The sequence below is a fragment of the Pedobacter mendelii genome (assembly GCF_014635725.1).
Lineage (GTDB): Bacteria > Bacteroidota > Bacteroidia > Sphingobacteriales > Sphingobacteriaceae > Pedobacter > Pedobacter mendelii.
This window is the reverse complement of the sequence record NZ_BMDJ01000002.1, coordinates 230,686-288,356: the sequence shown is the minus strand read 5'-3', so window position 1 is coordinate 288,356 and position 57,671 is coordinate 230,686. Positions and strand designations below refer to the sequence as shown.

Below are 57,671 nucleotides of genomic sequence, written 5' to 3'. Positions count from 1 at the left end.
ATAAATTAAATTGCAAAACATCAATTTAAACGCTCTGTGTACATCGTTAGATGCAACGTAACGCATCTGATATTCTTTTTACAAACACAGAAAAACAAGTCCTAACATTAAATGGATCATAATAAGATGGATGATGAAAATTGCCATATTATTACTTTATATGTAATAATACAATTTGATTTAGCTAAACGTTAACCAGAAAATAGTCACTTATCACTTTGAGAAATGATCAAAGCAATGAGTTGATTTCTAATATAATTAAACTATAAAAGTTTTTTTTTAAGTCGATCTGCTTTGGAATCGCTTGGTTAACGCTTCCTGAATTTCCAGAAAAATGGAGAGTGTGGTCTATGGAATGTACCTTTTTTATTCTAAATGCTTACCTTAGTGAAAGAAAGATTCTTCCATGCCCATTCCAAACAATTTTAGCGATAATGAATTGTATAACTTGCTAAAGCAGGATAGTGAGGAAGCTTTTAACCTTTTGTACAGCAGGTATTGGAAAAAAATGTTGTTTAAGGCCATGCTAAAACTTCAGTCTGAGGCGGACGCTGAAGAAGTTGTACAGGATGCTTTTATCGATATTTGGAAAAGCAGGCACACTATACAGATTCAAAATACTTTTCATACTTATATTGCTGCAATTATCAGGTATAAGGTTATGGCTAAAATTGCAAATAGAAATAAAGTGATTCACTATGGCGTAGCAGACATTCATGAGCTCCATGTTGTTGATAATTCTACCCAGCATTGGCTTAATTTCATCGATTTACGCTCAGAAATAGAAGCAAATATATCGGCATTACCAGAAAAATGCCAGCTTGTTTTCAGGATGAGCCGCGAAGCTGGTTTAAGTGATAAGCAAATAGCAGATAATTTGGGGCTTTCGCAAAAAACCATTGAAGCCCATATTAGTAAAGCGCTAAAGGCTTTACGTACATCAATAGGCCAATTACTCGGTACTTTTTTGTCTTTACTGGTGTTATTTAAAATATTTTAATAAAAAAATATAAAACCACTAAGGGTAATGCAATAGAATTACACACTATGTAATAAAAAAGCGTGCCCGATGAAACAGCAATTAAGCAAAGAAGAACTAGCACAACTCGCAGATAAATGGCTTGTAGGGGTAATAACACCCGAAGAACAGGCTTTGCTTGATAATTGGTATAATACCGATGATGTGCAAGAACTTAACTGGTTAGGTACTGATGATTCAGAAGAGCAACTTCGTGATAGATTATTTACCCAAATCAAAAATGGGCAATTTATACAAGAACAAAATTACAGCAGGTGGTGGATTGCGGCAGCAGCTATGATTACACTAACTGTTGGTGTATATATTTCAATTAAATCGGTAAATCAAACCTCAAAAAATATAAGCTATGCCACTGATATTTCTCCAGGTGGTAACAAGGCCTTTTTAACCTTAGCTGATGGAAAGAAAATAAGTTTGAACGATGCCAAAAAAGGAATACTTGCGGAACAGGATGGCATTAAAATAAAAAAGGCCTCGGATGGAGAACTCATTTACGTTTCGATTGCATCTAATGTAAAAAAAGCCAGTGAAAACACTTTTAATACCATTGAAACACCAAAAGGCGGTCAGTGGCAGGTAAGCCTACCCGATGGAACCAAAGTATGGCTTAACGCAGCATCATCTTTAAAATATCCGGCTTCTTTTGCTGCTGCTTCTGTTCGAAGGGTAGAATTGAAGGGCGAGGCTTATTTTGAGGTGGCTAAAGATAAAAAACATCCTTTTATTGTAAAAACAGCAACTCAGGATATACGTGTTTTGGGTACACATTTCAACATCAACAGTTATGCTGATGAGCAATTTACCAAAACAACTTTGCTTGAAGGTAGCGTTAGTATTGCTACTTCAATATCAAAAAAGGATACATCAGTAAATCCTCAGGTTTTAAAACCCGGTCAACAGGCGTTAAACGATGGAACTACTATAAGGCTTAGCGAAGTAGACACTGAATTATCTATAGCCTGGAAAAACAACAAATTTATTTTTGAAAACGACGATATCCATTACATTATGCGAATGGTAGAGCGCTGGTATAATGTTGAGGTTGTTTATGATGGTGAAATCCCTAAAGATAAATTCGGTGGTGCAATATCGAGGTTTGGCAATGTATCAGAAGTATTAAAGTCATTACAACTAACCGGAAAAGTTCATTTTGAAATTACAGGAAGGAGGATTACTGTGCGTAAATAAATACGATACCAGTAATGCAAATAAAAACCAGAAGTGCTATAACACTCCTGGCCTTAAGTTTGGCATTACATCAATAAAAAAGAAATCTTATCAATTAACCAGCTGTATGCTTTTGGCTTCGAAACACAAGGCATTGCAGCAATAAACCAAACCAAACAAACTTAGCGAAAATTGCTTGCAAAAGCAATTTCAATGGTCTATTGTCGACCTGCCAAGGATGTTTACAAACGACAACAAAATGTATAAAATTTATGCAAAGAACAGAGGGGTGCTTAAAAAGTATGCCCGTAAAACCATGCTAATTATGCGATTAACTACCGTTATTATTCTAGCAACTATAATGCAGCTTAGTGCAGCAACCTTTGCGCAGAAAATTAGTCTTTCAAAATCAAATGCCCCTTTAAAAACGGTTTTAAAAGAAATAAGGCTGCAGAGCGGTTACGATTTTGTGTATACCGAAAGCCTTTTAAATGCTTCAAAGCCTGTAAACATAACGGTAAATAAGGAAAACCTGGAAAAGGTGTTAAACCAGGTATTTGCTAACCAGCCGCTAACTTATACCATAAACAAGAATACAATTACCCTTAAAGAAAAGGAAAAGGGTTTAATGGAAAGTATCATAACCATTTTTGCTAAATATGATATTAAAGGAACCATAACCGATGAGAATGGAAAACCATTAGCAGGTGCAACAATTCAACTAAATGGTAGTGATAGTAAAACAATCCTTACAATTTCTGATGAATATGGAGACTTTAAGTTTTCTAACCTTGCTGAAGGTACTTATGGCTTAACTGCAAGTTATCTGGGTTATATAACGCAGAAATTTAGTGTAAGCTTAAATGGGAAGGATCTAAAGTTTAATATTAAACTATTGAGTGCTAGTAAAGAGCTGCAAACCGTTAGCGTTGTAAATACCGGTTACCAGCAGCTTTCTGCCGAAAGAGCCACGGGATCCTTTGATTTAATTAAAAAAAGCCAGATCGAAAAACCAAATCAAAGTCTTGCACAAAGGTTAATTGGTGCCGTTGCTGGTATGCAGGTAAAACAAGACGTGGATGGTACGCCAAGCATTCAGATTCGTGGGCAAACCACACTTTATGCAAATGATGGAAATAATGAACCACTGGTTGTAGTAGATGGTTTTGCAATTCGAAACACGAGTTTAAATTATTTTAATTCCGTTAATCCCAATGATATTGAAAGTGTAACCGTATTAAAAGATGCAGCGGCCTCGTCTATATGGGGCGCACGTGCCGCAAATGGGGTAATTGTAATTACTACAAAACAGGGAGGCAAAAATGCTCCGCTTAAAATAGAATTATCTGCCTTTACACAATTCTCGCCAAAATTTAATGTTGGCTATGCAACCGGACATGCATCGTCTGCAGAGACCGTTGAATACGAAAAACTCGCTTTCAATAAATGGGGTGCTTTTCCAAATTCGGGTTCATTTTATGAAAATTACAGAACATCTGAAGCATCAGTTGCTTTAAATGAAAACCAACTTGGCTATTTGACCGATGAGCAACTTAATAATAGGTTGGCACAATTGAAAACAATGGATAATCGTGGCCAGATTTCTGATTATTTGTTAGCTAATCCAACAACAACACAATATAACCTTACGCTTTCTGGTGGTACTGGGCGAATGAATAATTTCGCGTCTATTTTGGCCGAACAAAATCAGGGTAATTTTAAAGGTAGTGAGAACAAAAAGTACTCATTTAATTACAGAACTACTGCGAATGTGTTTAAGTGGCTTGATGTTTACTTATCAACCAGCTTAACTTATCAGAAAAATAAAAACAATGGCATTGGTTTGTACTATATCCAATCGCTATCTCCTTATGAAATGCTGAAAAACCCGGATGGATCACTAACAGATATTCATCAATATTACCAGCCCATTCTCGATAGGTTGGTGCCGCTTTCAAAATTTCCATATTCATTTTCTTATAATCCCATTCAGGAAATTGAAAACCAAAACATTACCGCTAACAACATTACTGCCCGCTTACAGGGTGGGCTTACCTTTAAGATTCTACCGGGTTTAACTGTTGATTCAAAAGTACAATACGAAAACTTAAGTATAATTAATAAAGCTTACCGTAACGAACAAACCTTTTATGTACGGGATTTAGTAAATACCAGTTCGAGTTGGGATCAGACACTTAATGGAGCAGTAACCCCAAATTTGCCATTGGGTGGTATATTGGGGCAGGAACGCAACACCCTTGAAACCTATAATTTTAGAAACCAGGTAAACTATACTAAGATGTTTGCTGAAAAACATGAAATTAATGTGGTTGCCGGCGTAGAGCTTAATAATGCGGTTGCAGAAAGCTATTCTAATCCTACAACATACGGTTATAATGAAAATACGCTGAATGTAGGTAATTTTCCTAACGGACCTACTGGTACCACCAATTGGTTTGGCTACGGAAACTATTTTAATTATACAAACAGCTTTGGTTATTCTACACGCCGCTTTTTCTCTTTGTTTGCCAATGCATCGTACACGTATTTAAATAAATATACGGTTTCGGGCAGTTACCGTACAGACGCATCAAACCTGATTAGTAAAGAACCCAAATACCGCTATTCGCCATTTTATTCTATGGGTTTGGGCTACGATTTAACGAAAGAATCGTTTATGAAAAACATTGGCTGGTTGAATCGTTTAAACCTGCGTGCCACTTATGGATATACCGGTAATGTAGATAATCTTACAAGTCCTTACACATTAATTAATTATTCTACTAGGGCTAATGATTATACTAAAGATTATACCGCAAGCATAGCCGATAATGGAAACCCAACACTTACCTGGGAGAAAACGGGTACGATTAACCTCGGTATCGATTACGCAATATTAAACAACAGGTTATATGGTAAAATTGATGTTTACAGCAAAAAAGGAAAAGATCTTTTGGCTCAAATAGCCATTCCATCGGTAAATGGAGCATCCGTACAGCGGTTTAATAATGCTGAAATGACCAATAAAGGGATAGAGCTTACTTTAGGAACGATGATTCCGATTAAAGGAAATGATATTGTTTGGAATGGCAGTTTCAACGCCTCATTAAATAGAAGTAAAATTACCAAACTCTTTAACCCGAACAGCCCGGCTTATGCGCTGGTGTCAACAGGTCAGGGTTCTTACAGGGAAGGCTATGATCCGAATACAGCTTGGGCTTTTGAATATGCAGGGCTTGAAAATGGCAATCCGGTTGTTGAAGGGCCAAATGGTACAAAACTCCAGCTTTCGAATTTTCCATCAATTGATGGGCTAGGTTTTCTTAAAAATGCAGGTACCATTAATCCTCCATATATTTTAGGGATGACCAACTCCTTTAAGTTTTATGATTTCAATGTGTCTTTTATCGTAATTGCAAAATTTGGAGCTGTATTTAAAGGGCAATACTTTAATTATCCGCAATCGGGTGGGGTAACTTTGCCAAACAGTAAGCTTTCTAATGTACTCAGCGGCGATCCTGCTACTATGCTCACACTACCTTCAAACCCGAATGATTACAGCTACGGCAGCTGGATTGGTTATTATCCATATTTAAGCTACAACTATCTAAATGCTAATTTGGCCAGGTTGCAGGAAGTAAACCTAAGTTATAGTCTGCCAAAACGTTTAACATCAAAAATAAATGTTCAAAACGTACAGCTAACCATTCAGGGTAATAATCTCTATACAGTGTTGGCCAACAGCACAGGCGAAGATCCTGAATATCCTATTGGAACCATTAGGCCACGTGCACAATACACTTTTGGTATTAAAGTAGAATTATAATTAAACCATTATGAAATCAAGCAAAAAATTGTTAATTGCCATTTGGATGGTTTTAACAACCTTAATCATATCGAATACTTCTTGTAATAAATTTTTGGATGCAAAGCCATCAAAAGGTACTTCAATAGAGTTACGTACAACTGATGACTTAAACGCACTACTTAATAACTTTGGAACATTTAACAATGAAAGCAACAATGCGGTAATCTACGGAACAGACGACAACGGCTTATCTGTTGATTTATATGATGCACAGCCTTTTGTTTTTTCTTCGATAGCCGTTCAGTATTCTGTATGGGATATTAATTATTTGGCGCAAACCGACCAATCTAATTTTAGTGGCCCTAACTTTTGGAGCAATGAATACATCAAAATCTTTAATGCAAATGTAGTATTGGCTAACATAGATGCAGTAAGCGGTTCGGCGGCTGATAAGGCGGCACTGAAGGCTGATGCACATTTTATAAGAGCCTATAGTTACTGGGAATTGGCAAATACCTATTGTTTGCCTTATACGAATGCAAATCGGAATGAACCTGGTTTGCCTATTAAAATAACGCCAGATTACAATCCGGTAACCCGCCAAAGCCTTGAAGCAACTTATCAGCAAATAGAGGCTGATTTGACAGAAGCACTTAAAACGACTGTACCACTGTTGCAAAATGGGGTTGCCCGAAATTGGCGGGCTAACTCGGCAGCAGTAAATGGCTTTGCAGCACGTTATTATCTAAATCGCAATGATTACGCTAATGCCCTAAAATATGCCAATGCTTCGCTAACCTTGTATAATGTTTTAATTGATTACAATACGGGTATGAGGTATGGTACACCAACAAGCACAACCATTAATACCGGAACACCAAATGAGCAAACGGTAACCCTGAATTTTCCTTACACGCATGATAGAAATACTGCCTTTGACCCGGCAGATGCCTTAGGGTGGAAAGAGTTTCTGTATTATAGATTATTAAACAATGCAGATAGATGGTATATTCCAAGTGAGGCACTAATTAGCTTGTACGATAAGAATAATGATCTTCGATATAAATACCATTACGTTCAAAATTACTCTTACAAAAGAGGTTTAAATAACCCGGCATTAAGTTACCCTGGTTATGTGTTTTTTTATGAGGATAATATGCCTGAAGGACCAACGGTTGCCGAAATGGTTTTAATTAAGGCAGAATGTTTGGCCAGAACCGGTGATGTTGCAGGTGCTATGGCAGCTGTAAACCAATTGTACAGTAAGCGTACTTTAACTGGCACAGCAGCACTTGCGGCCAATGCACAAGACCAGGCCATTACTGTTATTTTGCAAGAAAGACGAAGGGAAATGCCTTTTAGTCAACGCTGGTTCGATATCCGCAGATTTAACAATAATGGTTATGCAAATGATGATGTTCCGGTAATTAGCCGCGTATTTTATCCATATACAACTACCAGTGTATTGAATACGGAACCATTAAAAACCTATTCTTTAAGAGCGAATTCAAGGCGTTTTGCTTCGCCATTACCGCAAAGTGATATTACCAATAGTAATGGTTCTATTCTTCAAAATACCTATTAATTAATTCTTCAATTGATTTGCTTATCCGGTTTTTTAAAGATCGGGTAAGCATCAATTATGTTTAAATCTCCTATAAAATAATAATGAAAACATTGATAAGTATCCTAACCATTTTGCTTCCTTTTACTTTAAGGGCGCAGGTTAATAATAATTACACAATTGAAGGAAAAACAAATCAACCCGCAACTTTTACCCTTCAATACACTTTAGATGGTAAATCCCTAAAAAATACCGCTGAAACAAAAAATGGTGAAATAAAACTCACCGGAAGCATAGATGGTAAAGTGCAGGCCAATTTAATGATTAGTCCAAAGGAAACAGAGAACCTAAAAAATGGCCTGATGGCTACAATGGTACGTTTTTGGCTCGAACCCGGTAACATTAAAATAGAAAATCTGGATTCGCTACAAAAAGGCTTACGATTTTCAGGTACAGCACTTAATGATGAAACCAATGAATTAAGCCGCGAAAAAGCAGCCTTGGTTGGTTTAAAAGAAGGAAAAGAACAAGATGATGCCATAAAAGAGGTTGTTGTAAAATTTATAAAAGCACATCCTAATTCGTTGGTTAGTTTTATGGAACTCGATTATACATTATCTCGCGGAATACCCGAACTTACGCTTGTAGAGCCTTTATTTAACAGCCTGTCTGCAGCTATAAAATCTTCTCCAATGGGACTGGATTATCAGAAAAAACTGATTAAATGGAGAACTGTTGATATTGAATCTATAGCTCCGGATTTTATACAGCCTGATCAATTTGGGAAAACCGTAAAACTTTCTGATTATAAGAGTAAATATGTATTGATAGATTTTTGGGCCTCCTGGTGCCACCCCTGCCGGGATGAAAATCCAAATCTGGTTAGCCAATATAACCTGTATAAAAACAGCAATTTTACCATCCTAAGTATTTCATTAGATGAAAGAAAAGAAGACTGGCTGAAGGCAATTAAAGAGGATAAATTACCATGGAAACAGGTTTCTGATCTGAAAAGAAACAATGAAGCCAAAGTGAAATATGGCGTTCAATCTATACCTGATAATTTTCTGGTTAATCCCGATGGAAAAATAATAGCCAAAAACCTTCGGGGAGAAGCACTTAATAAAAAACTGGCAGAAGTTTTTGCGAAATAACCAATAAAATAATTGTCAAACGATTTTTATTTCGGAAAGAGCTATCGCCTCCGAAGAATTAAACCACACAATAATGCAAAATAAAATATCACTTAAAATACAAATTACTGCTATCCTAATTGTGATTTGTGCTTTGTGCACGAATGCTCAAACCCAAATCAGGAAGGCATCCTTAAAACCAACAGAAAAAAATGTAGCATCTGCAACGGAAACCTTGCCGCTTGATCCCAACGTTAAAACCGGTAAACTTAGTAATGGGTTTACGTATTTTATCAGAAGAAATATACACCCAAAAAACAGGGTTATTATGTATCTGGCGAACAAAGTAGGTTCGTTAATGGAAAATTACGACCAGCAGGGATTGGCGCATTTTATGGAACACATGAACTTTAATGGAACTAAAAATTTCCCTAAAAACGAGCTGGTAGATTACCTGCAAAAATCGGGCGTTAGGTTTGGAGCTGATATTAATGCTTACACCAGTTTTGATGAAACCGTTTATCAATTGCCGCTACCAAGCGATAAGCCTGAAATTCTGCATAATGGTATTCAAATTATGCGTGATTGGGCTAAAGGTGCTACGCTAAATCCTTTAGAAATTAATAAAGAACGCGGAGTGGTTTTGGAGGAGAAAAGATTAGGAAAAGGCGCCTCGCAGAGGATGCAGCAAAAGATTTTTCCGGTATTGTTTAATCAATCGCGTTATGGACAGCGCTTACCTATTGGATTGGATACTGTATTGAATAATTTTAAACCAGCAACATTAAACCAATTTTACAACGATTGGTACAGGCCTAACTTACAGGCGCTTATTGTAGTTGGCGATATTAATGTAGCTGATATAGAAAAAGAAATTAAACTAAAGTTCTCTAACCTTAAAAACCCCGAACGGGAGCGTGTTAGAACAAAATATAAGATAAATTTAACCAATCGTAATCACTTTATAACAGCAACCGATCCGGAAGAAACTTCAACCCAGATTCAGATAATGATTAAACGAGAGGCATTGGTTGTTAAAACAAAAAAAGATTATCAAAATTACATCAGCCGGAAATTGTTTAACTCGATGTTAAGTAATCGTTTTCAGGAACTTATGCAGCAAAAACAGCCACCTTTTATTGCCGGTAATGCAGTTATAGGTGCGTTTATAGGCAACATAGATGCTTTTAATATTAATGTAGCCGCCAATCCGGGAGCATTAGAAAAAGGCTTTAAAGCTGCATGGCGGGAAATTGTTAGGCTAAATCGCGATGGCTTTACCAAAACAGAATTTGATAAAACTAAAGCAGACTATTTAAAAAATATTGAAAATACATACAGGCAAAAGAATACGAATTACTCAGACCTTTATGTTGGTGAATATTTAGATTATTTTTTACGTAGCAGTGCTGCTCCAGGCATGGAATGGGAGTACAGTTTTACAAAACTTATTATGCCTAAAATTACATTGGCAGATTTAAATGCCTTATTCAAAGAATTTAATTCGGATAAAAACAGGGATATTATTATTACGGCACCCGAAAAAGATAAAGCTTCTTTACCTGATGAAAACAGCATAAATGATTGGATGAAATCGGTTCAGGAGGAGGAAATTCCATCCTATAAAGATTCTTTCACCGAAAAACCTTTGCTAGATAAAAAACCAATACCCGGTAAAATTGTAAAACAAACAGAATTAAAGGAAATCAATGCCACTGAGCTGGTTTTAAGTAACGGTACTAAAGTAATATTAAAGTCTACAAAATTTAGTGATAACGATATATTGGTTAAAGCGGTTGCACCAGGTGGTTCTTCCCTTTACAGCGATGCTGATTATGAATCTGCAAATTTAGCAGCCTATCTTATTACAAGTTCAGGCTTGGGCTCTTATGATTACAATCAATTAAACAAGTATCTTGCCGGAAGTACAATTGCATCCAGTCCTTACATCTCAGATTATAATCAAGGCTTCCAGGCTGCGGCATCTCCTGCAGATCTTGAAACACTCTTGCAGATGTTTTATTTATACTTTACCAACCCTAAGAAAGATTCAACAGCTTTTGAAAAATTTATTTCCCAATCTAAAGGCAGTTTAGCCAACAGAAAAGATAATCCCGAAAATACTTATTATGATACCATAAGTACGATGATGGGGAACTATAGCTCGAGAAGAACGCCGCCAAGTATAGAAAAATTAAATCAAGTTGATCTGGATAAAAGTTATAAAATATTCAGACAAGTTTTTTCAGATGCATCAAATTTCACCTTCACTTTTGTTGGCGATTTCGACATCAACAAAATAAAACCATTAATTGAAACTTACCTTGGTGCTTTGCCAACTACAAATAAACATGAAAAAGCTAAAGATCTGGGTATTCACCCGCCTTCCGGAAAGATTACAAAAATTATTTCGGCAGGTTTAGAACCAAAAGCCACAGTAAGACTAACCTTTAGCGGCGACTATGATTTTGGATATGAAAATAATTTAAATATGGATGCCATAGCCGAAGTGCTGCAAATTAAACTTATTGAACGTTTGAGAGAAGAAGAGAGTGGGGTATATGCGCCTTCGGTAAGCATCAAGTATGCCAAAATACCATCAGAACGCTACAGTTTGAGCATTTCACTGGGTTGTGCACCTGTAAACGTAGATAAACTTATTGCCTCTACTCTTGATGAAATCAAGAAGTTAAAAACAGCTGGTCCTTCAATTATAAATGTAGAAAAGTTCAAGGCTGAAAAAATCAGAAACCATGAAACTCATCTTCGAGCAAATGATTTTTGGTCAGAATACCTCGATCAGCAAGCTTTAAATATGGATGATATGAGTGAAATTGTAAAATTTGATGACCTAATGAAAAGGATTAATCCTGAAAATATTAAAAACGCAGCCCAAAAATATTTGAATGAAAATAATTTAATACGCATTATTTTAATGCCAGAAAAATCTAAATTTTAAACGAATTTTCTTCATGAATAGCTGTTTGCCTTGTTATGGACCGCTATTGGTAACTTGCCAGCTAGGGCACTTTGTTTTACTACTCAGTAGTAAGCATAAATACGTTAGACCAATTTATTGAATCAAGTTAGTGATGATGATACTTAAGCCCGATGGATGTCGGGCTGAGTATTTTTTGTTTAAGGTAAAAGTTATGTTTAGCAAGCCAGTTAAAAAGGAGGTAATCGCTTGCTGTTTAAGTCAGTATTCGATTTTCGAATATTTCAGTGCCATAACTAAAAATTATAAGTACCTTGTTATTTCCTATTAAATTATATTTTACCATTAAGAACTGTAATTTAATAAACGGATAAGACCAGTATTTCTAAAACCAAATATGCTTTCGCTCTACTAACCAAATGTTGTATTCATTAAAAATGAAGAGATTCTCTTTTTTTATCGTCATTATGAGTTCGATATTCTGTGGTGTAATGGCGCAGCAAAGTCAGTATCAGTTTTCTCACTTAAATGTTAGTAAGGGTTTGTCCAATAATCAGGTAACCACTATTTTTAAAGATAGCCGGGGATTTGTTTGGTTCGGCACGGCAGCCGGCATAAACAGATATGATGGTTCAAAGTTTAAAAGTTACACCCATCATTTTAATGATACTACTTCACTAGATGATAATTATGTATTAAATATATTGGAAGGCCCTGAAGGCAAGCTCTGGATAAAAACCAAATTGGGGCTAAATATTTATGACCCATCGACGGAAAAATTTTCAAAAAACCTGATCGCTTCCCTAAAAAATATAAGCATTCCCGCTACTAAAATATCAGATCTTTTTAAAATAAATAATTGGGCCTATGCCTTTACTGTGCCTGAAATGGGTTTTTATCTACTCAACTCCAAACATAAAGCCATACATGTTTACCACAAGAATGGAGATGCCACGAGCATCATCAGTAGCGCAATCAGCAGTATAAACGGTGATTCGAAAGGTTATATATGGATTATGCATAAAAACGGCACCTTAGAACAGTTTAATCCTGTTTTAAACAGGGTTGTTTCCCGTATAACCATCTTGAAGGTGCCCGGCTTGGCCGGGCTAAACTACACTATTTTTGTTGATCGTAAAGATCGGCTTTGGTTATACTGCACAGGGATAGATAATGGGATATATTTATTTGATGCGAATAAGAAAGTGCTTAAACATTTCGATAAAGATTCAGCAGAGGGGAGGTTAAATTCAAAAATTGTTAATAGTATCACTCAAGATGATGAAGGCTTAATGTGGATTGCCACTGATCATGGTGGAATTACCTTGCTAAATGAAAATACCTTAAAAAGTCATTTCCTTGTGAATAATGAGGGCAATAGCAAAAGTTTGACCCAAAATAGTGTGCTTTCAATTTATAAGGATAATCTTGGTATTATCTGGGCGGGTACCTATAAAAAAGGGGTTAATTATTACCACAAGAATATCCTTAAATTTCCCAGTATTCATCATTTTATCAATGATGGAAAAAGCCTGCCTTATGAAGACGTAAATAAATTTATTGAAGATGATAAAGGAAATTTATGGATAGGTACTAATGGTGGTGGATTGATTTACTATAACCGTGGGCTAGGTACATTTAAACAATATAAGCACAATACTTCTGATCAAAATAGTATAAGCAACGATGTGGTGGTAAGCTTATATATCGATCATGATAAAAAACTATGGATAGGTACTTATTTTGGAGGACTTGATTGTTTTGATGGTAAAACTTTTATCCATAATAGACACAGTGATAAAGATCCTTTCAGTTTATCAGACGATCGGGTATGGTCTATCATGGAAGACAGTCAAAAAAGATTTTGGGTTGGTACTTTAGCAGGAGGTGTAAATCAGCTGGATCGAACCACCAACAAATTTTACCGTTACAAATACCAGGGTAGAAACGGAATAAGTTCAACATACGCGTCCTCAATTGTAGAAGATAAAAAAGGCAATATTTGGATTGGAACATCTCAGGGGATTAATGTAATACAGAAATCAGGTGAAATCGTTCACTATATACATCAAGAAAAGGGTGCGCCAGGTTTACTAGCTAATACCATAAATAACTTATTTATTGATAGCCGGGGATGGGTTTGGGCAGCGACAGCAGAGGGCTTAAGCATGTTAAATCCTGCTACCGGCAAATTTAAAAACTTTACGAAAGAAGATGGCTTGCCAGATAATAACATAAGGGATATTCTGGAAGATAATTCCAAAAATATGTGGATAAGCACAACAAACGGTTTATCAAACATCACGTTTTCGAAGTTACAAAAGGGTATAATCTACAGATTTTCTAATTATGATGAAGCAGATGGTTTGCAGGGCCTTGATTTTAATGAAAGGGCATCTTATAAAACAAGTAAAGGTGAGCTGATTTTTGGAGGCGCAAATGGATTTAATCTATTTTATCCTGAAAAGATTACGCCCGTTAATAATATGCCTGATATTGTATTGACTGATTTTCTGCTATTTAATAAGAATATTAATCCTGGCCAACTGGTTAATAATCATATTATTCTTTCAAAATCCATAAATGAAACCAAAGAGATTTCTTTAAGCTACAACGAAAATGTTTTTACAATTGAATTTGCTGCTTTAGAATATTTTAACCCTGAAAAAATAAAAATCCATTATTTGCTTGAAGGCTATGACAAGTCATGGCTTACAACCGATAATAAGATTAGGAAAGTAACCTATACTAACCTCGATCATGGAGATTATACATTTAAAATATTTGCTATTAATGATAAAGGCAAGCGAGGCAAGCTTTTAACGCTTCATATAATTGTAGCTCCACCACTATGGAAAACAGGTTGGGCATATGCTTTATACGCAATGCTACTTGCGGGGGTGCTTTATTTTATGAGAAGGCGGGGTATTGATAAAATCAAAGCTGAATTTCTACTTAAACAGGAACGGGAACAGGCAAATAGCCTGCATGAACTCGATATGATGAAAATAAAGTTTTTCACAAATGTTAGCCACGAATTTAGAACCCCACTTTCGCTCATACTTGCCCCTGTTGACAAAATTTTAGGTCAGATTGATGACCCTAACCATAGACAACAACTACAGTTGATTAGCCGGAATGCCAAACGATTACTAAATCTGGTTAACCAATTGCTAGATTTTAGGAAAATGGAGGTACAAGAACTAAAACTGCATGCCAAAAATGGTGATATTATTAAATTCATTAGGGAGGTAACACTGTCATTTACTGATGTTGCAGAAAAAAATAACATCAGCTTTGTTTTTGATTCTGACATCGAATTGTTAGAAACAAAATTCGATCACGATAAAATCGAGCGCATATTATTTAATCTGCTTTCTAACGCATTCAAATTCACCCCCCAAACCGGACATGTAAGTGTGCTGTTGAGCATGCAAACGAATAAGTCACGGCGCGAAAAATGGCTGGAAATTACGGTTATTGATACAGGTATTGGGATTCCAATGGAAAAACAAGAGAAAATTTTTGACCGTTTCTTCCAGCATCAAACACCCGAATCAATAGTTAATCAGGGCAGTGGTATAGGCTTATCCATCACAAAGGAATTTGTGAAGCTGCACAACGGCGAAATGATCGTAAAAAGTCAGGTAGGCGAAGGAAGTAGTTTTATCTTTCGGTTACCGATTAAGGTTCGCCAAATTATCAATACAAACGGTACAGAAGTGCCTGGTGAACAGCAGTGTACTTTGGCACCAAAAACCACAAAACAACCAACTTTGCTACTGGTTGAGGATCATGATGATTTCAGGTTCTTTTTAAAAGACAGCTTAAAAGAACACTTCCATGTGATTGAGGCCAATAATGGTAAGCAAGGATGGCAAAAGGCACTGGCTTTACAGCCCGACTTAATTGTAAGCGATATTAGTATGCCAGAAATGAACGGAATAGATTTAAGCCAAAAGCTTAAAAATGATGTTCGCACGACCCATATTCCGGTTATTTTATTAACCGCCCTAACCGGTGAAGAACAGCAGCTGAGGGGCTTATCTACCGGTGCGGCAGATTATTTAACTAAACCATTCAATTTAGAAATATTGCTTTCAAAGCTTAAAAATATTTTGCTCCAGCAGGATTTGATGCGTAGAACTTATAAGAAACATGTAGCAATCAACCCGGGAGATGTTGAAATAGAATCTCCTGATGAATTGTTTGTACAAAAAGCATTGCAGGTGATCGAAAAAAATATCGGTAACACTGAATTTTCGGTAGAAGAGCTAAGTAGCGAAATGTGTATGAGCCGGGTTACACTCTATAAAAAAACATTGGTGTTGACTGGCAAAAGCCCGGTCGATTTGATTAGAACAGTTCGTTTAAAACGGGCGGCTCAGCTGTTGTCCAATGGCTATTTAACCGTATCGCAGGTATGCTATAAGGTTGGCTTTAAAAGTCAAAAATATTTTACAAAGTCCTTCAAAGCAGAATTCGATGTGTTGCCTTCATCCTATTCGGGTATTTATAAAGAAGAAGAAAACCTTAAATAGTGTGCTAATTAAGATTCAGAATTCTAAAAAAAGCAAAAAACGCACCTTTAAAGGGCGTTTTTTGTGCTTAAAAGGCATTTCTTATGTATTGGTTAACATTTGTACCCCTAAAAATATACATTGCAATATTTTCATTACACTATGTTTATTCCCAATAAACAAGCAGTGTAAACCGGATACTAAACTGGTAGCGGTTTACCAATAACCAAATATAACTTTAACCCCATATCCGATAAGTCTTACCGAATACCTGTGACTGATTTTTTTTAATGGCAATTAGTGCGTCATAAAATTAGCCTTTGTAAGAGTTACCTGATTGGATGAAAGCATCAAATCAAATTATTAAAACAACTTAATTAATGCACATGAAGAAATAAATTTTACCAACGACTTATAAACTAAGCAGTATAGTGCTGATGACGTGTATCGCATCATGCTAAATACTGCCTTTAGCTCCTAACCAAATAAAAACCAAATAATGTATGTATGAGAAATAAATCTTTACTCAAAGAAATTGCTATAATAATATCTATTTGTGCAAGCTCGCTGATTGCGGTTGCCCAAAAAAAGGGAAAGATTGTAGTAAAAAACGACAGCTCGTTAACTAAAATCGATCCGCTCATCCTCAATAAGGTGAATTTTCCTTTAAATATTGCTGTGTTGCCTGAAAATACCACCTCTTCTACCCAGGCCGTATACACATCAAGTCTTGTTAAACAGCCGGTTTCTAATGTTCTTAATGCCTTGACAGGTCGTTTAGCTGGATTAAACACGCAGCAGATTACTGGCCAACCTGGCTTTGATGGGGTTGTGCTTTCATTGCGTGGCCGCACGCCAATCGTTTTGATAGATGGCATACCGAGGCAACTCACCTCAACTGATTTAGAGGGTATAGAATCTGTTACGGTATTAAAAGATGCTATGGCTACGGCAATGCTGGGTGTTAGAGGAGCAAATGGTGCTGTTTTAATCACAACAAAAAATGGCGTGCGTGGCGTTCAGCAGATCTCCCTAACCGTACAATCGGCTTTTCAAAAGCCATTGAGTCTGCTTAAGCCGCTGAATTCATTTGATTACGCAACACTGCGTAATGAAGCCGTTGCAAACGAGTTGCGTGTTAACCCAAACTTTAATACTGGATTAAGATTTAGCGATGCAGATTTGACAGCTTACCAAAGTCATTCCGACCCTGTTGGCCATCCGGATGTTAACTGGTACAATCAGATACTAAAATCATCAGCACCTTTAAACAGGTATAGTTTAAATGTTTCTGGTGGAAATAAAACCGTTCGGTATTTTACTGAAGTTGAGCATTTGTACCAAGATGGGCTATTAAAAACAAGCGACATTAATACGTACAACACTAACCAATATTTTAGCCGGTACCTAATTAGATCTAATGTGGATATCGATATTACAAAAAATGTTTCTGCGGGAATTCATGTTTTTGGAAGTATAGCAAATGAAAACGAGCCTGGCGTAACCACAGCAACGCTATTCAACTCATTTTTAACGACGCCGAATAATGCTTACAACATTTACAATGCCAATGGAAGTTACGGAGGTAATACTACTTTCAGGAATAACCTCCAAGGGCAAGCCTTCAGTTCCGGGTATCAGCAGAATTATTCACGTAACCTTATTGCCGATTTTTATGTAAAAAGAACCCTGGATGAGGTTACCCCAGGGTTGTATGTAAAAGCTTCTGTTGCCTACACCTCAAGCCTTTCCGAAAACATTAACCGAAGTAAGCCAGTAATCGCTTATCAGCAAACGATATCCAATACGGGTGATGTCAGTTATGGTCCCGCGTTAACCCCAACAAGTGCACAGATAAACACTAATTTAATTAGCGGAACAACAGGGTTAGACGGTTTGGGGCAATTCAGGCAAAATTATTTCGAATTATCTACGGGCTGGAACCGCACTTTTAATAATGCTCATGATTTTAATGTTGCTGTTTTAGCAAATAGCGACAGCAAAAGCGATGGTGCAAATTTACCCTATACCATACAGGGAATTTCCGCTCGTGCAAGCTACACTTACAAGAAAAAATATATCGCTGAATTTGCAGAAGCATACAATGGTTCAAATTACTATTTAACCGACAATCATTTTAAATATGGTTTTTTTCCGGTTTTTGGTTTAGCTTGGAACATAGCCAACGAAGACTTTATACAGCGTTTGAGTTGGGTTAATACATTAAAGCTTTCTGCTAATTTTGGTAGAACGGGCAATGATAATCCTGGCTACTTTGTTTACTTGCAACGTTATAACAATGCTGCCGCACCTTATTTTGGCACCTCAAATGGTGCAAATACAAGTTTAGCCGAGGGTACTTTGGCCAATCCAAACATTACCTATGAAAAGGCTGATAAGTTTAACATTAGTTTACAGGCTTCAGTATTAAACAACAGGCTAGGGTTTACGGTCGATTATTATTATAATAAATTTTCGGATCTCTTAATTCAACGCGGTCAAAATACTTCGTTAATTGGTAATTCGTATCCCAATGAGAATATTGGGCGTAATCAATACAGTGGTATGGAGTTTCAGCTTTCGTGGCAAAACCCAAAATCTGGTGATTTCAGTTATTATGCCTCGTTTAACGCCGGTTTTCAGCAATCAAAAGTGTTGTATGCAAATGAAGTCGCCCAGCCTTATGACTATATGCAACGTACCGGACAAAAGGTTGGACAGGCTTTCGGTTACGTAGCGGAAGGCTTTTTCCAAGATCAGGCAGATGTTAACAATGCTAAACAAAATGGTGTAGGTGTGGTAACCGGTTATATCGCTCAACCCGGAGATATAAAATACCAGGATCAAAACAAGGATGGTTTAATTAATCAGTTCGATCAGGTGCCAATAGGCCCAAAAGGCCCGTATATCACATATGGTGCAGACCTTGGTTTTAAATATAAAAACTTCGATATGAGCTTCCTTTTTCAAGGTGCAGCCAATTACAATGTTTACTTGAATGGCAACAGCTATTGGGAATTTCAAAACAATGGTTTCGGTCAAGCCTATGAACAGCAATTGGGAAGATTTACATCAACCAATACTGCTGGTGCAACTTACCCCAGGTTAAGCATAGGCAACAATAGCAATAACCAAACCTTTTCCACATTTTGGTACCGCAAAGCTGATTTTATTCGATTAAAAAATCTTCAGGTTGCCTATACTTTGCCTATTAAATATGCAAAAGCTGTAAAACTAAGTTCGGTAAAACTGTTTGCCAACGGCGTTAACTTGTTTACGGTTACCAGTCTTAAAGGAGGATTAGACCCAGAGGTATATAACGGCTTATATCCGATACAGCGGGTATTTAACTTTGGTATTACCGCAAAGCTTTAATATTAAATAATTAAGATCATGAAAAAAACAATATATATAAGCTTTTTATTCTTTTTTATGATAACGGTTATGCCGTCATGTAAAAAGGTAGAAAATCAACCAAGAGATTTAAACACGCTTGATCTTGTATTTGATTCGCAGGATTTAAATGCAACATTGGCTCAACAATTTTTAAATAACATCTATAATTATTTACCTACAGGTTTTAATCGCATTAGTGGAGATTTTTTGGATGCAGCATCTGGTGATGCGATATCTTCGCTTGCCAACACCCCGATATCTTATTATAATAACGGATTGGTTTCTTCGACAACAAATCCCGACGGCTATTTTAGCAATAGTTATAACGGGATTCATCAAATTAACATCTTTCTGGCGAATATAGATAAGGTGCCTGTTCCAACGGCCAATCCAACACGTACCATCACCTGGAAAGCAGAAGCTAGATTTATTAGGGCATTTCTGTACTTCGAATTACTGAAAAGATACGGTGGTGTGCCTTTAATAGGCGATAAAATCAATGGATTAAATGATAATCTCCAGCTCTCACGAAATACCTTTGCCGAATGTGTTACCTACATTACGACAGAATGCGATGCGGTTAAAGGGCAGTTAAATTTAGAGCCTATTTCTGCTACCAATCTTGGGCGTATACCCCGTGGTGCGGCGATAGCTTTGAAGAACCGGTTGTATTTATATGCTGCGAGCCCTTTGTTCAATGGTGGTGGATTTGAAAGTGATGCTACCCTTAAAGTTTTAACAGGTTATCCTAACAACGATCCAACACGTTGGCAAAATGTAATTGCCTCAGCAGAGGAGCTAATTAATCTTGGCGTTTATTCTCTTGTACAATCAGGTAATGCGGGTTACGTGAATATTTTTTCTCAAAAACAAAATTCAGAGGTTATTTTAGCCAAACAGCAGATTAATGATTTTACGCTTGAAACGGTTAATGCGCCAGTAGGTTATACGGTAAACAATACGCAAAGCGCCGGGCGTACCAGCCCAACACAGGATTTCGTAGAAGCTTTCCCGACCATCAGCGGCCTGCCCATTACCGATCCACTATCGGGTTATAATGCTGCGGCACCCTATAGTAATCGCGATCCTCGCTTTAACGCCATCATTTTTTATAATGGAAGTGCCTGGCTAAACCGTAGTGGTGGTGTGCAGACTTTTGATGGTGGTTTAGACAGACCAAATATTACGTCTGTTAATCAAACCAAAACCGGTTATTACCTGCGTAAGTTTCTGGCCGATAACTCGACCAGCAGCTCTTACTCGGCACAAAGTCACAACTTTGTTTATTTCAGGTATGCGGAAATCCTTCTTAATTATGCCGAAGCGCTAAATGAAGTTGGCCGAACAGAAGATGCCGTACAACAACTGATTCTGATTAGAAAACGTGCTGGTATTCAGGCAGGTTCAGGTTCAAGATATGGCATCGCCACAGGCGTGAATCAGGCAGGTTTACGTACCCTTATGCAACAGGTGGATCGACGCATAGAACTTTCTTTTGAAGAACATCGTTTTTGGGATCTCCGTAGGTGGAAAATTGCACCAACAGAACTTAATAAAACTTTGCGAGGTATACAGATTACCAAAAATGCCAACGGAACTTATACATACCAAACAGTGCCTGTTACCACGATAACCTTTCAGGAAAAGCTATATCACATGCCGATTCCATATAATGAAACGGTTACCGATGCAAACCTTAAACAAAATTCGGGATGGTAATGATTTTTAAAAAAATTGTAAACTATTATACAATGAAAAAACTCAGATTATTAAGTTTTACACTGACATTATGCTTTATAGCATTATTTGCCAATGCGCAAAACAGGCAAATCCAAGGTACCGTTCGCGATTTGCAAGGTGTAATTCCTGGTGCTACCGTAATAGAAAAAGGAGCAGTACCTGTTAATGGCGTGGCAACAACTGTAGACGGAAAATTCACAATTACTTTAAAAGGAAAAAGCCAGATACTTATTATCAGAAGTCAGAGCTATGTTACTAAAGAAGTAGAGGTTACAGGTTCAACTATTAACGTAACTTTGGAATCCAAAACACAGGATTTAAATGAGGTTGTTGTTGTGGGTTACGGAGCTGTTCAAAAGAAAACGCTAACGGGTGCGCAAAGTGCGGTATCGGGTGCCGATATTCGGCAAAATCCATCTGCCAGTTTGCAAAATACTTTAGCTGGTCGTTTAACTGGATTTATATCCCAACAAACTACTGGTCAGCCAGGGTCAGATGGTGCTAATTTCCTGGTACGTGGTGTAAGTTCGCTTAACGGCAATAATAATCCATTAATTATTGTGGATGATATTGAATTTAATTATGATCAGTTTAGAAATATCGATCCCAATGAAGTTGAGTCTGTTACTGTACTAAAGGATGCCTCGCAAACTGCTGTTTACGGCATCAAGGGCGCCAACGGAGTAGTGGTTGTTACAACACGTCGTGGTAAAAGCGGCAAGCCGCGTATGTCTTTTCGTAACGATTTTGGCGTATCACAACCAACTAAGTTGCCTACCTATCTTGATGCATACAATACTGCACTTTTAGTTAACCAAGCAAATACTAATGATGGCGTTACCCCTCGATGGACGGCTGCTGATCTTGCCCTTTTCCAGAATGGTCAGGACCCTTATGGGCACCCTAATATTAACTGGCGTGATGAGCTATTTAAAAAATTCGCCAAACAGTACAAAAGCACGTTTGATCTGCAGGGCGGCACTGAAAATGTAAAATACTTTGTGTCATTGAGCTATATTAATCAAGGTGGTTTAACCAAAGATTTTAGCGAAGACCAAGGGTACAACGGTAACTATTTTAATCATCGCTACAACTATCGTTCTAACCTTGATATAAAGGCCAATAAAAACCTCGACATACAAATCAATGCTTACGGCAATATTGGTCAGGTAAATGTACCATCGGTATACTATCCTTCAACCAATGGTAATAAAAATGATGTGTTTGGCGAATATGGAAGTTTCCTGGCACTATCACCTTATGCCTATCCGATAAAAAATCCTGACGGGAGTTGGGGGTATTCAAATTACCAATCCAATGTAACAAATTACATTACCCCAAATATTATCCAACGGTTAACCCTTGATGGTTATAACCGAACAAATTTAAATAATATGGTACTATCTGGGCAAGCTAATGAAAAACTCGACTTTATTACCAAGGGCTTAAGTGCGAGAGGTTTGCTTGCGTATACAAGTAATTACAGCAATACTATCGGTTTAACACGGGTAAACTTACCGTCTTATATTTACAATCCAACCAATAGTACTTACACCCCTGCTTTTGCTAATATATACAGGCTGGAGCGATTGGGAACAGCTTATAATGGAGGTAGTACGCAGCGTAGAGTAACTGCTCAGGCTTCGTTAAATTATGATCGCAGTTTTGGCAGCCATCACATTAACTCTTTGCTGTTGTACAATCTATCTAGTTACAACGCCAGTTTGCCGGTCACAAATATCAATTATGATAATTACAACTTTGTTCCGAGTGTAACTCTGGGTACTACTGCCCGAGTTACCTATGATTTTAAGCAAAAATATATCGTTACGCTAAGCGGTGCATATAATGGCACCGACAGGTTCCAGAAACATTATGGGTTTTTTCCAGCCGTTTCTGCTGCGTACAATATTGCAGAAGAATCATTTATGAAAAACAACGTCAAATTTATTGATGTTCTTAAATTCAGGGCTTCTTATGGTTTGATTGGGTCTGATTTATTAGGTTCAGGCCAAACTTATGTGTACTTACAAAGCTATTTGCCGAGCGGTGGCAATCAGGCAATATCGTTTGGTGAAACTAATGGCGCTACTTTGCCTGCAAATAACGGCCTACAAGAAGGTACGCTGCCAAACCCGGCGGTTACCTGGGAAAAAAGCAAGCAACTGAATATTGGTGCTGATTTTGCGCTATTTAATAAAATTAACGGAGCGGTAGATGTATTTAATAATGATCGGTATGATCAGTTAATTCAGCGTGGAACGGTGTCTGCCATATTTGGCCAATCGCTGCCACCTGTAAATTTAGGAAAAACAAATACCCGTGGTTTTGAAGTTGAATTAAACTATCATGATAAAATAGGTAAAGATTTTACTTTTAACGCCAGAGGAACGTTTTCGAAAGTAAAGAGTAAGATCATATTTCAGGATGAGCCATCTACGCTGTATCCATGGCAATATTACACCGGACATCCGCTTGGTGCACAGGCCAGGTACCATTTCCTTGGTTTCTACAATGCGGCAGATATTGCAAATCCGGCTGTTGCAAAGGCTTCTGCAGGTGTTACCAAAGCTGGAGATTTAAAATATGAAGATTTAAATAAAGATGGATTTATAGATGGAAAAGATCAGGCGGTTTCTGATCTTACAAATACACCTATAAATAATTTCGGGGCACAATTAGGTTTTGCTTATAAAGGTTTTAGTATGAGTGCATTATTTCAGGGGGCAACGGGCTTTGTTATTTCGGGTTCTGAGGAAGCAATAAGGGCTTTTTCAGCAAATTTACAACCGATACATCAACAAGCATGGACACCAGAACTGGGCGATAATGCGAAATACCCATATTTAACAACTACCCGAACCATAAGTGATCCATCAAGTGCTTCCGATTTCTGGACCATTTCCGGTAATTATTTGCGATTAAGAACAGCAGAATTCGCTTATTCATTTCCTGCAAAATTTGTGAGCAAAATCGGATTACAAAGTTTGCGCATTTACCTAAGTGGAAATAACTTATACACCTGGTCTGATGCTTATAAAAAATACGCCTTAGATCCTGAAGCAACTTATGGCACCACCCAACAAAACTATCCGCCACAACGCATCTATAATATCGGCTTAAACATTACATTATAATTAAAAATTGATTATGAAATATCTTTTCAGTATTTTAACAATGGTCATTCTTTTTACAGCTTGTAAAAAAGGGTCAGTATTGGATAATAAGTCCAATAATGCATTAAATGAGCAAACTGTCTTTTCTGACAGCGTAAACACCATAAGCTTTTTAACCCGTATTTATGACGATGAGGGCTTTGCTTTTTTCAAAACAAGGTGGGAAAATGGCGGAACGGAACAGGCGACCGACGATTCGGAGTTTAGTTTGTCAAATCCGGCACGTAGACCAACCATATATTACTCCTCTAATTATACTGCGGATGGCGTTCCCGGTTTTGCAGAAGTGTGGTCTCTTCCGTGGACAAATATAAGAAGCTGCAATTTATTGTTAACAAAACTGCCTACAACACCATTGGCTGCATCTACACAAAAAAGGGTTGCTGCCGAAGCCAGGTTTTTACGTGCCTGGTATTACTATAATTTGTTAATTAATTTCGGCGGGGTACCTATTATCAAAGATCAGGTCTTTGATATTAACGATTTTGTTAACATCCCCCGCAACAGTTTCGGTGATTGTGTAAAATATGTTTCAGATGAACTGGATGCCGCTGCCACCATATTACCCGTAAGTTGGTCGGGGAATGATTATGGCAGGGTAACTAAAGGTGCTGCGCTGGCGGTAAAAGCGAAATTATTACTATTTGCTGCAAGTCCACTTTTTAATGGAAACAGTTATCCCGGGCTGGCCACTGATCCTACACGTACGGATGCTGCCGGATATGCAACCTATAGTGTCAGCCGATGGCAAGCTGCTGCTGATGCTGCTAAAGCTGTTATGAATACGAACACCTATGCACTCGTTACGGACAACAATACCGCGCCGGGCTATGGTTTTTACAACATGTTTTTACAACGTATAAACAGTGAATATATTTTTTATCACAATCGTTTCGCGAATAAGGATTTCGAGATATTTTATCTGCCTAGTACCCGTAATGGGAGTAAATATGGTACGCCAACCCAAACTTTGGTTGATGCTTTCCCTATGGCTAATGGAAAGGCCATTACCGATCCCACCTCAGGGTATGATGAAAACAATCCATACGTAAACCGTGATCCCAGGTTCGGTTATTCCATCATTTATAACGGAGCTACGTATTTTAATTTAGCCACAAATTCTAATACGCAAGTATTTACTTATGTAGGAGCACCTACAGATGGCTTTGTATACAATGCTTCTACCACAGGCCCAACCGGATATTACTCCCGTAAGATGTGCGATGCCACCTTAGCGGCCAATAGTCCGGGAAATACAAACAGAGGTTGGCCCTTGCTACGTTATGCGGATATTTTGCTGATTTATGCTGAAGCCATTAATGAAACTGGCCAAACTGCTTTGGCTTATCCTGTTTTGAAACAATTGCGAGCTAGGGCAGGAATTGCTCCGGGTACGGATGGCAACTATGGTATAAACCCGAACATGGATGTTGTTGCGATGAGGGCCTTTGTTCAAAACGAAAGACACATTGAACTGATGTATGAAAATACACGCTGGGACGATGTAAGACGATGGAAAATTGCCCTTACCACACAAAACGGAAGGAATAAGTTGATGCAGATTACGAAAAATGCGAATGGAACCTATAGTTATAAGGTAGTTTTATCATTTTATCTACATGCGTTTGCTGAAAGAAATTATCTGTTGCCAATTCAAACTAGTGAGATTAGGAAAGCACCTGCAATGGTGCAAAATCCCGGATGGTAGCAAAGCGTCCTGTTCTGTAATGAGTTTTCGGTAATGGCTGTTGGAACAAAAATATAACCGCCATTGCCATTATGCAAAGAATAAGGCCTGCAATAAATTCCTAAGGCTTATGCCAAAAAAAGCAATTAAATTTATGGTTGAGCAGGCTGATTTGGCTTGCTTATTCTAATTAAATAATTAAACAGGGTAAAAATGATGAAAAAGCGAATAAAATGTGCTTTATTGGGTGGTTTGGTATTACTGCTGATCCATAGCGCATCGGCACAGCTTCAAGGCGTGAAGTTGTTGAATTCGCCCATAGATATAAGCGTTGATTTTAAAGATTTTGAAAATACCTATTACCTTGCAGATAGCCTAAGCAATTTCGATCCTAGTACAGGAAGCGGAAAAATTACCTACAAACGTTTTCAATATGCCTCACGTATGGCATTTAACAACATGCTCGCCGTTTTGCAACAAGTGCCCGCGAACGAATTTCCCAAAACAGAATACGAGCAGTCGCCAGAACTGCCATTCCGTATTGAGTTTGTGTCTGCACGTACTTTGCGCATACGCATGTCGTCCGGTTTTCAGGTCAAGCCAGATCAAGCATCCTTAATGCTTGTTAATGGTTCTGCGCCAATAGATAAAGATGACTGGAAATATGCTAAAATAAATGGCGGACACCGGTATACCAGTAAATTTGGCTCGGTAACTATTCTAACGCAGCCCTGGCACGTAGAGCTTCGAGATGCAGCAGGTAAGCTGCTAACAAAAACCATTCATCATAAGGATAATGCAGATGCGACATTTACGCCGGTTTTACCATTTTCTTATGTTAGAAGGGCTAGTGATTATTCGAGGAGCATGGCCGCTGCTTTTGCCTTATCACCAGGAGAAAAAATATTTGGTTGTGGCGAATCCTTTACTTCATTTGATAAGCGGGGGCAAAAGGTTGTGTTGTGGGCCGATGATGCCAATGGGGTTCAAAACGAAACCATGTACAAGCCTATTCCTTTTTTTATGAGTAATCGCGGCTACGGCATGTTTATGCATACATCAACACCAATAACGTGTGATTTTGGTAAATATTTTAGCGGTGTGAATTCTTTGATGATAGGCGATGATGCGCTAGATCTGTTTGTTTTTCTGGGTGAACCAAAGGACGTTTTAAATGAATATACTAATTTAACTGGCAAAGCCGCTATGCCGCCACTTTGGTCTTTTGGATTTTGGATGAGTCGGATCACATATACTTCCGAGCAGGATGGGAGAGATGTGGCGGCAAAGCTGCGTGAAAATAAAATTCCTGCGGATGTAATCCACTACGATACAGGTTGGTTTACAACAGACTGGCGCACGGATTATAAATTTGCTGCGGATCGTTTTAAGGACCCTGCTAAGCTAATGTCTGACCTCAAAAAAAATGGTTTTCATGTTTCGCTTTGGCAGTTGCCCTATTTTACGCCAAAAAATATATTGTTTAATGAATTGGTTAGCAAAGATCTGGTGGTTAAAGACGGGAAAGGTAATCTTCCTTACGAAGATGCTATACTTGATTTTTCAAATCCAGCTACCGTAAAGTGGTATCAGGACAAAATTGCTGGGTTATTAACACTAGGAGTGGGTGCCATTAAAGTCGATTTTGGTGAGGCTGCGCCCAATAATGGTCTTTATTACTCTGGCCGGTCGGGTTTTTATGAACATAACCTGTATCCGTTGCGTTATAACAAGGCGGTAGCCGATATTACTAAACAAATAAATGGAGAAAATATCATCTGGGCACGTAGTGCCTGGGCTGGTAGCCAGCGTTATCCATTACACTGGGGAGGCGATGCCGCAAACACCAACACCGCGATGGCTGCAGAACTTAGGGGCGGGCTTTCGTTCGGCCTTTCCGGATTTGCTTTTTGGAGCCATGATATTGGCGGCTTTGTATTAAAAACACCCGAAAATCTTTATGCGCGCTGGGCAGCATTTGGCTTACTTTCATCACATAGCCGCAGTCATGGTGCACCTCCAAAAGAGCCATGGGCGTACAGCCCTGATTTTTTAAATACATTCAGGATTACAGACGAGATGCGTTACAAGCTTATGCCCTACATTTATGCACAGGCTAAAGATTGTACTGAACGTGGCTTACCCATGGTTAGAGCCTTATTTGTAGAATACCCTAACGATCCGGGTTCGTGGCTGGTTGATGATCAATACCTGTTTGGATCGGATATGCTGGTTGCACCGCTATTTGAGGACGTTAAGGAGCGGAATGTTTACCTGCCACCAGGCGAATGGATTGATTATCAATCTGGGACAGTTTATCAAAATGGCTGGCATCTAATTAAATCGGGCCAGGTAAAGGCAATTATTTTAGTTAGATCTGGAGCAATTATTCCGCATATTAAACTCGCACAATCGACCATGCAGATGGATTGGTCTTCCCTTCAGCTAATTACTTATTCGCCAAAAGGAAAAAAGGCAGTGGGTATGGTCTGTTTACCGTCTGATAATAAACTCCATCAAATTACCTCATCTGATAAAAACATCTTAAATGATCCCTATCAGGGAAAGGTTAAATGGATAATTAAACCTTATTCACAAAATCTGCTAAAGTAATGCGTTTTAACTTCGTCAAAAAAAATCACTATTGGTTATTTATCTTATTGGTGCCGTTTAATGGCAGCAACCTGTTTGCTCAGGTACAATATTCTTTTTTTAATAATATGCTTCCGGTCGAAAAGCGAATCGATAATATTTTATCGCTGATGACACTAGCGGAAAAAATCAATTGTCTTGGTACAAACCCAACTGTGGCTCGTTTAGGTATTAAAGGCACCGGACATAGCGAAGGGCTACACGGTTTGGCAACTGGCATACCTGGTAATTGGGGCGGGAAAACACCCGTAGCAACGACTACCTTTCCACAAGCTATTGGGCTGGCAGAAACCTGGAGTCCTGAATTGGTGAAGCAGGCCGCGAGTATTGAAGGCTATGAGGCGCGCTACCTGACCCAAAGTGATCGTTATAAAAAAGCCGGGCTTGTAATCAGGGCACCAAATGCAGATTTAGGGCGAGATCCTAGGTGGGGGCGAACAGAAGAATGTTATGGCGAAGATGCTTTCTTTAATGGTACCATGGTTGTTGCTTATGTAAGAGGTTTGCAAGGTGACGATCCAAATTATTGGCAGACTGCATCTCTAATGAAACACTTTCTGGCAAACAGTAATGAAAACAGCAGAGACAGCAGCCAAGCCAATTTTGATGAACGGTTGCTTCGCGAATATTATTCGGTGCCATTTCGGATGGGGGTAGTCGAGGGTGGTTCAAGGGCATTTATGGCTTCTTATAATGGTGTAAATGGCATCCCACAAACTGTTAGTCCGATGCTTAAAAATCTTGCCGTTAAGGAGTGGGGGCAAGATGGGATTATCTGTACGGATGGAGGTGCCTATACTTTATTAATGACTGCACATCATTATTATAAAACACCGGAAGAAACTGCTACAGCCTGCATCAAAGCTGGGATAAATCAGTTTTTAGATGCTTATAAACCAGGTATACAAGCCGCACTTGATAAAGGAATGTTAACTGAAGCCGACATTAACGGCGCTTTAAGAGGTGTTTTTAGGGTAATGATAAAATTAGGTCAGCTAGATGCACCGAGCCTTGTGAGCTATGCTCAAAACAAAAATGGACCAGAACCCTGGTTGATAGAAAAAAACCGGGAATTTGTTAATCTGATCACACAAAAGTCTATTGTACTTTTGAAAAACAGTAAAGGTTTACTACCAATTGATAGAAATAAAATAAAATCAATTGCGGTTGTGGGGCCAAGATCTGGCGAGGTGTATGAAGATTGGTATAGTGGAAGTCCATCTTATTCGGTGAGTCCGGTAGCGGGTATAAAGCAAATGTCAGGAGGTAATATCACCATCAGTCATTCTACTAATGATAATCTGGCCGTAAGTTTGGCAAAATCAGCTGAGCTGGCCATTGTTTGTATTGGTAATAATCCATCCGGAAATCTGGGTTGGAAAAAAGTAGATGGCCCTACCGAAGGCCGCGAAGCGGTTGATAGGGAAGACATTAACCTGGATGCCTCGCAGCAGATGCTGATTGAAAAAGTTTATCAGGCCAATCCCAATACCATTGTTGTACTCATCAGCAGTTTTCCTTATGCAATAAACTGGGCTGATGCCAACATACCAGCTATTATTCACCTTACACATAATAGTCAAGCATTGGGTATTGCCCTTGCCAGCACTTTATTTGGCGATGTAAATCCAGGGGGAAGACTGGTTCAGACCTGGCCAAAATCAATAGTGGATCTGCCACCAATGATGGACTATAATATCCGCAATGGACGTACCTATATGTATACAAAAGCGGAACCACTATACCCTTTCGGTTACGGGTTAAGCTATACCACTTTTAAATACGCCAACCTAAAAACCAGTAAACTTAAGCTCAGCGATAATGAAACCCTAATGGTAAGCGTTGATGTGACCAATACCGGTAGCCGTGAAGGTGATGAGGTAGTTCAACTTTATGTACAGCACTTGCAGTCGAAAGTTGACCGGCCGATGAAAGAACTTAAAAGCTATCAGCGTATAACACTTAAGCCAAATGAAACCCGATCGGTAAATTTACCACTTAAAGCTTCAGCGCTGGCTTATTGGGACATAAAATCACAAAAATTTATCGTTGAAAAAGACAAATTAGTGCTACTTATAGGCAGTTCATCTAGCGATATTAAGGCGAGAAAATCGATCGTCGTCCATTAAACTGAAATGAACCTGAATAGGTTTGGTCGTGATGAATTTAAACTAATCCATACTGAATGGAAGGAATTGCCCGTGGTGTAGGGTAAGGAAATCGGTTCTGAAAGTAGCGTTTGTATAGGCCGGCATCAATAGAAAAGCAATTAAAAAAATAGAATTTGAGTATTTAGTTTCATTTCTTATTTTAGTGGCTCGTTTTTTGCAAAATAATAAAATCAATTTGTTAAACCATTTGACTGGATTTTCCCGTCAATAATAAAGTACAATTATGGAAAAGTTTGAAAAAGTAAAAGAAGTTATTGCGAATATCGAAGCAGATGCTGCAAAATTTTATGATGGTGGAAATGCAGCAGCTGGTACCAGAGTACGTAAGGCTATGCAAGACCTTAAAGTTTTAGCTTCTGATATCAGAAAAGAAGTAACTGAAAAGAAAAACAGTGCAAAATAAAATAACCCAAGTTTCGGGAAATTTTGAATGCCCTGGCAAAACTGCCAGGGCATTTCTTTTAAATGTCTAAGTTTTGTTCGATAATGGTTATGCAAGAATATTTTTTTATTCAACAGATCTGTGAACAGTGTTGAAGACTTCAATTTGTTTATCCAAAATGATTTTAAATTGTCAAAAGCTCCATTCGGATTTTGGATATCTTCCGGCAAAATGCTAATCTAAATACATTCGGATTATCCGGAACAAATTTGCCTACCTTAAATGAAAGGCTTAAAACTAAGTTACGTATAAAGCAGGCATTGCTAATCGGCACCTTCCATTTTCATAACTCTGGACATGATGTCGTCAAATTAAACACTTTGATATGGTTTCTCTACAGGAATTGAAATACATGACTGACCAGATTACAAAAATTGATTTGGATATAATCTTTGTGGAATGAGGTTACCATGATCAGAAAGGCTAGGCGCTTTAATACAATTTATATAAAGCGGATTGTGATGATGCCTTATCAGCTAAAAATAAAAAGTCCTTCACGAAATCGTAAATGACTTTTTTGGAACTGCCCGGCCTCGAACCAGCGCGAAAAAAAAGAATTCTTTCGTGGTTTTTAAGTTTTTGTATATCAGTAATTTGAATATGCCTTTTTTTAAGTATTTATATTTATAAAAGCCACATCAAAATTTTGTATCCTAGAATTTAAGCAGTCTCTTGAATTTCTTTGACAGCATTATTTAGTGCAACCAATAAAGAATCTTTGTATTTGATGAAATTATCTTGGCGGTCTGCCTCTTCACTCAATTTTAGTGTCCGTTTAAGTGTTTTCACTTTTTGAAGTTCATTTTGATAGAGTTCATTAAATATTTCCGGGTTCTTATTTTTTAATATTCTAATCGAATGCGAATATTGTTCAAATATATCTGTAATAATAGCAAGGCTTTTATCATCGTAAATTGTTAAACCACTCACTTTTACCGAGAGCTTTTCAAGCTTTCCTCTTTCTTTTGCATAACCCATATCTTTGCGAAGATACAGTTTTTATGTATGACTTAATATTGCAAGCAAATAATCGAAAATGGAGGTTACAATCAGAATTTATTTTACTTAGTTTATCTTAATCTGTTCTCCATCGATTAATTCTACCTGTTTGCCCATTTTTTTCTGAATCACGCCAAAATGATCTAGTTCGTCAGCGTTGACCAGTGAAATCGCGTCGCCTTTGGCATCAGCACGTCCGGTTCTTCCAATACGGTGGATGTAATCTTTTGGCGATCGAGGTAATTCATAATTAATTACAAAGGGAAGAAAGCTGATGTCAATTCCTCTTGCCATTAAATCGGTAGCCACCAGTACCCTAAGCTTGCCAGATTTAAAGTGTGCTAATGATTCTGTTCTTGAACCTTGGCTTTTTTTACTGTGAATGGCTTTTGCTTCGATGTTGTTTTTCTTTAACTTATTTACAATTGCATCTACCTGATGTACAGAAGATGCAAATATCAATACCTGTTTCATTTGGTAATGATTGATTAGATAACGCAAAAATGGGCCTTTCCGCTCGTTTGAAACAATATAGGCAACCTGTTTTATCGAAGCAAGCGAATTTTCTTCCCCTTCAATTTTGATGACTTCAGGTGTTTTAAGTAAAAGTTGATGTATATGCTGTATATCGTTGCTTAGTGTTGCCGAGAATAAAATATTCTGACGTTTTTCAGGTAGAAGACTAATGATTTTATTCATTTCTTCTTTGAAACCTAAGTTCAACATTTTATCAGCTTCATCAAGTACCAAAGTTTCAATTGCAGAGAGGTGCACCGCATTTGAATTTAGTAATTCTAATAACCTGCCTGGTGTGGCAACAAGTATACTTACACCTTGAAGCGCCATCATTTGTGGATTAATGGATACTCCACCATATACCGCCAAAATTTTGACTGGTTGCAAAAGATTCTTGCTAAAAGTTTTAAAAATATCCTTTACTTGCTCCGCCAGTTCACGTGTTGGTACCAGAACCAATACATTTGCCTGGCGATTTTTAACTAATAGAGTTTGCTGCAAGTTCATAAGAATAGGCAAAACATACCCTGCTGTTTTGCCCGAACCAGTTTTGGCTATGCCTAAAACATCTTGCTTATCTAAAATTGCAGGGATAGATTTTTCTTGAATTGCAGTAGGTTCTGTAAAGTTTTGATCTACCAAGTTTTTTAATAAAGCACTCGACAGGCCTAATGAACTAAAAAGCATATGACTATATTTTACTGTAAAAGTAAATAAAATCATTGTGAAGTTATGGGAAGTACCAATAGGTTTTTTTGCTCCTGTTCAAATGTCATCTGATAGATGCATTGCTGCGATATCATCCCATCCAGCCTTTCTTCATCGAGCAGTTTCGGATAAAGAATTTTTGAGGTAATTTTTATAAGTATTTCATTGATCATTTCGATTTCCAGGGGATGCAGTGTAATGCAGATGAGCGAAATGTTTTTGGTGAGCATGTTCAGAGATGCCTGGGGATTCCAGCATATCACCCAAAATGGCATCTGCTGGATTAATGTCTTCCCATGCTGATTGCTGGCTTCCATTTTGAGTTTGAAAAAGGGTTTTTAAACATGGGTGGCAGTGCAGATCAAAGTATTACATAGTTTATTTATTATAGTTAAGTGAGCCAATGGCCTGGTTTTGTTTATAATTGTTGAATATAATGGTTGTTGTTCATAGGGTAAAGTAGTTGTTGGGTAGGTTTAGGTTATAAAAGACAGAGTTGTACAGGGGTCGGATGAGTTTGGGATAAATAATTGAATTATAGAAAATTAATCTGTATAAAATATCAGTAAAATCGATTTCCAGTTGGTCTATTAAAGGGGCAGATCAGCGCTGATGGTGCTTCTATAAAAGCATAGATTACCTCATAGTTTGCGATAAAGCGATTCAGAACACGGCGCTGATTCCAAAGTGATCATGTAAATTAAATTCTGAGAAGAATTGTTTCGTAAAAAGGGTAGGAATGATGAGATTGCTTTAAAATTCTAGATTAGATAATTATATTAAATTAATCAGTAAATTACCATTAATTCAAAGAAAGCATAGCAGATAATTTACATAATCTCAGAAAGCACTCATACAACCGTTTCTCACGAAACCCAGCATCTACAACAGTGGAAATTTGCAGCTATTTTATTGAAAAGTAAGATATAAGTATTTACTGCTATTTTCGTGGATAATCATTTTTTTGAAAAAATATTTGTGTATGCGAAATATTTGTTTACTTTTGTGTCCGACATTAATGTAAAACAATTATGTTATCAAAAGAAATAGGTAATACAGATACTGAAACTCAAATCAAAATAGCAGCAAAAAGTGTTTTTTTGAAGAAGGGCTTAGCAGGGGCACGGATGCAGGAGATTGCTGATGTAGCAGGTATTGGGCGTACTGCACTTCATTATTATTTTCGACGTAAAGAGCAATTATTTCAGGTTGTATTAAAAGATGCTTTTCGTGACTTGGCCAAGCGTACCGAGATGCTTCATAATAGTGATTATTCTAGCCTAGAAAAAATGGAGGCCTATGTAGATGGCTATTTTGAAAAAGCCTTAGCTGAGCCAGAGTTGGATATATTCATGCTTAATGAATTTAATAACAATCCGGAAGTGATGAAAGATATTTTAATCAGTGAAGCAAGTGGAAGTCCTTTTAATATCCTTTTAAAAGGCATTGAAACATCTGTTAAAAATGGCGAAATGAAAGGTGCGCCTAAACAAATATTAATAACCTTGATATCCATGTGCGTCTTTTCATTTGCAGGCAGGGGCATGATACAGAATGTACTTTTTTTAACTGATGAACAGTATATGGATCTAATGAAAGAACGGAAAATTTACATGAAGGATTTTTTGAAAATTGCGTTTAAACCGTAGTTTTTTTTTGGAGTGTAATCGACAAAATAGTCAAATATTAAAATCAAACTAAAATGAAAATTAAAAATATAAGGTTAGCCATGGGATTGGTAATTATATGTGTCTTTAATTTAAATATCCGGGCACAGGCACAGGAAATACTTACCCTTAAGCAATGTATTGATAAAGCCCTACAACAAAGCCTTCAGTTAACAGCAGATGGTTATAGCCTGGAGAAAACTAAAGCAGGCGTTAAACAACAATACAGTGCTTTATTACCAACTATTAGTGGTGAAGGTTCGTATCAATACGCCTTCCAGGTATCAACTTCTGTCATTCCCGCAGGCGCTTTTGGCGGCCCCCAAGGCACGTATTCAGCCGTTGAGTTTGGGGTGCCTCAAACCAAGTCTGCCGTCGTTACCTTAAAACAAAATATTTATAATCCAGCTTCCATGATTGCATTAAAAGCAGCAAAAGTATCTGTAAATCTAAGTCAGCTACAGGTCACTGCAAGTAAGGAAGACCTGATTTACAATATATCAGCTACTTATTATAATATTCAATCGGTTATCAAGCAAACGGAGTTGAGCAAGCAAACACTCGCCAATACGGAAGCTTTACTGGCCAGTACGCAGGAACAGCTCAAAGCCGGCTTGGCTACCCAGACCGACGTAGACAGGCTTACCGTAACCAGGGATAATGATAAAGCGAATATCCAAAGCCAGGAAAACAGCAAAGAGAAGTATTATAATATGCTCAAAACGCTGATGAACCTCCCGCTCAGTATCGAAATCGCTGTGCTGGCTTTTGTAGACAATGAGGCTGATGCAGCAATTTTACAAGTACAATCACTTAACGGAACTTTAAAGACCAATTATTTGCAGGTTATAGAAAATATTAAAATCTCTAAACTTGAAGAGCGAAAAATAAAGGCTGGTTATCTGCCAACCCTGTCATTAAACGGCGCATATGGCTTATATGGTTACTCTACAAGCGCAGACCCCTTTAATACCATCAACAATAAATTTTACCCCAATTCTTACGTCGGGGTAAAATTGAGTATCCCGATTTTTGATGGCTTCAATATTAAATACCAGGCGAAACAAAAATATTATGAGGTTAAAAGATACGAAGTGCAGGCTCAGCAAACCATGCAGCAAAACAATAAGGAAATGGCAGATGCCTATGCCGACCTGAAAAGCAACTTTATTACATACCAAAACCAGCAACGCAACCTTTTATTGGCGCAAAAGGTGATGAAGGATATCAATGCCCAGTATAAGAGCGGTTTGGTAAAAGTAAGCGATTTCATCAATACCAATAGCGATCTGCAAACCGCACAAACCAATTTTGTAAACGCCCTTATCAATATTAAACAGGCTGAACTCGACCTCAGGAAAGCGCAGGGAACCTTATTAAAAAACCAAAACTAAAGCCCTATTCATAATCTCATAAAAATGAAAAAATTATCTAAGATCATTGTCATTACCGTCCTTGTAGGCATTGTGGTATTCACGGTATTCAAACTACTATCAAACAAAAAAGAAGTGGAGGCGCGGGTTTATCGCCCGGCTGTTAATACAAAAGCTATTGTACAGGCCGATACAATTAAAGGCGCAGAATTTAAAATTGCAACACCTTTTTTAGGCTCCTTTTCGCCGAGTAGAGAGGTGAGCATTGCTTCAGAAACCTCAGGCAAAGTAATATCTGTTGGCATAAAGGAAGGCAGCGTGGTACAAGCTGGTAGCTTGGTTGCCCACCTGGACGATGGGATATTGCGTGCCCAACTCAGTTCTGCAATGGTAAGCCTTCGTAACAATCAAAACACTTTGAAACGTTATGAGGCAGCATCTACAGGCGTTACGCAGTTACAAATGGATAACGCACGTACCCAGGTGCTTACTAGCCAAGCCCAGATAGAGCAGCTAACCAGGCAAATTAAACAGTACACAATTAAAGCGCCATTTACCGGGGTTATCACTACCAGAAATTTCGACTTGGGCGCAATTGTGTCACCTGGTAACCCCATGGCTACCCTGATAGATATTTCCATGTTGAAACTGGAAGTTAGCGTACCGGAAAAGTATATCCCGCAATTTAAAGAGGGGATGGAAATGGACGTTAAAACAGATGTTTATACGGATGCGGTATTCAAGGGAAAGGTTAATTATATATCAAGCGATGCCGATGTTTCCCATAATTATACTGTGAAATTTTTAGTTGTTAATAAAACGGAAACCCCGCTGCGCTCGGGCATGTATGGAAATGTAATCATGGGCAGTTCCCCTTTACTGAATGCCATCAGCATCCCACGTTCGGCCTTGTTAGGTTCTACCCAAAAGCCACAGGTGTATGTAGCAGAAAATGGTATAGCCAGGTTGCGCAACATTGAGATTGGTGTAAGTAATGATACTCGGATGCAGGTAACCAAAGGTTTGAAGATAAACGATATCGTAATTATCGGCGGGCTGGTTAACCTTGCAGACGGCACTAGAGTGGAAATAAGATAACCGGTGACTACCAATAAATAACCCGATAAAATAAAATTAAAACTACTAAAATGACATTAACCGAAATAGCTATCAAAAGGCCTTCGCTCATTATCGTGATATTTTCGGTATTGATAGGCGGCGGATTATTTTGTTACAAACAATTAAGTTACGAGCTGCTTCCCGATATATCTAACCCTATTTTGGTGGTAACCACCAATTACCCTGGTGCTGCGCCTGCTAATATTGAGCAAACCGTAACCAAAAAAATTGAAGACCAGTTAAGCGCTGTAGACGGGCTAAAAAGCATTACCTCGCAATCGTTAGAGGGGGTTTCAATCATTACTGCCGAATTTGTAAGCGGTACCAATATCGATCAGAAACAGCAGGATGTACAACGTAAAATAAATAATATAAAGAGCGATATGCCAACCGATGTAAAAGAATCAAGCATCAGTAAGGTAACACCAAGCGACCAGCCCATCATTCAACTCATGGCCACTTCATCGCTGGATAATGCTGCTTTTTATGATATCGTTAAAAACCAAGTGAACCCGCTTTTTCAGCAAATAACAGGTGTTGGCGAGATAACCCTTATTGGCGGGCAGGAGCGCGAAATACAGGTAAATATTAATAAGGACAAACTGGATTATTATGGCCTTTCTATTTTAAATGTCACTACAGCGGTTGCCAATGGCAACCAAGAACTGCCGGCGGGAAAAATAAAATCCGAAAGCATCGGTCAAATGACCGTGCGCTTGTCCGGTAATTACAACTCGGTGTCGCAACTGAATAACCTGGTGGTAAGTCTGCCCGTTTCAGGCAGCCCTATAAAATTAAGCGATATAGCCAGTGTAGCCGATGTAACTAAGGACCCTTCCAGCGTGTTCCGCTATAACGGCCAAAACGGGATAGGACTGCTTATTAAAAAGCAAGGCGATGCCAACGCGGTTGATATTAGTGAGAAGGTTAAAGAAAAAATCAAGCTTATTGAAAAAAGATATGCTGCAAACGGTGTAAAATTCATTGTTGCCGATGATACAGCTGATTATACGCTTGAGGCAGCTAATGGCGTGGTAGACGACTTGATCCTCGCTGTGATCCTGGTCGCTATCATCATGCTATTATTTCTGCACAGTATTCGTGATTCGCTGATCGTATTAGTGGCTATACCCACATCCCTTATTTCTACTTTTATTGCACTGTACCTGTTTGGCTACACATTGAATTTAATGACATTGCTTGGCTTGTCACTAGTGATCGGTATCCTCGTAGATGACAGTATAGTGGTATTGGAAAATATACACAGGCACCTCTCAATGGGTAAGGATAAAGTTACCGCCGCATTGGATGGACGTAGCGAAATCGGCTTTTCAGCTATTGCCATTACAATGGTTGATGTGGTTGTATTTGGCCCCTTGTGTCTTATTCAAAACAGCATCGGCTCTATCCTGCGCTCTTATTCTGCTACCATCGTGGTAGCGACCTTAATGAGTCTTTTTGTTTGCTTTACACTTACGCCGTGGTTAGCCTCGCGCTTTGGCAGAGTATCCATATTAGATAACCGTAAACTGCTGGATAAACCACTTATTCTGTTTGAAAAACTTATTACAGGATTAACAAATTGGTATATGAATGCCCTGAAATGGGTTCTTGCCAATAAACTCATCATGGGGGGGATGGTGATATGCCTTTTTGCTGCAGTGGTCTGGGTGATGAAATTAGGGGTTATCGGAAGTGAATTTGTCGCCCCGACAGATAAGGGCCAGTTCAGGATGGCTTTGGAGTTTGATAAAAATTCAACGGTTAAACAAAGCAACCTGCGCAGTAACGCTATTGAGCGTTATCTGCGCAAGCAGCCTGATGTGATTACTGTTTCGAGTAATGTTGCCGGCTCAAGCACTACCTCGCTGGTGGCTGGTGTTGGTTCTGATTATAAATCGGAACTAACGGTAACGCTGGTTGATAAAAAAGACCGCAACCTTCCCACTGAAAAATTAATGCTGAAGAAAAGTCTTGATATTGCGCAGCACTTCGCAGGTGTAAAGATCAGCCCTACTATGGTTAGTATGATCAACAGCGGCGCACCGATACAATTGGTATTAAATGGAGAAAATACCCCGCAATTAATGGCTGCTGCCAATGAATTAAAGCAGCGTATCAAGCTTATGCCTGGTGCAATTAACGTAGCGTTAAGCGTGGAAGATGGTAATCCGGAAGTAGAAGTAAATATCGACCGCGAAAAAATGAGCCAGTTAGGCTTAAATATTAACATGGTTGGTGCGGTGCTCCAAAATTCATTCGCTGGTAATGATGATGCTAAATATCGTGTGGGTAATAACGAATACGATATCAAAGTAAAGTTTGACGAATTTGATAAGCATAGCGTGGAGGACGTAAAAGGTATGAATTTCAGCAATACATCTGGTAAGTTAATCAAACTAACACAATTTGCCGATGTATCGCAAGGCAGCGGTCCAAGCGTATTGGAACGAAAGGATCGCCGTACTTCTGTCACAGTAAAAAGTGATGTTTTAGGGATTACATCAGGTGTGATTGCCGATAACATCAAGCAATCACTGTTGGAAAAACCACTGCCTGAGGGTATTGACCTCCGCTGGGGTGGCGATGTGGAACGCCAGGGCGATTCCTTTGGTGCCATGGGTGTAGCGATAGTAGCCGCTGTGATATTGATGTACCTGGTTATGGTGGCGTTGTATGATAACTTTGTCTATCCTTTTGTGGTACTGTTCTCCCTCCCGGTTGCCTTCATCGGTGTGTTTTTAGCTTTGGCATTAACGAAATCTTCCATGAGTATCTTTACTATTCTAGGAATGATTATGCTGCTCGGTCTGGTAGCTAAAAATGCGATCCTGATAGTAGATTTTGCCAATCACCGTAAAGAGCATGGAGATACAACCTGGCAAGCCCTGATAGAAGCAGGTAAGGAGCGGTTAAGGCCTATTCTGATGACCACAACTGCAATGGTTATTGGTATGATACCTATAGCCATATCAACTGCACCCGGAAGCGAATGGAAAAACGGCCTGGCCTGGGTGATCATTGGCGGTCTGACATCCAGCCTTTGTTTGACTGTTTTTGTAGTGCCAACGGTATACTATTGCGTTGATCGCATCGGCGAAAAATTCAGGCTACGGTTTCCTAAAAAAGAAGTTTTGCAGTCTGCCATAGCCACTAAAGGCGGACATTAATTATTATAAAATTCATCCTTGCCGGCAAGGTTTTGCATTGCCGGCAAGTTAACATCAAATTAGTTTCCAGCGTCTAAGATTCCGCTACCTGCTTTTACAGCAGATACCTGTCTATAGCATACATGATGAACTTTTTTACCTCATCTTTCCGAAAATAAGGGTTACAGCCTAACACCATAGCATAATAATATAAATGAAATTAAAGGAGGGAAAACAAAAAGAATTTAATAATCAAATTTGAAAAAATTGGCCTCGCTATTTGATAACAGTAGTTGACTTAGTACAAAACAAACATTCATAAAATTTTCATATTTAACCTCTGCAAAAAACCTCACCATAAGTAAATTTAAAATGAAAACAATAATCATAATTGGCAGTATTCTGCTATTTTATATCCACGTAGAAGCCCAAACTTTAGATTCTATAAAAAGGGAAACAAAGGAATTTATCACAGATAAGTTCCCAACAACCCGGCCCATTGATGTTCAGTTTGAACAATTTGGATCAAGAAACTTCGATTCCAAGCTTTTTGGAGAAAGTTTCCAGCGTGGCAAAATAGACAACGAATCCCGTTTAAGAATAGCGTTAAATATTCCCGTATTTAAAACCAGAAAATATGTCATCACTACATCCTTAAGATATAAATACAATCACTACGATTTTAATGATGTAACACCCTCAGGTTTATATGGTCTTACAAATCAGCGAAGCGAAATGAGTTTTCATTACCTCTCCGCTGCGGGTAGTTTTACCTACTTCTCCAAGCTGTTTGGGAAACCCGTAATTTATAATGCAACATTGAACGTAGACGGAGACGAAAACGGCATACAAAGGGTGAAAGGATTGTTTGCGGCAGCTCTTGTTTTGAAGCGCAGCCAAAATACCTTAATCACCGTAGGCCTTCTTGGACTGATTGACCGCACGGCAATTTCACCCATATTACCATCGTTTTCATGGAAACAAAGTTTCAGTAATTCGCAGTGGAGCCTGGATTTAATTTTGCCGAGGCATTTGAAGGTTCAAAGGCCGCTTTTTAAAAATGGCAGACTGTCATTAGGTAGCGAACTGTTGGGTGAAGGTTTTTATGTTAAGCCGGGACAATTCTTCCTGCCGGGAACCTATGAATATACACAATTGGAGATAAAATCGGGTGCAACGTACGAACATGCACTCGGCAGCAAGCTGATACTTACTTTAAAGGGTGGAATAGCAAATACATTGGTAGCAAGGCTTTACCAGAAGAATGCAGCATTCTCTGATTATGTTTATGAAAATACACAGGATGGGGTTGGCTATTTCAATATAGGGATATCATTTAACCCATTTAAAGCCAATAAGGGCGGCCGTAAATAATTAATATCATATTTAATACCCGAAATGAGCGCAAATTTAAAAACGATTGATGTATTCGAAACAGAATACATCAATCTCTCCGAACAATTACGCGAGGAACTGGAATCGAAAATTGAAAATCTATATGCTAAAACCCGCTTTGTCAAGTATACGCATGTTCGAAATTTCAGTTACAAGAGCACGACGAAAGTGGATTTTTTATGCGGATATCTCATCGGTAGACCTATCCCTGGGTACGTGTTATCTAGCAAAATAGTAAAGGGGATTAAAACCTGGCTCAATATGTATTATGATGACCGTATTTCGGTGATACATAAATTCAGAACATATTATCAAGTAGCCACCCCGTATTTAAAACAGGGCGAAAAACCGGTTTTAGGTATCGTATTTTGTAAGTTTTTAATAAACGAGTTGCTCACTATATTGTCAGAAAGCCGTTGGAAAAGCTTAACCAATAATACCAATTAAATTGTTAAAAATAGTACAAATTTCTAGGACGAGGATAGCTGGAATCAGGTATGGAGACACTAAATAAGATTGCCGAAAAGGCGGCCGAACTTTTCCTTGAAAACGGGATTAGATCAGTCAATATTGACGATTTAGCTGCTCATTTGAGCATGGCAAAAGAAACGATCTATAAATTCTTCAAAAACAAAAATGCATTAGTAGAGCATTTTATCGTTAAGGAAACTGACGGCAATATCAATAGTTTTACCATACTGTCAAATACAACAAACGACCCGATAATTAAACTATTTTTTATAATGGTATTTGCGCAAAAATTGTTTTTTAGGTTAAATCCAGCGATTATTTACGCACTGGAGAAAGATCATTATCAATCCTATCTGATAGTGAAGCAACATAAAGAAACCTTTATTTTCAATGCTTTAAAACACAGTATCGAAAAAGGGATTAAGCATCATTTATACAAGGATGATTTTAGCGTAAATGTTATGACCAGATTTTTTCTAGAAAGCCTGGTCGTTATTTCTGATCACGAATCTTTAAAAGACCTTGAGGCTGCCGATCACGAAAATCTATTGGGGCATATGATATGTGGAATAGCGACCCCGACCGGGTTAGAAAAAATACATTTGTACAAAAGCCAGCATAAGTTCACCTCATATGTGCAAACCCTAAAGCAGCCTTACTGGGAAGATTAGTTTGATGGGCAGGCTATTTTATGATCATCAGGAATAAGTTGTACATTTTACATCATTAAGAAAATAAAATGAAAAAAATAATCATAATTGGCGATTCAAAGAAAATGTGAACATGTAATACAGAAAAAAAGCTGTATGCTTGGTATACGGCATAATGTAAGCAATCCAACACGTATCTCTGGCCTTCCATACAAAGATCTATGAATCCATAAATCTTTATTAACCATTTTCTAATCTCTTCCTCTTTTTTCTCATTGAATTTTTTTACATACCTGCACAATCATAAATGAACCTCCGGTCAAGTGGATATTTCTTAGAAAACCTGCATAGGGTAGTTCGGTTTGCTATACAAAATACCTCATTTCGTATAATTTGCTGCTCATTTGGTATAAAAATTAAATGTAAAAAAAGCCATTGATTTACTTTCGATTAAAATTATAAGGAATGTTTAAATACTTTTTAATACCGTTGTTTTCCATATTTACAGTTTTCGTAGCTCATGCCCAGAAAAAGTATACGTTAAGTGGTACAATTAAAGATGCATCAACCGGTGAAACCTTGATTGGTGCATCCGTTAGGATTCAGGAACTCCCTTCGGCTGGCATTTCAACCAACAATTATGGCTTTTACTCGCTAACCATACCAGAGGGCAGTTATCTGGTAACCTGGTCCTACATTGGTTATGAGCCGAGCACTAAAAAAGTGGAGCTTAGAAAAAATCAGAGCGTTAACATTTCACTCGGCTCTAAGGCAAATCTGGATGAGATTGTTATCCTGTCAAACAAAAAAAATAATGATAATGTTGCCTCGCCCCAAATGGGACTTGAAAAACTAAATATGACCCAGATTAACCAGGTGCCTGTAGTTCTTGGCGAAAGGGATATCCTTAAAACGATTACCTTATTACCCGGGATTAAGACATCAGGAGAAGGCAACACCGGATTTTATGTGCGTGGTGGAGGTTCTGACCAGAACCTGATCTTACTGGATGAAGCAACTGTTTACAATGCTTCCCACCTGCTTGGGTTTTTCTCTACTTTTAACTCTGATGCGATTAAGGATGTAAGCATTTACAAAGGCGGCATGCCGGCCGAATATGGGGGGCGGTTATCATCTGTACTTGATGTTAAGATGAACGACGGAAACAATCAGGATTTTACAGTACAAGGTGGGATTGGTCTTGTGGCTTCACGGTTAAAGCTGGAAGGGCCAATTGTAAAGGGAAAAGGATCTTTTATGATTAGTGCCCGCAGAACCTATGCAGATATCTTTCTAAAGGCATCTTCCGATTCATCTATCAACAAAAGTACTTTGTATTTTTATGATATTAATGCCAAAGCAAATTACCATTTTAATGATAAAAATGCCATTTATCTATCTGGATATTTCGGGAAAGATGTTTTAGGCTTAGCAGATATTTTCGGAACAAATTGGGGAAATTCGACAGGTACAATACGTTTTAACCACGTGTTCAGTAGTAAACTATTTTCAAATACATCTCTTATCTATAGTAATTACAACTATGTTGTAGAAAGCCTTCAAAGTAACGATGGCTTTAAGGCAACTTCAAAAATTACAGACCTTAACCTTAAACAGGATTTTAGCTACTATACAGGTAGTAAGCACACGTTAAAGTTTGGTCTTAATGTACTCAGACATGACATTGCGCCCGGTGATATATCTACAACCGGATCAGCCTCAAGTTTCAATGAGAAACATATTGAACACAGATACGGCTATGAAAGTGCTGCTTATGTAAGCGATGAATGGAAATTAAATAACCGTTTAACCATTTTATATGGTTTACGGCTGAGTTCGATGTTCCTGGTTGGCCCCGGCACATTCAAAACTTACGATGTTCAGGGAAATATTGCCAGTGTGGCAACTTATGAATCAGGTGATTTGGTTAAGGATTACTGGAATCTCGAACCGCGCCTTAGCGCAAGTTATTCACTTAACGAACAAAGTTCGGTCAAAGCATCGTATAATAGAAATACACAGAATATCCACTTGTTAAGCAACTCTACCAGCAGTACGCCTACTGATTTATATGTAATGAGTAGCAACAACATTAAACCCGAAATTGCCGACCAAATAGCTGTAGGTTATTTCCGGAATTTTAGTGATAACACTTATGAGTTTTCTGCTGAAGTATATTATAAAGCATTGCAAAACCAGATAGACTACAAAGATGGTGCACAGCTTTTAGTTAACCAGGATGTAGAATCTTTATTGAATTACGGAACAGGGAGAGCGTATGGAATGGAATTGTTTTTGAAGAAAAAATATGGAAAATTTAACGGCTGGGTAGGCTATACCTTATCTAAAACAGAACGTAAATTTGCAGAGATCAACAATGGCAGTTATTATCCCGCCAGGCAAGATCGCACACATGATGTATCACTCGTTGGAATTTACCAGTTAAATAAAAGGTGGTCTTTTTCGAGCAGTTTCATTTATCGAACGGGGAACGCGGTAACGTATCCAACCGGTAAATATAATTCAGGCGGTAATACTGTATTCTCCTATTCTGAAAGAAACGGATACCGACAACCCTCAACAAACAGGCTCGATGTGGGCGCTACCCTTGAAGGTAAGGAACACAAGCGGTTTCATTCCAGCTGGACCTTCAGTATTTATAATGTGTATGGTAGTAGAGACCCTTACAGCATCACTTTCAGAGATAGTGAAGATATCCCTAATACAACTGAAACTGTTCAAACCAGCATTTTCGCCATCCCAATCCCGTCTGTTACCTGGAATTTTAAATTTTAAAAAAAAACATGAAAAAATATTCTATCTATACACTGGTGGCGGTTGCCATGATATTCCTGTCGTCATGCGAGAAGGTGATTAATTTAAACCTCGGTGATGAAAGCGGAAAGCTGGTGATCGAGGCAAACATTAATAATACTCCAGGACAGCAGATAGTAAAACTAAGCAAGAATGTACCCGTCTCCAATACCAATAATTATCCACCCGTTTCTGGCGCACAGGTTTCAATCCGTGATCAGAATGGAACAAAATACGATTTTATAGAGGGGCCTTTAGGTACGTATGTTGTTTACAATGCATCAGGAAACCCTGGCATTACTTATACCATGAACGTATTGTTGAACGGTAAAACCTATGCCGCAACATCTAAAATGCCCGAAATAGTAATACTAGACTCTTTATCATTTAAAAAAAATGATTTCGGAGATGATGGCACCCAACAGATCAGCGTTCATTACGCCGACCCGAAAGGTATAGCCAATCAATACCGTTTTTTGATGTTTGTAAATGATGTACAGGTAAAAGATATACTGGTAAGCGATGATGACTTTACAGATGGAAACAAAATCGTACAGGAGTTGCGGCAGCGAGACATTGATATTTATATTGGTGATAAAGTTCGTGTTGAAATGCAATGTATTGATAAACCAGTACACACTTATTTTTTTTCGCTGGCAAGTCAGAGTGGCAATGGAGCAGGTGGTGGTGTTACCCCTTCAGATCCACCTACAAATATCAGTCCGGTTAGTTTAGGCTATTTCAGCGCCTACACTACATCAACAAAAACCATTATTCTTAAATAATTAGTGACTGAGCCTATCGAAGGACTTGTAAATACTATATTTTAGGGGATTTCGACAGGCTCAACTTGGCAGATTTGAAGATAAAAACTATCATGATCCAGCTTCAACTTTTTAGCAAAAAAAAATATTTAACACATTTGTTAATTTCTTAAAATGGAACCAACAAAAATAGATGGTGTAAATGAAGGGAATGACCGTTTGCTGCAGTTTATCACACATAAAAAGTTTCGTGTTTACAGGCATTTGGCACTCATCTTACTATTGATTACGTTTTTGTTAAACGCAAAGGATGCACTCACTGAACCAGCTAATACTTATATTAAAATCTTAATTTTCTTTATTTTCTTGTCGCTCTTTTACATTAACATATATTACCTCATCCCCAGGTTTATATTCAGGGAACGTTATTTTGCCTACAGTTTTTGGGTTGCAGGCTTATTGGCGATTACAATGTCGGTTGTTTTTATTTCGCACCATTACCTTCAGCACCTCAGATCCAATAAGTTCGAAAGTTTATCCAATATTTCCACAGCAGTGGTATTCTCGGTTTCATTTTGTACAACCATTGCGGCTATTGTAGCGGTAAAACTTTTTCAGCGTTCCATTGTGATGTCGCAAAGGCTTAATGCCCTCGAAACGGCTACCATGCAGTCGGAACTCGAACAGTTAAAGAACCAGATTAATCCCCATTTCCTGTTTAATACCCTTAACAATGTTAATGTGTTAACCCAAACCGATCCCGCAAAAGCTTCTCAGATCCTCATCAGGCTAAGCGACCTGTTGCATTATCAACTTTACGACAGTACGATGAACAAAGTATTGCTTACTGCCGACATCCGTTTTATAGAAGACTTTCTTAACCTTGAAAAAATAAGGCGAGATGTATTTGACTTTGATATAACTTTGAACGGCGACCTGAGCGGCGTACTGGTACCACCATTATTATTTATTACTTTTGTTGAAAATGCAGTTAAGCATAACCTCGATGCCGTTAACCCATCTTATGTATATATCTCCTTTGAACTTGAGGACAATGTGCTTTATTTTAACTGCCTGAACTCTAAACCCGCAACAGCAGCTCCTTTGAATCGGAAAGGAGGTTTGGGGCTGGTAAATGTTAAGCGAAGAATGGAATTGCTCTTTCCTGATGCCCACTTTCTATCTATTGATGATAAAAAAGACCAGTTTAACGTTGAATTAAAATTAAATATATGAATTGCATTGTAGTTGACGATGAGCCGCTGGCTCGCGGGGCCATCCAACTTTACCTCAGGGCAAATCCTGATATAAAACTACTGAAAAGCTTCGCAAGTGCGGATGCTGCCGCAGATTTTTTGAAAACAAGCGAGGCTGACCTGATATTTCTTGATATCCGTATGCCAGGTTTAAATGGAATTGATTTTTCCAAAACTGTTTCCAAAAATACCCTGATTATTTTTACCACTGCCTATGCCGAATACGCACTTGATGGATTTGAAGTGGAAGCCATTGATTACCTCCTCAAGCCATTCAATCAGGAGCGTTTTAACAAGGCCGTAAACAAAGCTTTTGATTATAGTGCTTTGCTCAAATCTGCTGAAAGAAACCATCCTGTTGAAAGCACTTTTGATGACTATTTCTTTGTAAAAGCCGAACGCAAATTTGTTAAGATATATTTTAAAGATATCTTATTTATAGAAGGCCTTAAGGATTACGTTGTATTGAATACAACAAACGATCGTGTAATTACAGCCATGAACATTAAAACCATTCATGACCAGCTACCTCAGGAGAGTTTCATAAGGGTCAGTAAATCGAATATTATAAATATTCAGCAAGTGGATTCGTTTAATAATAATGTGGTATTTATCAAGGAAAACGAAGTGCCTATAGGTAACGCTTACAGGACATACTTTTTTGAAGAATTTGTAGCAAAAAAGACAATAGGCAGGCAATCAAATTAAGGTACTGATGAAGCTCAAATATTTAACTGGACTTCTTTAAAGCCTGTAATTGATTAAATAGTGTTCGTCTATTAATCATCAACTTGGATATTCTCCACAGATAAAATCATATTAATAAAAAGCATTAAATTAATTGCCATTTATTTGATAACACTTAAACAAGTCTGCCCCTAAGTGTCGCAGTAACCAAAAATTCGCCCGCCTACAACATTTGCTTTGGCTATGCACCAGTAAACGTAGATAAACTTATTTATTGCCTTTACTCTTGATGAAATCAACAAGTTAAAAACAGCTGGTCATTCAATTATAAATGTAGAAAAGTTCAAGGCTGAAAAAGTCAGAAACCATGAAACTCATCCTAAGGTGAATGATTTTTGGTCAGAATACCTCGATCAGCAAGCTTTAAATATGGATGATATGATTGAAATTGTAAAATTTGATGACCTAATGAAAAGGATTAATCCTAAAATATTAAAAACGCAGCCTAAAAATTATTTTTTCACCACTAATGATTCTCTTTTTTAGCACCTTGTTTAAAGCGACTTATTGTAGGTGTTATCTATAATTGCATAAAATTTTTGATCGCGTTAGTAAAGAATAGGTTATAGTGTCTATCTATTCGTATGTTGATTTTTTAATCCCTGCAAAATGGGGTGTATAGTTTTCTATCTTATTTAAGGCGATAAGAAAAGAGACGATTTACCCTAAATAACACTTTCAAACATAAAACAAAAATTAATAGCTTTACAGCCATTAACAAATATGTTTTATTCACCATTTATAAAAATAATGATAAAAAAAGCAAATGTATTTTTTTTAATTGCGGCCATAAACTTGGTCTCAATTGTTTTATTCGGGTTTAACCTAAAAAACAATAAAGTTCCCCTTCGGGTAGGAATAATTGGCCTTACCCATACGCATGTTCATGGTATATTGAGTCGTAAGGATAAAGGCGATATAAAAATTGTAGGTATTGTTGAGCCGAATAAAGAACTGGCGAAACGGTATATGGACCAATACGGTATGTCTATGGATCTGGTATTCAACAGCACTGAAGAAATGCTGAACAAAGCCAATCCAGAAGCTGTTTATGCATTCAACACTATTTATCAGCATCTCGAAACCGTAGAAGCATGTGCGCCTAGAGGCATACACGTTATGGTTGAAAAACCCCTTGCTGTAAGTTTGGCGCATGCAAAAAAAATGGAAGCCCTTGCCATGAAATATAAAATACAATTATTAACCAATTATGAAACTACCTGGTATCCTTCTAATGAAAAAAGTTATGAAATGCTTAATGAAAATGCACTTGGCGATGTTCGCAAAATCGTTGTTCACGATGGGCATAAGGGACCAAAAGAAATTGGTGTAAATAAAGAGTTTTTGGATTGGTTAACCGATCCGGTTCAGAATGGTGGTGGTGTAATTACTGATTTCGGCTGTTATGGCGCAAACCTTATGACTTGGTTAATGAACGGCGAACGACCTCAATCAGTGATGGCCGTAAGCCAGCAGATCAAACCCGAAATTTACCCTAAAGTAGATGATGAAGCAACTTTTATTTTAACTTATCCTAAAGCACAAGGTATCATACAGGCATCATGGAATTGGCCATTTGCCAGAAAAGATATGGAAGTATATGGAACCAAAGGGTATGTAATTGCAGAAAATGGAAAAAAAATCCGTTTTCGCTTAGATGAAAAAAAAGTTGAGGAATCTCTTGACCTTGCAGATAAAAAACCTCCTTATGATGATCCTTATGGATACTTTGCTGCAGTTGTTAAAGGAACAATTAAGCCAGCGCCTTTTGATCTTTCTTCACTGGAAAACAATATGGTTGTTATGGAAATTCTTGATGCCGGTATCCGAAGTGCAAAAAGCGGTAAACGGATATACCTGAAATAGCAGCATAATATTCATAATTAATAAAGCTATTGTGCAATCAAAAATCTTTTTTTAGAGCCAGTTTAAATTTATATTGTGAAAATGTTTATCACTTATTTTTTTAGCAAAAAAATTCAAACGTTGTAAAGATAGCCAGCCTATCTCTAAATATTTAATGATGTTGCAGCCGAAGAGAAGCATAAATAAATTATTAGATAAATTTTAAATAGGCTCTTAGTTTTTTTATTTGTTTTAAGTTATTAAGAATAGGCTATAGTTTAAACATTATAAGAACTGAAAAAAACATTTTGGCAATTAAAACATTAATTTTTGGTGCTGTGATGTCAAAAAAACTAACTGCGAATTGGCTTTAAGATACCTGAAAATAATATAGAAACTTGTAGAATAAATTCATCATGAAGATGGGGCTAGGTTACCAAATTATATACAGTTTATTTTGCAGAATTAACTTTTTTTATATTTCGGTTCCATGACATTAATTTGTTTTCTCCTTTTCGCTTTTTTTGTGCAATATCATCCTGATTAGCTTCGTACTTTTTCTGTTTTGTAGATGTAATACAATAAGAACAAGATTTAGGTTTATGTACGCGTTCGTTCTTCTTAATTTAAATTTAAAGCATCATTTTTTAAATCCCTAGAGGCAAAGGTTCTCCTCTATTATTAGCAGTTACACTCAATTTTCTGTATTTGACGATATTAATAGGCGTGAATGTTTTATAAATTATTATTGTTAGATAATTTTAGTTTTTTTGCTGAATTACAGGATTTTGTTTTTTAAAGGCTGAATAAGCTTGATGGTAATTATATCTGCTGTCGCCTTCTGGCATGAAGCTTTTAAAGAAATTAGTTGTTCTAATCAACGTGAGTTTATACCTGGGCAATTCCGGGGCGCTAATACCGAGCATATCTGCAATTTCGAATCCTAATAAATACCGCATTAAACCCAAAATATCATTATTACTCACTTTTCTTTTGTTCAGGGTAAGAATATGGTCTATAAGCGATTTTGTAAGTTCTTGCCCATGTTTTGAGGTTTCGAACTGACGGTTTTTAATTGACAAATCGAGCTGAGTAGCCATTTTTCCATTTTCTGGTAATAAATCCTCATTAAGTCCGGTAAAATACCCTACAACTTTCCAAATATGAAGAAATGCAATCTGTTCATTATTGCTTATGCTTATCCCCAATTTTCGCAAGCCCCGAACAACGATTAGGGAAAAAGATAGGTTAGTTCCTGCCATATCTTCCTGGTTTACAGGGGTTCCCCAGGAATTGTTCCATTTACCGCTCTGGAGTGTGTAAAAACGAACTGCAGCATGCATAATCCTCACTTTCAAAATACTGCTAAATGCATTTCCACCTTCACTGAAAGCACTTGGCCCCATAACTTCCCAAACAAAAACTGCCGTATCATAAAGGCGTTTGGTGGTATGTTTTCTTATCCGTTCGGATAGATACAAAACCATTGCTCCGTTAGCAGCAGTATAGCAATAGGGTAGAGACAACAGGCCGAGTAAACTCATTATATTCTGTGAATTCTTAGCAAAAAAAGCAGACCCATTTTTGATTAATTCAGGATTTGCCCACACCGGGAGCTGACTTGCATCATTTATGAAATCAAAACCAGGAAACATTGAGCTTAATTGTGCTATTCCCGAATCGCTGGTTAGCCATTGCTGCAGCTTTAATTTTCGTTCATCATCAGAGAAAACATATTTTATAAATTCATCCGCTGGCTGATCCCCCAACTGCCTTTTAATATTTAAAAAATCGTCGTTAAAATTTTTATTTGCTGTCATTATTTTATCATGGTGTTTATAATTGCCTCAGCTGCGATTCTTCCACTTTTCATTGCCGCATTAATCGATCCGTTTAAAAGATAGTCTCCACATAAAAAATCCTTTTCGTTTAATCTAATTGCATTAAGATCTACGTTATTGTTCACCTGATCATCATCAGGTAAGGCATAATTTATATGATACGTTTTCAGGTGCTTCCATTTCATTGCATCAGGGTACCAAAATTTTAGTTCTGTTAAAACCTTTTGTTGAAGTTCTTCTTCGTTCGTACTTGAATGATCTCCTATCAGTGATAAAGATATTAGTGCATTGCCATTTTTAGAATATTTAGGGGAGACTTGGTTCATAACTGCAATATTGTTAACCAATTTGCCAGGTAATGCATTCAAAGCTATTATCGGTGCTTTGAATGGCTCACGCGCTGCAACGAAATACATATTGGTAACGGAATTAAATTTTTTAACAATATTTTTATTTGGAATGGGAATGCTTAACTGATCGGTGGCAAACAGAAAAAAGTCGGCAGTATAAGAAATTCCTGTTGTTGTTATTGCCATGCCTGATTCTACTGTTGAAATTCTAGTGTTAAGTAGAATTTCTTTTTCAGAAAGGCATTCAGCCAGCTGTTTCGGTATCATGCCCATTCCCATGGAAGGAATTGCTGCATTCCCTTCGCTAAACATTTTAAATACAAATTCAAACATCCGGCTTGAAGTGGTTAGCTTATCTTCTAAAAAAATGCCTGTAAAAAAAGGAAGGAAAAACTTGCTGATTATTAAGCTGCTAAATCCTTTTTTTTGCAGGTAATTATAGGTTGTGATTTCTTCCTCTTCAAAAATTGCTTCTATAGATTTCGAAGCTAAATAAATCTTTAATTTTAGCATGCGTAATTTATCAGAGAATGTTCCTGCAGATGAACTTAAGGTACTAAAAAGCGTACTTGGTTGTCTTAATGGATCGCCGATTTTGTTGGTGCCGCTTTTATCTAATATTAAAGCACCTGCATCGAAATTGCAAAGTTCGAGAGCCTTGTAATCTAAAAGTTTTTTAGTTTCGGGGTAAGCAGTTAATAGTACCTGAAAGCCACGATCTAAAAGAAAACCATCAACCTCATCTGTTCTAACACGCCCACCTATCGCATCAGAAGCCTCAATAACAAGAACAGATTTTCCTGCATTTTTCAGCACTTTAGCGGCGGTTAAGCCGGCCAGGCCAGCACCAATTATAATCACTTCTGCATTCTTTTTCATTGGTTACTTTAGATTTGATTTTCATTTAAAAGATGTGGCTCTACTCCGGGTTTAGCATAAGCCAGCTGTCCTGCAAGTTGTGGAATAAAATAAGTATCCAATCCGGCAACGGTCATCGTTTCGGCCTTGATGTGGTCAACGGTTCCATCTGCTGTAATTAATTTAGCATCAGTTAGTATCTCTACAACTTCGCCTATCACAATGGTGGTGCCATTAAGCTTCATCTCAATTAATTCACGAAGCTCAAGCCCGATGCTAATGGTTGACTGTTTAACAAATGGTGCTTTAAACCCATCAACGTATTCTTTGCTGAAACCACAAGTTTCGAATTCGGAAATCCCGGATGGATAACTGGCACTAGTTTGATGTGCCCACATATACCATTCTGGCAACACATTATTCAAACTGAATTGTTTTGTTGTGATGATATTTCTTAGCGAATCGTTATGTTCTCTTTGCGGTCTGATAACAAAGCCCAATAATGGCGGACTTGCTCCAAGGTGAAATGTTGAACTAATTACACATAGATTGCAAATATTATCTTTATTTACAGTACCTAAAAGGTTTAGTGACCGGTAACCGATAAGACTATTGATTAAATTTATTCGATGTTGCTTATCGAATTCCTTTATCATATCACTATTAATTTTTATCATTTTAAACTATTTTCAAATTATTTAAGAAATATCGTTTTGCAGATCATTTCGGTTTTGCTAAACAGGTTTCTCGCTAATTAATATCTATTAATGATGAAGAACCTAAGTATCCTCTGATAGGTTTAAATGCCATTTGTGCGGATAACTTGAACCATGTTAACTACCAGATTTTTAGCAGTTGCATTTTTAACAATTACAGTTGTTTAATGTTTTTAAGGTAATCTGCGTTGGGACGGTAAGTTAATCAACATTTTTCTTTGTGTTATATTTAATTTGTAAGCTTTTTAGTTCAAAAGTTTTTAGACTAAATGTAACAATGGTTGCTTGTAAATTATTTATTGTATTTTTATCAATATTGTATACGCTTTAAAACAATTTTTACTAAATCATGCCTTCCTATAATAAGTGTACGGATAATGAACTGGCAGGCTTTTTAAAGTCTGGTGATAGGCTTGCCTATGAAGAGATTTATCACCGTTATAAATTTATTTTGCATAATCATGCCTGGAATAAGTTTAGAAATAAACAAGAAGCAGAAGATGCTTTACAGGAAGTATTTACGAAATTATGGGATAAACGATTTTTGCTTGAAGCAAATGTAAATCTCTCTGGTTATTTATATGCTTCTGTTAGAAATTATTTTTTGAATTTTATAGCCAGAAAGGATATTCAAGGCCGTTATGTATCCCATATACAAAAATTTACAGAAGAGCAAAATGTATTAACTGATCATCGCATTCGTGAAAATCAGCTTAGAGAGCTTATTGAAAAAGAAATCGAATCACTTCCTGCCAGAATGCGTGAAGTTTTTGAAATGAGCAGGAAAGAACACTTAACACATAAAGAAATTGCTGCCCGGTTAGGCACAAGTGAAGAAACGATTAAAAAGCAAATATCATCTGTACTTAAAATAATGAGAGCTAAATTTGGTGTTATTGTTTATTTAGCTTTTTTATTTCATCGATATTAGATTATTTTTAGTTTAATTTAATTTATTTCGATTTAAAATACCCCCTTCGGTATCTAAAGTTTGTCTTACTGTTATTAAGTCTGAAAAACAGCTCATCAAATAATGGACAAACAAGAAATTACACATATACTGGATAAATTTAAAGCCGGAAAAGCTAGCGATGAAGAAGTTGCTTTGCTCGAAAGCTGGTATTTAAAGTTTGAAACATCCGAATCTGAAATTTTAAGCGAGGAAGAACGTTTAGATACTTTTCAAAGGGTTGGTGCAAATCTAAACATCAATTCGAAAGGTAAAAAGGCTATAGCCCTTTGGCAAAGCATTTCTATAGCAGCAGTTTTATTTTTAATGGTTTCTATAGGTTTGATTTTGTTTAAAAATCAGCCGGTTAATGATGCACAAATTGTTCAAAATGATGTTGCGCCTGGAGGTAATAATGCATTCTTAACGCTAACCAATGGAAAGAGAATTGATCTTTCAAAAGCTGAAAATGGAGAAATTGCTGAGCAAGCAGGTATAAAAGTATCTAAGCTGGCAAATGGTCAGTTAATATATAAAATTTCTAGCTCGGCGACTAAACTTTCAGTTGTAAACTACAACACCATTGAAACACCAAGAGGAGGAACTTATATGGTTATTTTGCCAGACGGATCAAAAGTATGGCTGAATGCTGAATCCTCGCTTAATTATCCAACTGCATTCGAGGAAAAAAAGCAGAGAAAGGTTCACCTTAAAGGCGAGGCTTATTTTGAAGTAGCACATGATGCTTCAAGTCCTTTTATGGTAGAAACCGACAACCAAACTGTTGAAGTTTTAGGTACTCATTTCAACGTAAATGCTTATAACGATGAACAGAGTGTTAGCACAACTTTGCTGCAGGGTAGTGTTAGGATAAATGCAGGTTTAGCCCATTTGCTGATAAAGCCAGGTCAGCAATCTGTTTTAACTCAGCAGAAATTAAAGGTACTGCCGGCAGATGTAGATGATGTAATTGCCTGGAAAAATGGACTTTTTCAATTCAGTGATGAAAATCTTGAAAGTGTTATGCGTAAAATTTCCCGCTGGTACGATGTAGAGATTGAATATACAGATGAAAATATAAAGGAAATACCTCTTACAGGTATAATAACACATTTTACTAAAGTTTCAAAAGTACTCAGAATGCTCGAACTTACTAAACAGGTTCGTTTTAAAATTGAGGGCAAAAAAATTATTGTTTCAAAATAAATCAACAACCAATAACTATTTATTCATTATTAACCAATTTTTATGAAGTAAGAAAGAACAACCTAAACCAAACAAAAAAAATAGAACAAAACGAAAAATCGGAAGCGTTCGTACCGCCCCCGATTTACTTTGTCCGTTTTATTGAATACGATAAACGTATTCAAATAGAGAATTAAACAATATTTATTTTTAAAAACCGACTATCAAATGTATAAAAAATTTACAAAATTTTTTTGTACGCCCTCTGGCTATACGTATAAATTTCTGCTGGTTATGAAACTGACAACTATTTTGCTCCTTTCTGCTTTATTACAAGTTAGTGCTGCAAGTTTTGCTCAGAAAGTAACCTATGTTAAAAAGAATACAACATTAAAACAGGTATTTTCAGAAATATATAAGCAAACAGGATATAGCGTATTATTTTCAGGTGCAAGAATAAAAAGCAACAAAATTATAAATGCTAATTTTAAAGACGCAACCCTAGATGAAGTATTAAAAAAATCTATCGAAAATCAATTTCTGGAGTACACAATCGAAGAAAAAACAATTGTAATTAGAGATTTAGATAAAATTCCACAAAATAAGCTCACGGTTGATGTTGCCATAGATACAACTATAACAATAATCGGAAGGGTATTGAATGAAAATGGAATGCCTTTGCCTGGAGCATCCATTTTATTTGAAGTTGCAAGTGGTATTTCCTCATCAAGTTTTGCTGGTTCGGATGGTAGATTTAATCTGGCAGCTACAGTTAAAACAGTTAAAAAACCCATAAAGCTTACCATCAGTTATATAGGTTATGAAAGTGTTTCTTTTCGCTCGGTAAAAAATGATTTAGGAGATAT

At 37.5% G+C, this 57,671-nt stretch carries 35 protein-coding genes (1 of these 35 running past the window's edge); 29 read left to right on the top strand and 6 right to left on the bottom strand.

Features of this window, described 5'->3' with window-relative positions; genetic code table 11:
- The first annotated feature begins 406 nt into the window (after positions 1 to 406).
- From IEV50_RS04650 to IEV50_RS04585, 14 genes are all read left to right on the top strand, one after another.
- A complete protein-coding gene (locus IEV50_RS04650) occupies positions 407 to 1,000 on the top strand; it encodes an RNA polymerase sigma-70 factor (protein ID WP_188412080.1) in 594 nt (197 codons plus the stop codon).
- Positions 1,001 to 1,069: 69 nt separating this feature from the next.
- On the top strand, positions 1,070 to 2,227 hold the full coding sequence (locus tag IEV50_RS04645; RefSeq protein WP_188412079.1) for a FecR family protein: 1,158 nt from the start codon (positions 1,070 to 1,072) through the stop codon (positions 2,225 to 2,227).
- Positions 2,228 to 2,465: 238 nt separating this feature from the next.
- The gene (locus tag IEV50_RS04640) at positions 2,466 to 6,032 is read left to right on the top strand and encodes a SusC/RagA family TonB-linked outer membrane protein (protein ID WP_188412078.1); all 3,567 of its coding nucleotides are present in this window, start codon (positions 2,466 to 2,468) and stop codon (positions 6,030 to 6,032) included.
- A 10-nt stretch (positions 6,033 to 6,042) separates the two neighbouring features.
- A complete protein-coding gene (locus tag IEV50_RS04635) occupies positions 6,043 to 7,599 on the top strand; it encodes a RagB/SusD family nutrient uptake outer membrane protein (protein WP_188412077.1) in 1,557 nt (518 codons plus the stop codon).
- A gap of 83 nt (positions 7,600 to 7,682) precedes the next feature.
- Entirely contained in the window at positions 7,683 to 8,732 is a 1,050-nt protein-coding gene (locus IEV50_RS04630) for a TlpA disulfide reductase family protein (RefSeq protein WP_188412076.1), read from the top strand.
- A 73-nt stretch (positions 8,733 to 8,805) separates the two neighbouring features.
- Entirely contained in the window at positions 8,806 to 11,670 is a 2,865-nt protein-coding gene (locus tag IEV50_RS04625; protein ID WP_188412075.1) for a M16 family metallopeptidase, read from the top strand.
- 446 nt (positions 11,671 to 12,116) lie between these two features.
- Positions 12,117 to 16,190 (top strand): hybrid sensor histidine kinase/response regulator transcription factor, encoded by a 4,074-nt coding sequence (locus IEV50_RS04620; protein ID WP_229746627.1) that lies wholly within the window; start codon positions 12,117 to 12,119, stop codon positions 16,188 to 16,190.
- Between the two features lie 486 nt (positions 16,191 to 16,676).
- Positions 16,677 to 19,544: a SusC/RagA family TonB-linked outer membrane protein gene (locus tag IEV50_RS04615; RefSeq protein ID WP_188412073.1), complete on the top strand. Its 2,868-nt coding sequence runs from the start codon at positions 16,677 to 16,679 to the stop codon at positions 19,542 to 19,544.
- An 18-nt stretch (positions 19,545 to 19,562) separates the two neighbouring features.
- Positions 19,563 to 21,284 carry a RagB/SusD family nutrient uptake outer membrane protein gene (locus IEV50_RS04610; RefSeq protein ID WP_188412072.1) on the top strand — a complete coding sequence of 574 codons (1,722 nt, stop codon included), beginning with the start codon at positions 19,563 to 19,565 and terminating at the stop codon, positions 21,282 to 21,284.
- Between the two features lie 32 nt (positions 21,285 to 21,316).
- Complete coding sequence (locus IEV50_RS04605) at positions 21,317 to 24,442, top strand: SusC/RagA family TonB-linked outer membrane protein (RefSeq protein ID WP_188412071.1); 3,126 nt, start codon at positions 21,317 to 21,319, stop codon at positions 24,440 to 24,442.
- A 13-nt stretch (positions 24,443 to 24,455) separates the two neighbouring features.
- Positions 24,456 to 26,189, top strand: coding sequence for a RagB/SusD family nutrient uptake outer membrane protein (locus tag IEV50_RS04600; RefSeq protein ID WP_188412070.1), 1,734 nt, complete (start codon positions 24,456 to 24,458; stop codon positions 26,187 to 26,189).
- A gap of 192 nt (positions 26,190 to 26,381) precedes the next feature.
- Entirely contained in the window at positions 26,382 to 28,781 is a 2,400-nt protein-coding gene (locus tag IEV50_RS04595; protein WP_229746626.1) for a glycoside hydrolase family 31 protein, read from the top strand.
- The gene (locus tag IEV50_RS04590) at positions 28,781 to 30,949 is read left to right on the top strand and encodes a glycoside hydrolase family 3 C-terminal domain-containing protein (protein ID WP_188412069.1); all 2,169 of its coding nucleotides are present in this window, start codon (positions 28,781 to 28,783) and stop codon (positions 30,947 to 30,949) included. Before IEV50_RS04595 ends, IEV50_RS04590 begins: the two co-directional genes overlap by 1 nt.
- Positions 30,950 to 31,214: 265 nt before the next feature.
- Positions 31,215 to 31,394, top strand: a complete 180-nt coding sequence (locus IEV50_RS04585; protein WP_188412068.1) for a BF3379 family histone-like protein — start codon at positions 31,215 to 31,217, stop codon at positions 31,392 to 31,394.
- A gap of 699 nt (positions 31,395 to 32,093) precedes the next feature.
- Here the strand turns inward: IEV50_RS04585 and IEV50_RS04580 are convergent.
- The 3 genes from IEV50_RS04580 to IEV50_RS04570 form a co-directional block, all read right to left on the bottom strand.
- Positions 32,094 to 32,411 (bottom strand): hypothetical protein, encoded by a 318-nt coding sequence (locus IEV50_RS04580; RefSeq protein WP_188412067.1) that lies wholly within the window; start codon positions 32,409 to 32,411, stop codon positions 32,094 to 32,096.
- Between the two features lie 87 nt (positions 32,412 to 32,498).
- Positions 32,499 to 33,671, bottom strand: a complete 1,173-nt coding sequence (locus IEV50_RS04575) for a DEAD/DEAH box helicase (protein WP_229746625.1) — start codon at positions 33,669 to 33,671, stop codon at positions 32,499 to 32,501.
- Complete coding sequence (locus tag IEV50_RS04570; protein WP_188412066.1) at positions 33,668 to 33,973, bottom strand: hypothetical protein; 306 nt, start codon at positions 33,971 to 33,973, stop codon at positions 33,668 to 33,670. The genes IEV50_RS04575 and IEV50_RS04570 overlap by 4 nt, the downstream gene beginning before the upstream one ends.
- 714 nt (positions 33,974 to 34,687) lie before the next feature.
- Between IEV50_RS04570 and IEV50_RS04565 the strand changes: the two genes are divergently transcribed.
- From IEV50_RS04565 to IEV50_RS04510, 12 genes are all read left to right on the top strand, one after another.
- The gene (locus IEV50_RS04565) at positions 34,688 to 35,305 is read left to right on the top strand and encodes a TetR/AcrR family transcriptional regulator (RefSeq protein WP_188412065.1); all 618 of its coding nucleotides are present in this window, start codon (positions 34,688 to 34,690) and stop codon (positions 35,303 to 35,305) included.
- A 53-nt stretch (positions 35,306 to 35,358) separates the two neighbouring features.
- Entirely contained in the window at positions 35,359 to 36,717 is a 1,359-nt protein-coding gene (locus IEV50_RS04560; RefSeq protein ID WP_188412064.1) for a TolC family protein, read from the top strand.
- A 114-nt stretch (positions 36,718 to 36,831) separates the two neighbouring features.
- On the top strand, positions 36,832 to 37,794 hold the full coding sequence (locus IEV50_RS04555; protein ID WP_188412063.1) for an efflux RND transporter periplasmic adaptor subunit: 963 nt from the start codon (positions 36,832 to 36,834) through the stop codon (positions 37,792 to 37,794).
- Between the two features lie 50 nt (positions 37,795 to 37,844).
- A complete protein-coding gene (locus IEV50_RS04550) occupies positions 37,845 to 40,985 on the top strand; it encodes an efflux RND transporter permease subunit (protein WP_188412062.1) in 3,141 nt (1,046 codons plus the stop codon).
- Positions 40,986 to 41,336: 351 nt separating this feature from the next.
- Positions 41,337 to 42,338, top strand: a complete 1,002-nt coding sequence (locus IEV50_RS04545; protein ID WP_188412061.1) for a hypothetical protein — start codon at positions 41,337 to 41,339, stop codon at positions 42,336 to 42,338.
- A 24-nt stretch (positions 42,339 to 42,362) separates the two neighbouring features.
- The gene (locus IEV50_RS04540) at positions 42,363 to 42,806 is read left to right on the top strand and encodes a hypothetical protein (RefSeq protein WP_188412060.1); all 444 of its coding nucleotides are present in this window, start codon (positions 42,363 to 42,365) and stop codon (positions 42,804 to 42,806) included.
- Between the two features lie 50 nt (positions 42,807 to 42,856).
- Entirely contained in the window at positions 42,857 to 43,501 is a 645-nt protein-coding gene (locus IEV50_RS04535; RefSeq protein WP_188412059.1) for a TetR/AcrR family transcriptional regulator, read from the top strand.
- A 444-nt stretch (positions 43,502 to 43,945) separates the two neighbouring features.
- Entirely contained in the window at positions 43,946 to 46,276 is a 2,331-nt protein-coding gene (locus IEV50_RS04530; protein ID WP_188412058.1) for a TonB-dependent receptor, read from the top strand.
- An 8-nt stretch (positions 46,277 to 46,284) separates the two neighbouring features.
- Complete coding sequence (locus IEV50_RS04525; RefSeq protein WP_188412057.1) at positions 46,285 to 47,079, top strand: DUF4249 domain-containing protein; 795 nt, start codon at positions 46,285 to 46,287, stop codon at positions 47,077 to 47,079.
- 153 nt (positions 47,080 to 47,232) lie between these two features.
- Positions 47,233 to 48,294 (top strand): sensor histidine kinase, encoded by a 1,062-nt coding sequence (locus IEV50_RS04520; RefSeq protein ID WP_188412056.1) that lies wholly within the window; start codon positions 47,233 to 47,235, stop codon positions 48,292 to 48,294.
- On the top strand, positions 48,291 to 49,022 hold the full coding sequence (locus tag IEV50_RS04515) for a LytR/AlgR family response regulator transcription factor (protein WP_188412055.1): 732 nt from the start codon (positions 48,291 to 48,293) through the stop codon (positions 49,020 to 49,022). The genes IEV50_RS04520 and IEV50_RS04515 overlap by 4 nt, the downstream gene beginning before the upstream one ends.
- Before the next feature lie 789 nt (positions 49,023 to 49,811).
- On the top strand, positions 49,812 to 50,927 hold the full coding sequence (locus tag IEV50_RS04510) for a Gfo/Idh/MocA family protein (protein ID WP_188412054.1): 1,116 nt from the start codon (positions 49,812 to 49,814) through the stop codon (positions 50,925 to 50,927).
- A 740-nt stretch (positions 50,928 to 51,667) separates the two neighbouring features.
- Here IEV50_RS04510 and IEV50_RS04505 read toward each other — a convergent pair.
- From IEV50_RS04505 to IEV50_RS04495, 3 genes are read right to left on the bottom strand one after another with little or no spacing between them, the layout of a single operon-like run.
- Positions 51,668 to 52,726 carry an oxygenase MpaB family protein gene (locus tag IEV50_RS04505; protein WP_188412053.1) on the bottom strand — a complete coding sequence of 353 codons (1,059 nt, stop codon included), beginning with the start codon at positions 52,724 to 52,726 and terminating at the stop codon, positions 51,668 to 51,670.
- Complete coding sequence (locus IEV50_RS04500) at positions 52,726 to 53,976, bottom strand: NAD(P)/FAD-dependent oxidoreductase (protein ID WP_188412052.1); 1,251 nt, start codon at positions 53,974 to 53,976, stop codon at positions 52,726 to 52,728. The genes IEV50_RS04505 and IEV50_RS04500 overlap by 1 nt, the downstream gene beginning before the upstream one ends.
- An 8-nt stretch (positions 53,977 to 53,984) precedes the next feature.
- Complete coding sequence (locus IEV50_RS04495) at positions 53,985 to 54,632, bottom strand: flavin reductase family protein (RefSeq protein WP_188412051.1); 648 nt, start codon at positions 54,630 to 54,632, stop codon at positions 53,985 to 53,987.
- Positions 54,633 to 55,020: 388 nt separating this feature from the next.
- Between IEV50_RS04495 and IEV50_RS04490 the strand changes: the two genes are divergently transcribed.
- The 3 genes from IEV50_RS04490 to IEV50_RS04480 all read left to right on the top strand — a co-directional run.
- Positions 55,021 to 55,602 (top strand): RNA polymerase sigma factor, encoded by a 582-nt coding sequence (locus IEV50_RS04490; protein ID WP_188412050.1) that lies wholly within the window; start codon positions 55,021 to 55,023, stop codon positions 55,600 to 55,602.
- Positions 55,603 to 55,704: 102 nt separating this feature from the next.
- Positions 55,705 to 56,826 carry a FecR family protein gene (locus tag IEV50_RS04485; protein ID WP_188412049.1) on the top strand — a complete coding sequence of 374 codons (1,122 nt, stop codon included), beginning with the start codon at positions 55,705 to 55,707 and terminating at the stop codon, positions 56,824 to 56,826.
- Between the two features lie 273 nt (positions 56,827 to 57,099).
- Positions 57,100 to 57,671, top strand: partial view of a SusC/RagA family TonB-linked outer membrane protein gene (locus IEV50_RS04480; RefSeq protein ID WP_188412048.1) — the 5' end (the start) only. Its footprint extends 2,734 nt past the window's final position; only the first 572 of its 3,306 coding nucleotides appear in the window; its start codon is at positions 57,100 to 57,102; its stop codon lies off the right edge, out of view.

Coding starts and splice junctions, on each gene's coding strand:
- IEV50_RS04545 (WP_188412061.1), top strand. CDS start 41,337: ATGAAAACAATAATCATAATTGGCAGTATTCTGCTATTTTATATCCAC.
- IEV50_RS04645 (WP_188412079.1), top strand. CDS start 1,070: ATGAAACAGCAATTAAGCAAAGAAGAACTAGCACAACTCGCAGATAAA.
- IEV50_RS04525 (WP_188412057.1), top strand. CDS start 46,285: ATGAAAAAATATTCTATCTATACACTGGTGGCGGTTGCCATGATATTC.
- IEV50_RS04520 (WP_188412056.1), top strand. CDS start 47,233: ATGGAACCAACAAAAATAGATGGTGTAAATGAAGGGAATGACCGTTTG.
- IEV50_RS04610 (WP_188412072.1), top strand. CDS start 19,563: ATGAAAAAAACAATATATATAAGCTTTTTATTCTTTTTTATGATAACG.
- IEV50_RS04550 (WP_188412062.1), top strand. CDS start 37,845: ATGACATTAACCGAAATAGCTATCAAAAGGCCTTCGCTCATTATCGTG.
- IEV50_RS04505 (WP_188412053.1), bottom strand. CDS start 52,726: ATGACAGCAAATAAAAATTTTAACGACGATTTTTTAAATATTAAAAGG.
- IEV50_RS04600 (WP_188412070.1), top strand. CDS start 24,456: ATGAAATATCTTTTCAGTATTTTAACAATGGTCATTCTTTTTACAGCT.
- IEV50_RS04560 (WP_188412064.1), top strand. CDS start 35,359: ATGAAAATTAAAAATATAAGGTTAGCCATGGGATTGGTAATTATATGT.
- IEV50_RS04595 (WP_229746626.1), top strand. CDS start 26,382: ATGATGAAAAAGCGAATAAAATGTGCTTTATTGGGTGGTTTGGTATTA.
- IEV50_RS04500 (WP_188412052.1), bottom strand. CDS start 53,976: ATGAAAAAGAATGCAGAAGTGATTATAATTGGTGCTGGCCTGGCCGGC.
- IEV50_RS04630 (WP_188412076.1), top strand. CDS start 7,683: ATGAAAACATTGATAAGTATCCTAACCATTTTGCTTCCTTTTACTTTA.
- IEV50_RS04580 (WP_188412067.1), bottom strand. CDS start 32,411: ATGGGTTATGCAAAAGAAAGAGGAAAGCTTGAAAAGCTCTCGGTAAAA.
- IEV50_RS04605 (WP_188412071.1), top strand. CDS start 21,317: ATGAAAAAACTCAGATTATTAAGTTTTACACTGACATTATGCTTTATA.
- IEV50_RS04585 (WP_188412068.1), top strand. CDS start 31,215: ATGGAAAAGTTTGAAAAAGTAAAAGAAGTTATTGCGAATATCGAAGCA.
- IEV50_RS04640 (WP_188412078.1), top strand. CDS start 2,466: ATGTATAAAATTTATGCAAAGAACAGAGGGGTGCTTAAAAAGTATGCC.
- IEV50_RS04515 (WP_188412055.1), top strand. CDS start 48,291: ATGAATTGCATTGTAGTTGACGATGAGCCGCTGGCTCGCGGGGCCATC.
- IEV50_RS04490 (WP_188412050.1), top strand. CDS start 55,021: ATGCCTTCCTATAATAAGTGTACGGATAATGAACTGGCAGGCTTTTTA.
- IEV50_RS04635 (WP_188412077.1), top strand. CDS start 6,043: ATGAAATCAAGCAAAAAATTGTTAATTGCCATTTGGATGGTTTTAACA.
- IEV50_RS04625 (WP_188412075.1), top strand. CDS start 8,806: ATGCAAAATAAAATATCACTTAAAATACAAATTACTGCTATCCTAATT.
- IEV50_RS04510 (WP_188412054.1), top strand. CDS start 49,812: ATGATAAAAAAAGCAAATGTATTTTTTTTAATTGCGGCCATAAACTTG.
- IEV50_RS04620 (WP_229746627.1), top strand. CDS start 12,117: ATGAGTTCGATATTCTGTGGTGTAATGGCGCAGCAAAGTCAGTATCAG.
- IEV50_RS04565 (WP_188412065.1), top strand. CDS start 34,688: ATGTTATCAAAAGAAATAGGTAATACAGATACTGAAACTCAAATCAAA.
- IEV50_RS04495 (WP_188412051.1), bottom strand. CDS start 54,632: ATGATAAAAATTAATAGTGATATGATAAAGGAATTCGATAAGCAACAT.
- IEV50_RS04485 (WP_188412049.1), top strand. CDS start 55,705: ATGGACAAACAAGAAATTACACATATACTGGATAAATTTAAAGCCGGA.
- IEV50_RS04650 (WP_188412080.1), top strand. CDS start 407: ATGCCCATTCCAAACAATTTTAGCGATAATGAATTGTATAACTTGCTA.
- IEV50_RS04535 (WP_188412059.1), top strand. CDS start 42,857: ATGGAGACACTAAATAAGATTGCCGAAAAGGCGGCCGAACTTTTCCTT.
- IEV50_RS04530 (WP_188412058.1), top strand. CDS start 43,946: ATGTTTAAATACTTTTTAATACCGTTGTTTTCCATATTTACAGTTTTC.
- IEV50_RS04575 (WP_229746625.1), bottom strand. CDS start 33,671: ATGATTTTATTTACTTTTACAGTAAAATATAGTCATATGCTTTTTAGT.
- IEV50_RS04590 (WP_188412069.1), top strand. CDS start 28,781: ATGCGTTTTAACTTCGTCAAAAAAAATCACTATTGGTTATTTATCTTA.
- IEV50_RS04615 (WP_188412073.1), top strand. CDS start 16,677: ATGAGAAATAAATCTTTACTCAAAGAAATTGCTATAATAATATCTATT.
- IEV50_RS04540 (WP_188412060.1), top strand. CDS start 42,363: ATGAGCGCAAATTTAAAAACGATTGATGTATTCGAAACAGAATACATC.
- IEV50_RS04570 (WP_188412066.1), bottom strand. CDS start 33,973: ATGGAAGCCAGCAATCAGCATGGGAAGACATTAATCCAGCAGATGCCA.